Origin of the sequence: Salinimonas chungwhensis DSM 16280 (assembly GCF_000378185.1) — a bacterium.
GTDB lineage: Bacteria > Pseudomonadota > Gammaproteobacteria > Enterobacterales > Alteromonadaceae > Alteromonas > Alteromonas chungwhensis.
Window position 1 is genome coordinate 1 of the sequence record NZ_KB899388.1, and the last position, 57,671, is coordinate 57,671.

The following is a 57,671-nucleotide window of genomic DNA, read 5'->3' on the forward strand; positions in this document are numbered from 1 at the left end:
AGCGCATCACGGCGATCAGTCTTTACACGTTCACCTGGCTTTTTAGGGATAAGAGAAGGAGCAACCACATAACAACAATGCCCTAGGCTGGTAATGAGCCGATAAATCCAGTAGCCACAGGGGCCAGCTTCATAAACAAAGTGAAGGGTGGCGCCTGGGTATTTCGATTCAAACTGACGAAGCAACTTTTTCTAGCTGACTTTTTAAAAGGGGATGCGTCCGTAATGAACAGGACTTACGCCGCGTTGCTCTTCGCAATACGCGACTTCATGGAATTCCTTGTGCGTATCCAAGCCGATAAAAATCATGCTATGTTTATTCATGCTAGCCTCCAAATGATTTAGTCTTAAGCAAACTAATTATGGCACTGGCTTTCAGCTAACCCACGAAAATGCGGAAGCTAGCATTTCACAGGGAGTCATTGTGTCTATACAAATTAGGAGAGTTCAGTGAATCCAATTGAACAATATGAGTCCTATGTATTGACTTATTGTGACCTTATTTATTCCAAAGTTGCTTTAAAACTTGGGGTTTATAAAGCTCATGTGGAAGCGCTTGAGCGTGAACCATATGATATGACCCGAGCTAACCCTTTGATGCCATTAATGGTTGAATCAATTCAGGTCGATTGTGTTATGACTGTTTCTAAGTTAATTGAACGTGATCGTGGGGATAGGACGTTTCAAAAGTTCTTAGCTTTTGTCGAGAGTAATATTAAATCAATCAATAAAGCCTACCCTAAAGTAAACGCAAGTTTAGTGACTGAGCAGCGACTAGAGTTGGATCAAGTGGAAGCTCAGGTTAGTAATATCCTGACTCAGCGCGATAAATATTTTGCGCATGCTGACAAAAAATACTTTTTCGAGCAGAATAAAATTACAGAGGACTTTCCGGATACTTATCATGAGCTAGTTCAGATATTGAGGACTCTACAAGGTATCGTTGGAAAGCATCAAGAGTTAATGACAGGTGGTTTTCCTGTTTGTATGGCAGGTTTTGCATATGCATTTTCAGATAAAACTATCAACCACGTGAAAGTTGCAGAAAAAGAATGGCATGCTACTTATCGGCAAGGCGAAGAGTGGTAATTTGTATAAAAAACGCTTCAAGTGGGGTTCGTAAACGCGTTCACTCACCCCTTAAGCGGGCGTTATATTTTCTAGGATACAGATGAATTTTTACGATAAATTTTCAAAAAAGAACCTCTCGGAGGTAACCCACATATTGCAGAACTCCGGACACGAGAGCATTTTGGACCACTTGGTAGAAACTGATGACGGCTTTATTCTAAATAAGCCTCTCAATGATGTATCAGATTTACCAACATACAAATTTGCTCTTTCATGTACATTAGCTTCGCTAGGAAATAGGTCCCTTGCTTCGCAAATACTTCCAAATCCGGAAAACTTTGTCGCTGATGGTTACGGTGACAATATATCTAGAAGTTTGGCTTCTGACTTTTTAAGCTAGGCCGCAAAAAATATAACAATCACATTAAGTCACTCGCAAGCTCCCTTGTACAGTAACGCATGGCCTCTGTCGCTTCGCTCGGATTTTAGCCCATGCGTTACTGCCCCTTATGTGGGTGTTATATTCATATGGAGTTTCATCAAAGAATGAGTTTGATTTTCAGTAACCGCGGATTCAACCCCGAAGTGCACCACTCGTTAAATTAAGCTGCGTCTCTCAGGGGGAACGATATTTCGAAATCTTGCTTGAGATCCGCTGCCTGGGCCGTATCAAACGATGCGAGTGTCTTATCGCCTTGTCTTATCTTCAAAAATTCCTCTTCTTCAATGAGTTTCAGACTGTCAGTATGAATAGCATGTCGTAAGATGCATAATTCGCCCCCCTCAAAGAAAAATTCGGTGCCATTGCGCGCAGTAAAAACTTGCAATAATTCAAGAGGCTGATGATCATTACAATTGTTCAACCCATCTCTTTTTACTAATAGCCTGAATTCTGCTTCGGATACCTTAAGGGTTGTCAGATATTGCTCGTCCGTCCATAACGATAGATTTCCACTTTCAAACGCCCCGTAAAGAGATTCCAGGTCAAACTTCACTCCATTGACGTTATCTTTGAGCGTGCCATTCGAACTATATATGTTCCAACGGCTTTGGTGCACTTTTTCAGGTACGACTTTTTTCTTTCCAAACACAGCAAGTCCCTTTTCTTTATTAGTAAGAATTCAGATTAACAACATCTCCAAATAGATTTCTAATACTTTTACTCATGAAGCTAAGAAAATCCGATAACTCCACGTTCACTTCGCTCTAAAAATTCCAAAACTAGGACGTGTTGATTGGCTTAGTTTCAATACCCTTTTTCATTATTGGAAAGCTAACAATTTCACAACGCGCTAGTGCAGCTATCTGATGTGTAGCGTAGTTAACACTTTTCATCAGGATATTTTTCATCGGTATTATTTTTACCGACTGTAGGCGAGAGAATATATATCTATACTTGGCAACTGTCTGGCGTGTGATTCTCGCTGTCTGAGAGACAGCTGTGAGGGTTAGTTTTTTACCTGAACTCTCAAGAGCTTTTATTGCTCTACGAATCTTATCTTCCGTTCTTTCTTTTCGAAGGCTATTTGTTCGCAGGGAAGACAGTCGCTGTTTTTCGCTTACGCTAAGATCTTTTCGGTGACGGAGATTCATCTGACCGGTCTTGCGTCCGCTACCTGTATAATGTTCCCAGACCCAGCGGGACACTGATTTTACTGTCGCCTTTACTTGGCTAAAGGTAAGATTAGAAGAGAACCCTTTTTTAACGAAATTATTGTGAGACTCCGCATATTCTTCTACTTTGCGATAAAAAGAGTTATAGCTCTTTCCCTCACGATACTTGGTGACTATCGAATAGGCGTACTGTCGTATTGTATGAAACAGTAAGCAGTGTCGGGATTCGGTATTCGAGTGAACATCAAAGCTATCTTTTTCCCACGGCTTCCTCCAGGTTAGATCTAACCCTTCAGCAAGTTCGTCTAACTCATATTCCTGATTGTGGATTGGCCAGGTTTGCCAGTCTGGATGACCTGGTGTTTTTGCCACAGGACCGCTGTAGGCTATATCTGCACCCAGTTTATCTCTAAGTGCGTTATACACTGCTTTGAGATACTTTTGAGGGCCTCGGCGAGCTTTATCTGACGTACACACGGGCTTAATGGCGTAAAAGAGGTGGCACTTTAAATCGTGCTTATTCCGGACGACGATATTTGGTTCGGGAACACCACGTTCTTCCCATATAAGTGGGTTTGAGCAACCTTCATCCAAATCGAAAATAAGCCAGGAAGTCATGGCTTGAGGATTGACCTGTATGTATGGCTGGCGAACGGCGTATTCCCTTGGCCGAACCCACTTAGCCGTTTTGTCATCGCTACATCGGGGAAAGTATGGCGCCTTCGCCAGTACCCTGGAAAGTATCGATGTGGGCTCGTTGTACCCCGATTCTTCGGCGTAGTGGTCTATGCGTGAAGCTGCTACCAATAAATTTTCGACAACCGCGCAACAAACAAATAGCTTCCTTTGTCCTAACTATGGACAAAAAGAAACCGTTGGGCTAAATTAACCCTAAATCTGGTGAGATTTGCTTATCGAAGTAAGTGTTGACGCACTTGCTTCTCAAAGACCGCGTGCAAACGCGGTTTTTTTGTTTGTGCTATCGGTAAAAGTGTCGCCTCCGTTTGGAGCGAACTTTTTCTAGGAAAGAAATAGGATAGTAGGAACAAAAAAGCCCCGCACTTGCGTGCAGGGCTTAGAATAATGGTGCCTCGACCCGGAATCGAACCAGGGACACGCGGATTTTCAATCCGCTGCTCTACCAACTGAGCTATCGAGGCAAAACTGTTTAGCGTTTGGGCGTTGACTGCCTCTCTCGCTGTGGGTGCGTATTAAACGGATTTCAGCCTTCCAAGTCAACACCTTTTTTAAAAACTTTTACTGTTTGCACAGACTTTGCGCAAATTAGTTTGTTTTGCTTATTTTTCAGGCGGAACATAGCCTTCAATGGTCGGTTCCTGTCCTTCAAACAAATACCCCACCATTTGTTCTTCTAAGAACTTTCTGGCAGTTGGCTCCATCATATTGAGCTTGTTTTCATTTATCAACATCGTTTGCTTTTTTTGCCATTCGGCCCACGCCTCTTTCGAGATGTTGTCATAAATGCGTTTACCTAACTCTCCCGGATAGAGCTGAAAATCCATGCCTTCGGCATCTTTTTCCAGTTTCTGGCAATATACTGTTCTGCTCATTATGTTTCCTCACTGGCTGTAAATGCATTACAGCATGGTTTGAATATGACTGATAATTTTTTTTGTCGGGGCGGCCAGGCCAACTTCAATGGGCTCGTGTAAATGAAACCATTTTACCTGACGGTCCTCTGCGACTTCGCGCACTTTGCTGCTGTCGCTGATAATAACAAACGGTGAAATATCCAAATGGAAGTGACTGAATGTATGCCTGAAAGAAGATAGCGTTTCCAGCTGAAAACTTTCAATTCCTAATTGGCTTGCCACCTTATTGTGATCATCGTCACTTTCCAGAAACCCGTAAAGACCACCCCACAATCCAGTGGCGGGTCGCTGTATCAACATTATGGATGGGCCATTCATAATAACGAACATATTAACGGTTTTCACCGGCAGCGTTTTTTTCGGTTTTTTTCCCGGAAATTCAGCCTGCCGGCCCTGGGCAAACGCCAGACAATCATTTTGTAGCGGGCAACTGTCGCAAGCAGGCCTGGATCGGGTGCATATCGTCGCCCCCAGGTCCATCATCGCCTGGGTATATTCTCCACATCGGGTGTGCGGCGTATTACGCTGGGCATACTCCCACAATGTATTCTCAACGGGCTTTTTACCCGGCCAGCCGTCGATTGCGTAATAACGCGCCAGTACGCGCTTTACGTTACCATCAAGTATTGGATGCTGCTGACCATTGGCCAGGGACAACACTGCACCGGCTGTGGATCGACCGATGCCCGGCAACGCCATTACCTGTTCTAATTGGTCCGGAAATACGCCGTTATAGTCATTCACAATCGTTTTGGCAGCGTTATGAAGATTGCGGGCCCGGGCGTAATACCCCAGACCGGTCCAGTGATGTAGCACTTCATCGGGATCCGCGCACGCCAATGCCTGTACATCCGGAAAGCTCTCCATGAAGCGGATAAAGTAAGGAATTACCGTGGTTACCTGCGTCTGCTGTAACATTATTTCAGAAACCCAGACCTTATAAGGAGTGACATCTTGTTGCCAGGGCAGATGTTTACGCCCGTGCTTATCAAACCAGGCCAGTACTCTGTCTGCAAATGTGGTGCTCATTGAACGCAAAAACCTGTATCGCTGATTTAAATAGCGGGTATGATACCATGCCAGCGATATGTGTCAGGATAAACGGAGTGTCTGGTGTTCAATGAACCGGTATTATTTTTACCCGGAACCCTTTGCGATGAGCGAATCTGGCTGCCGGTCTGGAAGCAGCTGTCTTTAGCAAAGCGTCGTTATGTTCCCTTGCAGTGGGCCACGAGCCTGGATGACATGCTGGCACTGACCGGTGATCGGCAGGTGGATGATGAAAAGGTCCACCTGGTGGGCTTTTCCATGGGGGGGTATATCGCCAGTAAATGGGCGCTGGAAAACCCCCGTTACGTGGCCTCATTAACATTAATTGGTTATAACCCTCAGGGACTTGGCATAGAGGAACTAAAACGCCGCAAGCAGCTACTTGCGGTTTTGAAAAACGGACCGTTTAAACCGTCCAGCCCCAACTACATAAAAAACTTTGTGCACCCGGATGCGCTGGGGCGCGAGGATGTGGCCGGTACAGTGGCTGATATGGGAGACGATCTGGGCAAAGGAACACTTATTGCCCACACTGAGTCCACTACTCCCAGAGAAGATCTCGTCGCTCCGTTAAGAAAAGCCCCTTTTCGAACCAATATAATCGCCGCCCGAAACGATCTGATTGCCTCATTTGAGGTACTGACAGCTGTTGCGGCACAGCTCAACGACTGTACATTGTACCCGGTAGAAGAAGCCGCACACATGATGCTGCTGGAAAAACCTGATGACATCGTATCTGCATTACAACAAATTTTGAGTAAATCAGTGTAAAATGGTACAGGCGCACCGCTAATTGATTGCAATGTTGCAGATAGGCTGGATAATGCGCGACATCATATATAATCAGCGTCGTAGAGTGTCGGTATGGGTCAGTATAAGAGTCAGGAAGAGGCAGAAGCCGCTGGCGTTTATGTCAGCAAAGTAAAAAGTTTTGTTAAGCGTGAAGGCCGTACAACAAACGCCCAGGCCAGAGCACTGGAAGCATTTTGGCCTACTATGGGTATTGAGTACACCGGGCAGTTGCTAAATCTTGAAGCGGTTTTCGGCCGCAGCGCGCCTGTCATACTTGAAATTGGCTTTGGTATGGGTAAATCTCTGGTGGAAATGGCCGCCAACGCGCCTGACAAGAACTTTATCGGCATTGAAGTACACAGACCGGGGGTTGGTGCCTGCCTGGCTGAGGCTGGCGAACAGGGCCTGACCAATCTGCGGGTTATGGAACATGACGCGGTTGAAGTATTTAACCACATGCTACCCGATGGCGGTCTGGACCGTCTTCAGCTGTATTTTCCTGACCCCTGGCACAAAAAGCGTCACCACAAGCGTCGTATTGTCCAATCCGAATTTGCTCAAACTGTGCGTAGTAAATTAGCGGTGGGTGGTCATTTTCATATGGCTACAGATTGGGAAAACTACGCCCAGCACATGGCAGAAGTGATGAATAACGAGCAGGGCTACAAAAATACTGCAGCTGAAGGTGATTATGTTCCACGTCCCGACTATCGCCCCATCACTAAGTTTGAGACCCGCGGTCAGAAACTTGGTCACGGTGTATGGGACTTAATCTATGAGCGTGTAAGTTGATGTTATCACCACAAAGCCAGTTACTGGAACGCAATCTGTCGATTTTTGAAGACGGCCAGTGGCTGATTATTAATCCGGCAGATGCATACTTTGGGGACCTGGTCAGTGACATCCCCATGGACTTTTTACATCAATATTTTGATGTTTTTTCAGAAAGCGCCAAGGTCATTCAGTCCCATGAGCTGGATAGCCGTGATGTGGCAGCCCGACCCATGGGCTTTTCTGTAGAGCAGAAAGTCAGTAAACATATGCATATCTTTGCCCCTTTCCTGGGGGGTGAAAAGCGCTATTCCCGTATCATGATTTACTTACCCAAAGCCAAAGCTCACCTCTCCATGCTGCTAAATATGGCCGCCTCACTACTTAACGACAATGGCCAGATTTATGTGGTAGGAGAAAACAAAGGCGGGATAAAGAGTGCTGGCAAACTCGCAGCCAAATTAGGTCATACTACAAAGGTCGATTCAGCCCGGCATTGCAGCTTGTTATGCACAGAAGTGGAAAGCCCGGTCGAGTTTTCTGTGCAGGACTGGCTGGATACTCAAACCTATGAACTGGACAATAACGCGTGGCAAGTCACGTCTATGCCAGGTGTCTTCAGTTACAGGGATCTGGATGCAGGTACGCGGCTGTTACTGGAAAAACTACCTTCTACGCTAAGAGGTGGAATACTCGATTTTGCTTGTGGCGCCGGGGTGATTGGAACGTACCTTCAAAAACAATATCCTCATTTGAATCTGACTATGCTGGATGTCAACGCTCTGGCTCTTTTTTGCGCAGCCCGAACCCTGGCCAGCAACGATCAGACTGCTGCACTGATAGCGGCTAATGGCCTGCACGGGGTGGATAGAAAATTTGATCATATTGTTACTAACCCGCCTTTTCACACCGGCATCAAAACAGACTATAGTGTGACCCGGCGTTTCATCAGTGATGCCAAACGAGTCCTGGTATCCAGAGGTTCAATGCATATGGTGGCAAATCGATTCCTGCCCTACCCGGGGCTATTGGATAACAGCTTTACGCAGGTACGCACCCTGGCACAAACTTCCCAGTTTTCAGTCTATCTTGCTCTGGCCTGATGGCGGATAACCCTCGGGTGTGGTAAGTTTTTACCCACACCCTTTACAGGTTGCTGACGCAACACTCAGCATTCTTTGATTTTGCCTGCAAAACGCAGACAAAACATGGAGTCTCGCCAGATGAAAATAGTATTTGCGATATCTGAAGTGGAAGAGCTGGTAAAAACCGGTGGTTTGGCCGATGTGGGCAAAGCACTTCCTCTTGCGTTAAAAGAAGCCGGCCATGATGTCAGCATCGTCATGCCCTATTACAAGAGTATTGCACAACAATATAAACTGGCCGAAGCCCTGCCCGCGCAAGCGTTATTTGCACAAGGCCGGGTTTACCATTTCACCGTACGGCAGTTAAGCTGGAATGATATTGACATTCATTTTATTGATTACCCGGCGTATTTTGACCGCGACGGGTTATACAGCAATGCGTATGAAGCATACAAAGATAATAGCGAACGCTTCTGCTTTTTCTGTGGTGCGGCACTGATGGCAATGCAAGCTTTAGAGCTGGCACCTGACATTGTGCACTGCCATGACTGGCACACAGCTATCTTACCTTTTTTGTTACGCAATGATACAAGCGGCTACTTTGATAGTACCCGTACAGTATTCACTATACATAACGCCGCATTTCAGGGGGTGGAGAAGCTGGATGACATCCCTTTTTTACACCATCATCCGGCTATTCTCAGCCAGGTTCACGGTGGCTACATCAATATGCTACAAAGCGGCATTGAATTTGCGGACAAAATTACTACCGTCAGCCCTAACTACGCCGAAGAACTGCTAACCAATCTGGGTAGTCATGGTCTCCATGATCGTCTGGTACAGCGTCAGCAGGATTTATCAGGGATTCTTAACGGTTGTGATTACGAGCAATGGAATCCGGCTACTGACGCATTTCTGCCGGAAAATTTCGACAGTGAAAATTTACTGCCCAAATCACGCTGTAAGGCCGTCCTGCAAAAAAATGCCGGCTTACCTGAAAAGTCAGATGTACCTGTGCTCGGTATGGTTTGCCGGCTTACAGAACAAAAAGGATTTGGTTACCTGCTACCAGTACTCGACGATTTGATGGATCATAATATTCAGATGGTCATTGTCGGTACCGGCGATCCGGGGGTCTGTATGGATCTGAACGAGTATGCGCAGAATCACCCTGATCAGTTCGCCTTTATTAATGGATTTAGCACAGAGCACGCGCATCTGGTTGAAGCAGGCTCAGACTTTTTCCTGATGCCTTCACAGTTTGAACCCTGTGGGCTGAATCAAATGTACAGTCTGGCTTATGGTACGATTCCCATCGTCCGTGCCGTAGGCGGATTAAAAGACACGGTAAACGATCCGTTACAGGACGCGCAAAATGCCACTGGCTTTGTGTTTGACGCGCCTTCTTCGGACGCGTTGCTAGCCTGTATCCGTCGGGCTCTGCTGTTTTATTATGAACACCCTAAGCGTTTTAAAGCTATGCAGAAACGCGCTATGCAGACACGATTTACCTGGCAGACTGCCGCGGACGAATATAGTAATTTGTATCAGTCACTTAAACCCTAAACTGAAAAGCGCAGCTTTGTTGCTGCGCTTTCTTTTTCCTGATTCTTGAGCCACTATAGATACATCCGCTGGTTTCAACTAACGAACGGTTTATCAAAGAGTAATGACAGCCTCACCGGCACGGCTTTCCATACGTAGTCTTTTTCTGTGGGTAATCATGGCAATTGCCACCACTACGCTGGTTATATCTACCGGCTTATCGCTGTCTTTACAAATTAACGCCTATCGTGATGATCTGAAGGAAACGGTTGTTATGCTGGCCGATATTATTGGTCAGAATGCGGCAATGGATATTGCGCGCGGAGACGATACGGCCACAGTGCGGCATCTTGACACTATGGCTCAGGTAGATATTGTTACCCACGTGCATGCCTATTGGCTGAACCCCAATCGCGATAACAATCTCAGTTTTCTTGCCAGCTATCACAGGGAGGGTGAACCTCCAATTCAAGATCAATCAGGTCGGATAGATTTATTTAACGCCCCGGTTATAGGAGATAGCGTTATCGAATTTGCCCGCCCGGTTATGTTCAATAATCGTTATGCCGGTTACATTTACCTAAGTGCCTCGGCGGTTCAGTTCAATCACCTGGTCACCCAGGCTATTTTATTAAATTTAGCCGTGTTACTGGTGATGATGGTTTTGACGTTTATTCTGGCACTGCGCTTTCAAAGTCTGCTGACAAAACCCATCGAAGCGCTGGCAGATTTTCTTCAAAGTACATCGCGCGTACGGGATTATTCGGCCCGCACTCCCTCTTCCAGCATTCGCGAACTAAACATTCTCACTGATGCGGTGAACGTCTTGCTGGCAAGAATGCAGGACCATGTACAAAAACAACGTGAAACAGAAGAACAGCACCGTGCGTTAAATGCCAGCCTGGAAGATATTGTAAGCCAGCGGACTGTGGCATTAAAAGAAGCCAACCAGGAACTGATTCAAACCCTGGAAAAATTACATCAGTACCAGCGACAGATTGTAGAAAATGAAAAAATGTCATCATTGGGAGATATGGTTGCCGGTGTGGCCCATGAAGTAAACACACCTATTGGGCTAGGCGTAACAGCTTCAACCATGATGCTGGACCAGATTGTTACTATTCAGCAGAACTTTGACAGTCGTACGCTGAAAGCCAGTTCCCTAGACCGTTTTTTACGCGACAGTCAGGAAAATCTGAATATCATTTACAGAAACCTGAATCGGGCTGCTGAGTTGATTTCCAGCTTCAAACAGGTGGCAGTGGACCAAACGGCAGAAAACAGTCGAACTTTTTGCGTTTCACAGTTAATTAATGAGATACTAGTCTCGCTGAGGCCCCAGCTTAAAAAGCATCATCATAAAATCAACGTTCACTGCGACCCTACCTTACACGTTGAGACAAAAGCAGGCCCGATAAACCAGATTCTGATCAACCTGATTGTTAACTCCGTAATCCATGGCTTTGAAGATACGGATAGCGGTACCATAGACATAACGGTTGATCTGATGACGTCCAGCATGCTTAAGCTGGTGTATAAAGATAATGGCAAAGGTATTGCGGATGACATACGCAAGCGTATATTTGAGCCCTTTGTTACTACCCGACGAGGAGAGGGCGGCTCTGGTCTGGGTATGCACTTAGTGTATAACCTTGTGACCCAGGTGCTCAACGGATCAATCACCCTGTCCAGTGAAGAAGGCCATGGTGTGGAATTTCTGATAGTTTTTCCTGTCGAACCGGCATCTGCCGGGATTGAAAAAAATTAGGCAGCATCACGGGCTTGTAATTTTGTTACAAACCCTTATACCGTAGGTCAGGTTTTATTCGTAACAACCTTGAAAAGAAAGTAACGAATAATACACTTAAACCAAAATATTGCTTTAACCGATTGTAAAAGAGTGCGAAACATCATGCAGACGCCAAATGTATTAATTGTTGAAGATGAAGTGGTCACCCGTACCACCCTCAAAAGCTTGTTTGAAGCTGAAGGCTATAACGTTCTTGAAGCCGAAAATGGCGACCAAATGCATGATTTTTTCGAGAATCACTCCATCAATCTGGTCATCATGGATATTAACCTGCCTGGTAAGAACGGCTTGATTCTGGCCCGGGAAGTGCGTGATCGCAAAAATGTAGGTCTCATTTTCCTGACCGGCAGAGACAACGATGTTGACCGTATTCTTGGTCTGGAAATTGGTGCAGATGATTATCTGACAAAACCTTTTAATCCTCGTGAATTGACTATTCGTGCCCGCAATCTTCTCACGCGTACCACCAATGCTGCTGAAGATGATGATCTGCCCAGTCGTGTTAACTTTAATGGCTGGACGCTCGATGGAGACAGCCGCTCTCTTATCTCGCCTAATGGCAAAGAATTCCGCTTACCGCGCAGCGAGTTCCGGGCACTGCATTTGTTTTTGAGCAACCCGGGTAAAATTCTTACCCGCGAGCAGCTGATAATGGAAATGACCGGTCGAGAGCTTCGCCCCAACGATAGAACAGTTGATGTAACCATTCGTCGTATTCGTAAGCATTTTGAGTCTGAGCCAAGTGACGAAGAGTTGATTGTTACCATCCACGGTGAAGGTTATCGCTTTTGTGGTTCTGTAGACGGTTAACCAGACATCATCAGTACAGATACTAACCCTTCGCAGGCTACTTGTCTTCGAAGGGTTTTTTTATGGCACGGCGAAAGGTCACTTGCTGCTCCGTTTGCTGCATGATGATGATGCGACGGTGCTTTGTATTAGAAATTTGTCACGCGGAATAAATGGACCCTGGCTGGTCAGGGTGCGTAAACTTCAGATAAATGCCGACGCGATGAGGAGAAGACTATGTTTGGGTTATTTAAACAGGATCCGACAAAGAAGTTACGTAAACAACATGCCGCTTTGCTGGAAAAAGCGATGCATGCACAACGCAAAGGCGATATTAAAACCTATTCAGCGTTAACCGCTGAAGCCGAAGCAGTGTGGACAAAGATTGAGACGATTACAAAGCAATCAAACAGCGCAGTATAGACTGCGCTGTTAACGTCGCATTATCAGCTACCTGCGATCTTCATATTATCGATAAGCACAGAGCCGGTCTGAACGCCACCGCGCACATCCCGGTCTTTGCCAATCGCCCGGATATTAGCGAACATATCTTTTAAATTACCGGCAATAGTTACCTCGTGCACGGGATACTGAATCACACCATTTTCCACCCAATAACCTGCAGCACCACGAGAATAATCGCCGGTAACAACACTCACGCCCTGTCCCATTAACTCTGTGACCAATAAGCCCGTGCCCATTTCTTCCAGCAGCGCTTTATCGGTGTGCCCCGTATCTCCGATAATCCAGTTGTGGATTCCACCAGCATGACCCGTCGGCGTTTGCCCCATTTTGCGGGCTGAATAAGTGGTATAAAGATACTGCGACAGTTTGCCATTTTCCACCACATGAAGATCTTTAGTTGCTACGCCCTCAGCATCAAAACTGGAGCTGGCCAGACCGCCTTTAAGATGAGGTAACTCCTGAATATTCAACCAGCCAGGAAAAACCTGCGCGCCCAGTTTGTCCAGCAAAAAGCTGGAGCGGCGGTAGAGGTTGCCACCGCTGATCGCACTCACATAATGGCCAAATAGAGAGGACGCTACATCTTTATCCAATAACACTGGCACATTAGCTGTATTAATTTTGCGGGAGCCCAGTCGTGAAACTGTATTCTCTGCGGCTTCCTGGCCCACCGAATGCGCACTTTTTAAACCGTCAGGTCGACGACTGACGGTATATGCATAATCCCGTTGCATGTCGTCATCTTTCGCAGCAATGGTCATACAGCTGAGACTATAACGGCTGCTGGGATAGCCAGCATTGATCCCATGTGTATTGCCGTAAACCCGGATCCCCTGATTCGCGTTATAACCTGCTCCGTCAGAATTAACGATACGCTCATCATAGTCCAGCGCTGCTGTTTCAGCTTCAATGGCAATTTTCATCGCCTGCTCAGGGTCAAGCTCCTGCGGATGGTAAAGTTCTAAATCAGGAAATTCTGTGGCCATCAGTGCTGCATCAGCCAGTCCCGTACAAGGGTCTTCACTGGTGTAGCGAGCGATGTCGATGGCCTTTTCCACCGTTAGCGCCAGGGCTGCTTTACTTAAGTCGGCGGTAGAGGCGCTACCTTTGTGTTTTCCGACATACACACTGATGCCAAGGCCGCCATCATTGGTGAATTCTACGTTTTCAACTTCTTTCATCCGGGATGAAACCGCAATACCCTGAACTTTCGACATGCTGGCTTCTGCCTCAGTGGCACCTTTTGCCTTTGCCATTGTCAGTACGTCATCAACAATATTCTGTATTTCTGCGATTTGCTGGTCAATTTGCATAGTCAGTTTCGCTATCCCGAAGTTGTGTGTCACAATTATAATTATTATCAGTGTAACACTTAGAGATACCGATGAGCGACCATAAGCATCATTCCCCGGAAGATTCCGTTTTTGATGATACACAGTATGACGCGGCAGGAGAGCCGTTAAGTAAAACCGAGCTTAAACGTCAGTCTGCGCAGCTGCAGAAAAAAGGCCTGGCACTTATAAATCTTTCACCGGCCCATCTACAGACTATCCCCATGGATGAGCAGCTAGAGGAAGCCGTGATGCAGGCGCGTGCAATGAGCCGCAAGAAAGAAGGCTTTCGCCGCCAGATACAGTATATCGGCAAGTTATTGCGCCAGCGTGACGTCACACCTATTAATGAAGCGATGGATAAACTTGCCCATCAGCATCAGGAAACTAATGCGGCCTTCCACGCGATAGAAAAAGCGCGCGAAGATATTATCGAACGTGGCGATGATGCTATTCAGGCTTTGCTTGAAACATATCCGGCTATGGACAGACAACGATTACGGCAGCTTCATCGCCAGATAAAAAAAGAGCGTGAAAAAAACAGTGCGCCGCGCGCTTACAGAGAACTTTTTCAATATCTTAAAGAGCAAATGGAGCCGGAATAATAACGCTTTTGAGTAACGCTTGCAGATAGCAAAAAGCCCCGGTGTCCGGGGCTTCTTTGTGTTTTTAATGCGGCAGATTATGCGGTGCCGCCTACCGTCAGCTCGTCAACTTTAAGGGTTGGCTGTCCTACGCCCACCGGAACCGACTGGCCATCTTTACCACAAACGCCAACACCCCGATCAAGCGCTACATCGTTACCAATCATAGAGACTTTTTGCATGACTTCAGGGCCATTACCGATAAGCGTGGCACCCTTAACCGGTGCGGTGATTTTACCATTTTCAATCAGATAAGCTTCCGCGCTGGAGAAGACAAATTTACCTGAAGTAATATCAACCTGCCCGCCGGCAAAGTTTGGTGCGTAAATGCCCTTATCAATGGTCTTGATTATATCCTGGGGATCATACTGACCAGCCATCATAAATGTATTCGTCATACGCGGCATCGGTAAATGTGCAAAGGATTCACGCCGACCATTACCAGTGGGCTTCACCCCCATCAAACGGGCATTCATTTTATCCTGCATGTAGCCGGTTAAAATGCCATCTTCAATAAGTACGTTGCGCTGCGTCGGCGTACCTTCATCGTCCACCGATAGAGACCCACGACGATCCTGCAAGGTACCATCATCGACAATGGTTACGCCTTTCGCTGCTACGCGCTGGCCCATTTTACCACTAAAGGTAGATGCGCCTTTACGATTAAAGTCACCTTCCAAACCGTGGCCCACGGCCTCATGCAACAGCACGCCAGGCCAACCGCTGCCTAATACCACTGGCATGGTGCCCGCCGGCGACGCTACAGCTTCCATATTGACTCTAGCCATGTGCAACGCATCATCGGCCAGCTGCTCAAAGGCCGGTCGGCCGTTTTCATCTGACTGGAAAAAGGCATAGGTATGGCGGCCGCCCGCGCCTGATGCGCCGCGTTCGCGCCTATCGCCATTTTCCATCAATACTGAGCAATTCAGTCTGACAAGCGGGCGTATGTCCGTAGCAAAGGTACCGTCACTGGCAGCCACCAGCACTTCTTCGTAGACGCCGGTTAAGCTGACCACAACCTGATTAATATCAGGTTCTTGTTTGCGTACATAGCCGTCTACGGCTTTTAGCAAAGCCACTTTTTCGGCTTCTTCCATACCCAGTAAAGGATTGTCAGGTTGATAGCGCTGCGGATACGCTTGTTCACCAAATCCGGCGACCGCGATTTTCCCGCCAGCCGGAGCTATGGTACGCGCTGCATTGCACGCTTTTTTCAGTGCATCTTCACTGATTTCATCTGAATAGGCAAAGCCAGTCTTTTCACCACTGATCGCCCGGACGCCAACACCCCGTTCAATATTATAACTGCCTTCTTTAATGATGCCGTCTTCCAACACCCAGCTTTCATGTTGACTCGACTGAAAGTAGAGATCGGCATAATCGGTATCGTGACTGTGGATCTGACCCAACGCTTTTTCCAGCGCGGGAATATCGAGTCCCGAGTCAGTCAGTAAATGGCTAGCAACGTTATTTGACAAAATCGCTCCTGAATTGATTATGTTGGCTCACCGGCATGCTTTCTTTTAGCGCGTCTCTGTCTTTTACAGACACGCTGGCCTGAGCCATACCGGTTTGCTGACCCAGTTCGGCCAGTGTGTCACCCCAGGGTGAGTAAATCACACTGTGGCCATAAGTTTGCCGTCCGTTAGCATGCTCACCCGTCTGATTGGGGGCCACCACGTAGCATTGTTTTTCTATGGCGCGCGCCCGCACTAATGTGTGCCAGTGAGCATTGCCAGTATGCTGGGTAAATGCCGCTGGTACTACCAAAATATCGACATCCCCCATAGCATTAAACAAACCCGGAAAACGAACATCATAACATACTGACAGCCCAATACGCCCTAGTGGTGTATCGCAGACCACAACACGATCCCCAGCTTCAGTATACTTTGATTCCTGATAACTGCCGGTATTGTCGTTAATAGCCACATCAAACATATGAATCTTTTTGTATTCATCAATAATGTCACCATCCGGTCCGACCAAAAGGCATGATGCAGTGAATTTATCGGTTTGCTCCGACTGTAGCGGAAAGGTTCCACTTACCAGATACACACCAAACTGCCTGGCCAGCCGTTGCATAGCCTGACCAATTTTTCCGCTGTATCTGGGCTCCGCCGCCTCCAGTAACTCTCGGTCACGGGTACCGAATAATGCAAAACACTCCGGTAATACCACCAGTGTAGGCTGTGATGTATCCAGTTGACTGAGTTGTTCTTCTACAAAGGCCAGATTGGTATCGATATCCGGCTGGCTCGTCATTTGTACCGCGACCAGGTTAACCATCTTGTATCTCCAGATTCAGTTTTTTAAGTCAGGTTGGGACGAAGGGTCTGGCGCTTCTTGGTCTTTTGTTGGCGCCGGCAGCGTGACCTCTTTGCTATCACGTCCCATTTCCGTAAATTCAGGATTGTCCCAAGTACCTGTTACCTTATAATTAACATTGGAGATTACTTTCGCTGAGGTCAACACCTGATCGATCGCCAGAGCGGCAAGAGCTGTAGGCGGCGACGCCAGAAAATAAACCAGTACCGGTAAATTACCGGTGACATTGGGTGTAAAAGAGACATCATAATTTAGTTTCTGCGCCACCAGGTTGGTGACCCCATTGATAGTTATCTCCCCGGCACCACCGTCAATAATCGTATCGTTTGTGCTGGCTTTTCCCTGGGTAACCTTTAATGTGCCGCTCATGTCATCATAGAAAAAGCCCTGCGCAAAAACATCGCGAAAATCCAGGCTAAGTTTTCGTACCAGTGAGTTCAGACTGAACAAAGTAAAAATCCGTGAGCCCTGATCGCTCAGATCGCTCAGATATCCGTCGGTCAGGCGCCAGTCGATATTTCCGTTTAACTGTGCCACAGAAAAATCCATCGGTGAATCCGGCCAGTTTAGCGCAAAATTGATAGCCGCCGCCGAATCCTTAATCCCTGAGTTTATATTCAACTCCTGTAACATACGGCCAACATCGTCACTGTTTAATGTACCGTTTAAAGATGTGGTCTGAGACTGAGTATCCCAGCGGCCGCTGGCTTTAAGTTGCGTATAGCGGTTAGCTGCGCTCAGCTGACGGATAATCATACCCTGTTCGCCTCTGACCACATCCAGTATAACTTCACCCAGGTTGTTACCTAACAGAGTACATGTTTTACAGCGCGCATAAACCGGCGGCAGCGAGGCCGCCTTCCACTTGTCCAGCGCAGGTAAGGAAGATTCCGCAGCCGATGACCATTGCGGCAGGTTTATATAATCGGCTTCAACCCGGACACCTCTGTTGAGAAAATCTTCATAAATATGAATGCTGGCCCGCGCCTCAGTTGAATCAACGTCCATCAGCCAGTTGTGGTTATTTTGCTTGGCGACTATATCCACGTTATTAAGCGTCTGTCCGGCCACATTAAGCTTCGGCGTACTGATAAATAACCTCTGGGGCACTGCCAACAGACTGTTGCTCTGTTCCTCTTGCTGGTCCGGTTGGCCGATAAGCTCATCGACTACCGTGTACCAGTTACCAAGGTCGATATACGGTAAATCAGCAGATATACTAAAACCAATCCCCCGGCCGCTGAATTCGCTGCTTCCCAGGGCCAGATGCGCACGCGAAAACTGCATTTCCTGATGCGGCAATACACCATCAAAGGCAATATCGTCACCCAACATCGCTTTAATAGTAGACGCTTTTTCATCACCCACACTGGTAATGGCTAGTCGCTTGATCGTCCCATCGGGTTTTGCAAAAGGCGTTGGCAGGTTCGACGTAACGCCCTGCATTGTGGAATAAATATTCGCGTTATAGCTGAACCCATCTTCGGGCAGCAGCAAAGATACATTGGCCTGCCAGTCACTGGTGCCACTCAGATAGGTGCGTAACGAAGGACTGACCTGATCAGTCAGTGAATCCAGGCTCCAGTTACCCTGCGCCCCGATATCAACACTATATCCATCATCATTATTGCCACTACTAAAAGCGAGCGTTAATGGCTGCCCCAGCAAACTGCCTTGCATATCGCTGGTACGGATATTTTCATTAAGAAAGGTAATATCCCCTGAAACATTCTTCAGCGCCATACCTACTCGCGCAATAGTGACCTGATTACCAGATAATGAAGCGGTTCCCCTGGCCAGTACATCAGGACTGTTGAGGGGAATAGCCAGATGAAGTTGTGCCGTAACCGGGCCGTCAATTTTTACCTCTTCCCCTAGCACCTTACCCAGCGAGTCTGCTAACGCGCTTTGTGCCATGAGTGCAGCTAGCTCTTGACCGGTACCGCTGCCAGTGGCATCAATCTTCAAGGTGGCGGAATCTGTCAGCGGCATAATAGTCGCATCCACATCGCTGACATCTATATCTGCTAACATGGCCTGTGTCGCCTGCATGTGCAAACCGTCGTTTTCAAACTTCAGAGCCATATCTGCGTTCGTCAACGCAGGCCAGGTGTCGGCGAAGGCAAAGTCGGCCGACTTCAGCTGGGTATAAGCCTGAAAAATACCTGAGTTATTAGTAAACGGGAAGTTTGCGGGTTTGCCGTGCCACAAGACCCGGGTGTTAGTAAGTTGCCCGTTTCCGGTCAGTGCCCGTTGTAAATAATCAGCGGTACTTTGTCCCATTAATGAGGCCGGCAGCAATTGTTTTGCAACGCTCACCGGTACATCACCGGCGTGTGTAAACAGGCTTAGGTGTGGCTGGGAAACATTCAAGCGCAGACTTTGCGTTAACGTTACCTCGGGGGTTTGGATTAGCAAGTTATCGTAGCTCACCATCCACTGGTTTTGTTCGTGGTGCGATTTCGGATAGATATAAATGTCGCCGCGCATTTCAGTAAGTGAAATGTTACGGGAAAATAATGACTGGGTTTCCAGCTCAGCATCTTTGGCGTGCAATGATAACGCGCCTTGATTATGACTCCAGAAAACATCAATATCCAACGCGTCTACACCAGGCAGATCATTGTGCTCTCGCCAACTCACATCTAAAAGTTTGGCCGCTACAGCCAGATTCTCAAAATCTGATTTTACCTGTAATGTCGCCAGCTGACCGGCAGGCTTGAATCCGCGGACATCGTCATCGGCCGTATCGCTGGTAAATAACGGCAACAACAGTAAAAAAGGGTTTACCGGAGTAGGTTTTACCGTATTCATTATGAGCTTGTCGCCAGGTGACCACTGCCCGACCATATCGGTAACTAAACTCTGACCGTTTGATACTACTTCCAGCTGATCAATACGAAAAAACCAGTCCTGCTGTCGGGGTAATGCCTGAAAGCTACCGCCATGTATACCTGTACTTACCCTGACATTATCTTCACCGCCCCAGGTCAGGCGACTCTCGTGAAGCTGTGTAAACACCCCACTAATCGCGCTGTTTTTTACTTCCGCCCAGACTTCGAGATTGGCCCGACTTTCCTGCAGCGGGCGTCGGGTTTGTAATTTACCACTCACCCAGGGCGATATATCCAAATCCTCGGCCCGGGCGTAAAGGGTTCCCTGCAGATTTTCCCTGCCACCCGTTAAGTTGATAATAAATGAGGCCGCATTGCTGGTAAGCTCCTGCATGCGAAAAGCACCCTCACCACGGTGCTGGCCATCACGGTTGAGCCACGACAGCGCACTTATCTCAATGACCTGGGGCCGGGCTGCGCTGAGCAGGGTCACTTTACCGTCACGCAGGGAGAATCGTTCAAGCTGCTCTAAAAATAAATCGTTCAAAGCATCAACGATGGGAAAACGACGATTATCCTCAGAACTTTCTAACTGGTCAGAATCGATAACTAAATTCAGCCCCTGCAGATTGAATTCAGAAGAGGAAAGTTGGGCATTGACCAATGATTGCCAAAAGTTTATTTCAATTGCAATATTGGCTACGTCAAGGGCAATGGGCGAGGAGGCACTTTGACTGAGCGTCACGTTATCCAGTACCACAACAGGCCCACTTTGCTGCCAGTCTGCTTTGAGCCTGCCAATGGTCAGATCGACGCCATACTGCTCACTGATGTAAGCTTCAAACAGCGGTTTTTTATTTTCCAGGTATGGTAACGAATAGCGCAGTACACTTAGAAGTACTGCAAAAAGTACCAGGACTACTGCCAGTCCCAGCCATAGCTTTTTTGCTATCCAGTTAAACGCTGTACCTGCTATTTCTGTTTTTTTACCCACGCAACCCTTTTCACTTACATCATAACGCTGACCACACGACGTCTACATCATGACAACGTCGTACTTATCCTGGTTATACAGTGGCTCGGTTTGCACTTTTATCTGTTTAGAGACAAACACTTCCAGCTCTGCCAACATATGCGATTCCTCCCCGAGCAGTGCCTCGGCAACATGAGGGGACGCATACACCACAAATTTGTCGGCCGCGTAAGCCCGGTTTACCCGAACAATCTCCCGCATAATTTCAAAACAGATGGTTTCTATCGTTTTCATCGTGCCGCGCCCTTTACAGACGGGGCAATCGCCACACAATACGTGCTCCAGACTTTCCCGGGTACGCTTGCGGGTCATTTCAATGAGTCCAAGGGCAGTAAAGCCATGTATATTTATCTTCGCACGGTCTTTACTGGTTGCCACTTCCAGACTATGTAAGACACGCCGTTTATGATCAGGTTCAGTCATATCGATGAAGTCGATAAGAATCATCCCTCCCAGATTGCGCAATCTCAGTTGTCGGGCAATTGCCAACGTCGCTTCAATATTAGTATTGAAAATTGTCTCTTCCAGATTGCGATGCCCCACAAATGCACCTGTATTGATATCGATAGTGGTCATTGCCTCGGTCTGGTCAATAATCAGGTAACCACCTGACTTTAAGTCAACCCTTCGCTCTAAGGCGCGCTGGACCTCATTTTCAACATCGTACAGATCAAAGATCGGTCGATCACCTCGATAATAATCAAGCTTATTGCTCAATTCCGGTACATATTCTTTAGTGAACTCTTCCAGCTCCTGAAATGACAGCTTTGAGTCAATACGTATACGATCCAGTTCTGTGCCCACAAAGTCCCGGATTACACGGCGGGCCAGTGGCAAATCCTCATACAGCACATTGGATTTTTTATTTTTCATGCGCTGCTGAATCTTGCTCCACAGCCGACGCAAAAAAGCGGCATCCTGAGACAATTCTGTTTTGCTTACACCTTCAGCTGCAGTTCGCAAAATGAAGCCGCCCTCTTCATTGCAAAATGCTTCCATCAACGACTTCAAGCGCTCTCGTTCATTTTCATCTTCTATTCGCTGGGAGACACCAACATGTGAGACGCTGGGCATAAATACCAGATAGCGCGACGGTATTGTTATATCTGTGGTCAGCCGCGCCCCTTTGGTACCGATAGGATCTTTGACCACCTGCACCACGATTTCCTGCCCTTCGCGAACCAGCTCGCGGATATCCTGCTTTTGCAGCTGGCTGGCGGTAACTTCACCGACAATTTCATTGTGCAAGACAATATCAGATGCATGTAAAAACGCGGCTTTTTCCAGTCCTATATCGACAAATGCTGCCTGCATACCCGGTAACACGCGGCTTACCTTGCCACGATACATATTACCTACCAGGCCTTTTTTGGTGTGACGTTCGACGTGGATCTCCTGCAAAATTCCGTTTTCTATAAGTGCCACGCGCGATTCCGAAGGCGTCACGTTTATCAGTAACTCACCACTCATGCATATACCCCAAATTCGTTTAACAGGCAGCGTGTTTCATATAATGGCAGACCAATTACCGCACTAACACTCCCTGAAACAGATTTCACAAACTGGCCGCCAATTCCCTGTATCGCATAGCTGCCTGCTTTATCAGCTGGTTCGCCGGTGGCCCAGTAGGTTTTAATTTCAGCCTCGGTGACAGGCGCAAATAAAACGTCAGTGGTGATGGTTTTGGTTACCCGGCGTGTTTGGTTTAGTACGCAGATTGCGGTGAGCACCTGATGAGTCTGACCCGACAACCGTTTTAACATCGCCATACAGTCTGACTCGTCAGCTGGCTTACCCAGACTTTCGCCTTCAAAAGCAATCAGGGTATCAGAGGCCAGGACCACACCATTTTGACGGATCGGTGCCGGTAGTTTCTCAAAGGCAGTGGTGGCCTTTTGAGTGGCAAGCCTGTCGACGAGGATTTGAGGCGACTCCCCGGGTCGCGGCGATTCATCAATGTCGACGGGCATTTGTTGGTGGACAAACCCAATTTGATCTAACAAAGCTGTTCGCCGGGGTGACGCAGAAGCGAGTATCAGTGTCATGGTCAAAAGCGCCTTATTTATCAGGTAATATTTAGCTGACGACGAAGTTTACGCAGCAACCAGAAAATCCACGGCCATAAAATCATGGAGCTGAAAATAGGCCACAGATAAGCAAACTGAAATGGAATATCGGTAAGCAAATGCTGTAACCAGAACAATACCAGGTGATATAACGAGCACAGCAGACCTATGATTATCGCCTGCTGCCACACAGAGTAATTACGCAGGCGCTGATAATTCGCGGCCAGTACATACACTGAGGCGCTCAATGCAAAACTATGAATGCCCAGCGCAGTGCCCAACAGAATATCCATGGCCAGACCGACTAAAAACGCTACGCCCACGTTGACTCTGTGGGGAAGAGCCATTGTCCAGTAAGCCAGCACGATGATCACCCAGTCAGGACGGTACAGGTCAGCCTGGATAGGCATCGGCATAATTTGCAGTACCAGGGCCACTAATATGGTAGAAGCGATGAAGTAGTGACGAGCCCGAGGCAACATGGTTTATTGTGTCTCCTGCTGCGCAGCAGCGTTATCAGATTCCAGGTTATCCACGCGGGTGTCTTTTTCCTGCTGCGGCCACAACAGCAATAAATGCTTTAAGCGATCAAGCCGGGCGACCGGTTGGGCGATGACAGTGGCGAAGGGGCGCCCCTCATCATGGACCACCGAGGTAACTTTTGCCACCGGATAGCCTTCCGGGAAGACACGACCCAGCCCCGAAGAGACCAGAACATCGCCTTCCTGTACATCCACACTGTGTGGAACATGCTCTAAAAACAACTCATCGAATGCCCCATTGCCGGTTGCCACAAAACGAATATTGTTACGCATTGAGCGTACCGGAATGGCGTGGGTGACATCTGAGATGAGCACTACCCGACTGTTGGTTGTCCCTACCTCCATGACCTGCCCTACAATACCACGGTCATCAAGCACTGCCTGCGACAAATAAACGCCGTCAATAGCGCCTTTATTGATCATGATTTGCTGGCTGAAAGGATTATTGTCAACCGCCATTAATGCAGCGACCATTTTACGCACTTTAGGCTTTACCGGTACTTCCAGCAGCTTGCGTAATTCTGCATTTTCAGCCTGCAACACATTAAATCGCTGCAGCTGCTCGCTCATTTTAAGATTTTGGTTAGTCAGGCGCTCATTATCGGCCAGTAATGCCTGGTGAGAGGTTAAACGCTGGGCACTTTCGTTCAATAGCACCTTGGGCAGATTCGCCAGGTACTGTAGGGGGCTCATGATTGAATTGAGGTACACCCGGGTTGACTGAAACGCATCAAGTTTATGATCCGCAAAGATCAACAAAACCGACAGGGTCAGAGCGAGCGCAAGTCGGTTATTCAGTGACGGGCCACGGGTAAATATGGTATCCATTAAAAACCAACAGGCAGCACAAAACGTGCTGCCTGACTAAGATTATTCGTAAGTGAACAGGTCGCCGCCGTGCAGGTCGATCATATCGAACGCCTTACCGCCACCTCGTGCCACACAGGTTAGTGGATCATCGGCAATAACCACCGGAATACCGGTTTCTTCCATCAGTAACCGATCAAGATCTTTTAGCAGCGCGCCACCACCCGTCAGCACCATACCTCGCTCAGAGATATCAGACGCCAGCTCTGGCGGGGATTGCTCCAGTGCCACCATGACTGCTGATACGATGCCGGTCAGTGGTTCCTGCAACGCTTCGAGTATTTCGTTGGAGTTCAGAGTAAAGCCTCTGGGTACACCTTCTGCCAGATTACGGCCGCGCACCTCGATTTCGCGCACCTCTTCGCCTGGATAAGCGGCGCCGATTTCGTGCTTAATGCGCTCTGCGGTGGCTTCTCCGATTAGTGAACCAAAATTACGGCGAACATAGTTAATAATCGCTTCGTCAAACTTATCACCACCAATACGCACTGATGAGGAATAAACCACGCCATTTAGTGAAATGATAGCCACTTCCGTGGTACCGCCACCAATATCTACGACCATAGAGCCGGTGGCCTCGGATACTGGCAGACCCGCACCAATTGCTGCTGCCATAGGCTCGTCTATCAGGTACACCTCACGAGCGCCGGCACCGAGTGCTGATTCACGAATAGCCCGGCGCTCCACCTGGGTTGAGCCACACGGCACACATACCAGAACACGCGGGCTGGGCCGCAAAAAGTTATTATCATGAACCTGTTTAATAAAGTGCTGCAACATTTTTTCTGTAACGAAAAAGTCTGCAATTACACCATCTTTCATCGGCCGGATGGCCCGGATGTTACCCGGTGTCCGTCCCAGCATACGCTTGGCTTCTGCACCTACTGCGGCAACACTTTTTGGTCCGCCGGCTCGCTCTTGACGAATGGCAACAACAGAGGGTTCATTTAACACTATGCCCTGATCTTTCACATAGATCAGCGTATTAGCTGTTCCGAGGTCGATGGACAAATCGTTGGAAAACATGCCCCGAAGCTTTTTAAACATGAAATGCAAATTCCTGTAACTGTACGCTGGTTGCTGTGTAAGGAGAGGTGTGTAGGCACCAGCAAAGACGTCGTTAATTATCACCACACTTTAACAACGGGGGGTGGTTTGGGCAAGTCAAGCGCACGCTCAAAGAGACATTTTCCCCATAAAATTTGCTCAGTCGCAGGCTAGTAACAACTTACCCTGATTAACGACTGATAAAAACCAAGCATTGTAATTCATGGTTATTTTTTCAGACAGTATCAGATCCTGCTTTACCGTACGACCTCGCCGGTGCGAATGATATAATTAAATCGGTCACCAGTGCTAATAGAAAATCGACAATATGCATTGATGGCCTCGCCATTATCACTGTCACCACGAATATACCGGCCTTTAATTCGAAAACCTTCAACTTGCATGGGCGCATCAAGTAGCTGCTGCCATAACTTGTCACAACCACTATCCCCGGGGTTTACACGGGGATAACCGGCACTACTCATCGGTATTGGCTGCCTGCTTTTCTCGCGGTCCTGATTATCATAATGCACCATCATAATCCTGGGCGGTTTCTGCTGTGACTGCCACTGCCAGTTGGCGTATGCAGCATTATCTTCTAAACGTTGACTCAACGAATTAAACGCCTGCCGATGTACACCAGGAGCCGTGTCGTCAAAATAGACAATAAGACTCACCAGGACCGCTGCGAACAATAATGCCAGCATTACATTCAGTCGGGAATTCCCACGATATTTTAAAATTTGTATAGAATTATTTTTCACCCAGAGGTATCCGCTGTTATTGGCTCGTATTTTGAACGCACTAAAAAGACGGCTGTTGTAGCCGGATAATCCCCCAGTACCGATGATCTTTTTCAATCATCTGCCAGCCCTGGTTACGCAAGTTCCAACTCAAAAACCGATTGGTGAGCGCATGTGCAAACACAACGACGCGCCGGTGTTTCTCCACGGTAGTTAGCAAAACATCCGTAGCCAGGCGAATCCTGTGGCGCGCCTGAGCGAAAGACTCAAAAGGCCCGGGTCTCCCCGCCATCCATAGCAACCGATTCAGGTATACCCAGGTCCAGGCGTTAAATCTTCCTGGCAAACGGTAACGAGGAATCTCCATTTCATTGAACAGGGCATTAAATTCGTCCGCTGGCCTGTTAATATACAGGCTCGCAGACAAACGGGCCCGCCGCAGCGCACTGGATATAATATAATGGTCACAGAAATCACGGGGAGCTACTGGCAGACTGTCCGGATGTAACAAAGCACGGTTATAATCCCGTACCCAACGACCGAACTCGCCACTGGTAAGTTTATGATTATGTTCTGATGCTGGCCGACCATGGCGCAACAACACAATTTCCTTATAATCCATTCATTTATAATCAAGGCCTGGAGCGTTAGCCATTAACCATAATCAAACCAGCCCCACAGTGCAACTGCAACAACGGCATGGCGATACTCGCTATTATCGCAGCCATTGCGCCAGCAAAGCGGTGAAACAACAATATCAGCAAATTCAAACCGCTATGCAGAGTACGCCGCCTAACCGGCTAAACCGTATGTATGCCCAACTGTTTGAAAGTGAGGGACCAGTATTTATTGAACCCGATTTCTTTTGCCAGACCCCAGCGGCTGTCAATTTGGGCGCCGGCGTATTTTTCAATCACAATTGTTGTCTGCTTGGCGAACATAACATTGTAATCGGTAAATCTGTGCTTATTGGTCCGAATGTGATTATCAGTACCCGGGCTCTGGGCGAACACAGCGCATCGAAGGCGCCTGTCGTAATTGAAGATAATGTGTGGATAGGCGCTAACTCACTGATTCTTGCCGGCGCGCATATCCATGATTCCGCCATAATTGGCGCCGGTGCAACTGTTGACCACTGCGTGCCTGCCAACAGTATCTTTATTAATGCGCTTCGTTACAAACCCGGTGACTTCAGCCAGCGGTAGGGCAACCGATTAATAAGTATTTTTGCACCGTGAACTGACGGGTGATTGTCATCAAAATACAGCGCTTTACCCGCTTTTACAGCGTAGCATTCGGCGCCACTACATAGCGCATCTGTCGGACGAATCATCCTGACGTTGTCCGGGTAATCGGTGCTGTTCAAGTGCTGCAAAATCACTTTATTTCTTTTGTTATAATAAGCCATTGTTGTGCCTTGCAGCGTGTCGGTATGGTTGGCAAATAAATAGCCTTTAGCCACCAGAAGAGGGGCTGACCTGGCTATTTCTGGCACCGGATACATGATAATAACCTGTTTTTTATGGCGGGCCAGTTTTTCCACCGCCGCATCAAATGAACGAAGAATACGACTGGTTCGCTCCGGGTTTTCTTCTGGCGGCACCTGCGGATAATCAGGGCCATGGTCGCCGTACAACGACCATGAATACCGATGATTGATAAGCACACTGGTAATCCGCTCATCATTGATAATATTATCGACCGCTTCCTTATACCAGCGGGTACAGCGACTGGTGCCGTTTTCCTGCAACAGTGATGGCGCACAGCCTGAAAACGTATAATGCTTGATCCCCTGCTCCAGCGGTTCTAGCCGCTGTGCCAGAGCAAAGGCCAGCTCTACGCTGTGACTGTCACCAAATACTGCCCAGGTAACATTGTCGTTTTCGTATTCACAGGCCTCATCTGGTGCCACATATTCATCAATATGACAGTTGTCCCGGTATGGGCTGGCGGTCATAGAAGCCATCAACGTCTGAATGTCTTCAGAAAAGCGACCCTTTACTCCGTGCTGACCGACTATTGCTGAGCTTGCAATCACCACAAAACCAGCGATCCACACCGGCTTGGCTCGCCAGGCATGGGTAAGATCTGTTATACGTGCCCAGCGTATATTTTCAATAAAGCGGTAACTGAGAAAGCCTAACAATATCGACAAGAGGATACCCGGTATCCACCAATACTGAAGATCATACCGATAACCAAAAACAACCAGCGGCCAGTGCCACAGATAAATAGAATAAGACCACCTACCCAAAGGCTGAAACAGCCTGTTATTGGTAAGTTTACTGTCCTGCACACCCGCCATAATAACCAGGCAGGTACCTACAACGGGCAAAAGCGCCCATATTCCCGGCCATGGGCTGTGCTCATCAACCATGATGTATGCGATTGCTATAAACGCGCTTCCCGTCCAGGCCACCCACCTAGCGCGGGCCAGGGTTAGTGAAACAGGAAACAGACACACCAGCCCGCCAGCCAGTAGCTCCCATGCCCTGGTAGTTAAAAGGTAATACGAAGCGCTGGGCCAGACTGACGAAGTGATACCGCTGAAAAGTAGTCCTGCCACAGTCAGCAGCAAAACAGCCGGCCGCATTGCCTGTTGCCCGGCTATCCGCTTAAGGGCAAGCAAAATAAGGGGATACAGCAGATAGAACTGCCATTCTACGGCCAGTGACCAGGTGTGCAACAGCCACTTTTCGTGCGAAGCGGCATCAAAATATCCGGCTTCCTGCCAGTACAAGATATTAGACACAAACGCGATACTTGAAGCGGCATGCTTACCCAGTTGGGCATACTCGGCGGGAAATAGAATAAACCAGCCAGATAACAAGACTGTTATGCATAGCAGCGCCAGCGCCGGAACAATGCGGTTCGCTCTGGCGATGTAAAACTTTACCAGATTAAACGAAGACTGCTCGAAGCCGCGAAAAATGATGCTGGTCATCAAAAAGCCGGAGATCACGAAAAACACGTCTACCCCGGCAAAACCACCGGGTAACCAGGCTGGCTTAAAGTGAAAAATAACTACGGCAATAACCGCAATTGCCCGCAGGCCATTAATATCATAACGGAAGTTCAAGAAGCGGGTTACCCTTATGTGTGCCCGGGGAATGGATAATCAGCCAGGCAGTAATTCGTTATTCCAGATACTGGCAGCATCCCGCGCAGGTTCACCCCGGGGGATGCTTTATCATGATGAGGCTGCTGAGTCAGCCGGTAACAATACATTCCGGCCCACCCGCGTGCCAAGTGCGGCTTGCAGCAAACTGAAAATCACACAAACCCATAAGGCCAGTTGCCATTGCCCCAGATAATCGTAAATGGCGCCCAGGGCGAACGGCCCGGCCGCTGCCACACAGTAACCCAGGGTCTGGGCAGCACTGGATAAGGATGCAGCCTGATCGCCTGTGCGAGCGCGCAAACCTAAAAATGATAAGGCCAGAATAAAGTTCGCCCCGATACCAAAGCCTAATAACGCGGCCCATAAATAGGCCAGCGAAGGAAGTATCATTATGCCCGCAAAACCAGCCAGATTTACGGCTGTCATACTCGCACTCAAAGCGCGCTGGTCCCGCAAGCGCGCCATTGCCGGTACAATAATAAGACCAGGCAAGGCGCCGGCAAACTGAAAGACGCCGTGAATAGAGCCAGCCTCTGCGTCACTGAACCCAGCTTCTCCCACGACAGCAGGCAGCCAGCTGACGACGGAATAATACAAAAAAGAGTTACAGGCAAAAAAGCCACACACCTGCCACGTCAGCCAGGCCCTGAAAATTGACTTTGGCGGCTTGTGGGCGGTCGTCGGGGCCGGTTTACGTCTGCCCCTCAACTGAGTGAGCCAGAGCAAAGCGGAAACCACTGGCATGATGAGCATGGCCAGTAAAGCGACCTGCCAATTGCCCCAGTCTGCTTCCGCCAACGGAATAACCAGTGCAGACCAGGTAGCTGCCATAATCCCCATCGCCAGTACATACGCCGAGGTCAACAATGCAATATGATTGGGAAAACGCGATTTAACGACACCTGGCAGCAATACATTGCCGGCTGCGATACCTGTCCCAATCAAAACCGTGCCAAAAAACAGCCACCCGAGGCCGCCCAGAGAACGTATTGCAATTCCTGCGCCTATAAACACCAGCGCGGCAAGTAACAGGCGCTCCATGCCATAGCGCCGGGACAACGCCGGAATCGTTGGGGAAACAACCATAAAAACCAATAATGGCAGTGTGATCATTAGTCCGGCTGTACTGGCACTTATGCTCAGACTTTGCTGTAAATCATTCAGTAAAGGAGCAACACCAGTAAACGGCGCGCGCAAATTTGCTGCGACCATCATGATGGCGAAAAATAAAAAGACAGGAAAGCCCGAAGTCAGTGCTGAAGAGTTCCGCGAAGAGTCCATAGCGCCTTAGTAGGAAATTAAACAAGCGCTGTATTCTACGGATATCTATAATCCATGCATCTGTTATTCGTTAAAAAGCCTGTACAACAGGATTCAGAGACAAAAAAGCTCCGCCAAAGCGAAGCTTTTTAACAGACTTTAGCTGCTGCCTATTCCGGGCATGATAAAGATTGTTCTGTTGTCGGCTCAATACGAATATTTGACACTTTCAGCGTAACCGGCGCGCTGGCCTCAAATCCAATGACCGAGAACACCTGATCAAATGCAACACCGGCTTCTTTAAAGCACCGGGTTGGGATAGTCACAGTCTGCCAATCAGTGGTTTGTTCAGCAAAATCCTGCAACGGGAGAGTACCGCCACACTGCTCACCGCACATCATGTTGATATCAATCTTTGCACTGGCCTCAGCTAACTGCACATCCATCTGTACTGCTGCACTTTTATCAAGGTAATCTCTCAAATCTTCCGGGAACTGGGCGGCAAAGCGCACATTGGCGTTATCCAGGAACGTCAGCTCAAGCGTGTCTTCCTGGACATTTCTGTCGGTAGTGCGAACCTTCGCGCCAGGTGTTGATAATGTGTTGCTGGTCATCACATGCTGCCCCTGGTCATCGATAACTTCCAGATGCCATGGCTTCTGAATGTTCCGAACAAACACAGGATGGGCGAGTACCAGATTCTCGTCGGCGCCGGCTTCTTCTGACAGAGGCTCATCCAGCGGGTCATCCTCGTCATACGTCAGACCATAACCATAAGCGAACTGAGCCGTCTGACCGTCACCACGGTTGACAATTTGCGTGGGATTAGCAGGCCAGGAAAAAGACAATTTGCCCTGCATTGGATAGTTAATATCACCATTGGTATCGGTAAATAGCACATCCGCCACACCCTGACCTTCTGATCCAGGCAACCAGGCTACTACGAATGCATCACTGGCATTAATTTCAGGGTTCGTCCACAACGGACGTCCGGTAATAAAGACAGAAACCACCGGAATTCCCTGCGACTGCAGCTTACGAAGCAGAGCAACATCAGACTTTTCACCACGCTGATATTCCAGGTTAGAAAGATCGCCATTACCTTCTGCGTATGGGTTTTCGCCAAACACGACTACCGCCACATCAGGTTTTTGCTCAAAGCTGCCATCTTCAGATAGCGTAGCTGAACCGCCGGCTGCGGCCACCGCTTGCTCAATGCCGGCATAAATAGACGTAGCGCCCGGGAAGTCGCTGTTTTGATTACCAGTTCCCTGCCAGGTGATCGTCCAGCCGCCGGATTGTTTTCCGATGTTATCGGCCGCATCGCCAGCCACCAGCACATTCATATCTGGCGCAAGCGGTAGCAGATTATCCTGGTTTTTAAGCATAACAAGTGATTTGCGTACCGCCTCGCGGGCTACTGCACGATGTTCATCAGCGCCAAGCACGTCTTTCTTCGCTGACAACAAACGCTTTGCCGGGGACGGTAAGTCAAACAGGCCGACCCGTACTTTGACCCGCAAAACACGACGGACTGCGTCATTTAATCGCGCCATCGGAATAACGCCATTTTTCACCTGATCAATGGTATTTTCGAAAAGCGGCTTCCAGGCGCCAGTAGGCACCATGTAAACATCCAGACCTGCGTTAATGGCGTCAGGACAACTTTCGTTGGTACAGCCTTCAATCTGACCGTGACCATTCCAGTCACCGACAACAAAACCGTCGAATCCCATTTTTTCTTTAAGCACATTGGTCAGCAGGTATTTGCTGCCGTGTATTTTCTTTCCGTGCCAGCTGTTAAAGGAGGCCATCACCGACTGGGCACCAGCATTGAGACCGTGAACATAGCCCTGGGCGTGAATGCGATACAAGGTTTCCTCATCAACCAGGTTATTGCCCTGATCATCACCGCCTTCGGTACCGCCATCGCCGACAAAATGTTTGACGGTAGAAATAACATGAGACTCATCGATGTTGCCATCACTGATGTCACCCTGTAGGCCACTTACAATCGCCCGGGCATACTGCCCAACAACGTCGGGATCCTCGGAATAAGATTCATAGGTCCGTCCCCAACGATCATCACGGGCGGTTGCCACGGTGGGCGCAAAAATCCAGTCGATGCCGGTGGCTCGCACCTCTTTGGCGGTCACTGTGGCAATTTGTTTCACCAGGTCCGGGTCACGCATTGCGCCCAGGCCTATATTGTGCGGAAACAGGGTCGCGCCGATAACATTGTTGTGCCCGTGAACCGCATCGGTTCCCCACATCGTGGGGATACTGCTGCCATCTAGTGAGTCATCGACAGAGGCTTCATACATCTTGTCAGCCAGAGCGACCCAGTCACTCAACGTCGCCTGTTTATTACCATCAGGAAAAGAGCCGCCGCCATTAAGGTATGACCCAAATCCATATTTGCGCATGTCCTGGATTGTCACATCGCGTATTTCTGGCTGCATAATCTGAGCAACTTTCTGCTCCAGGGTCATCTCTGCCAACAAGCTTTCTACCCGCGACTCTACCTCATCACTGTTTTCGGTTTCGTAGGTAATTTGTGGCCAGTAGTCCGGTACCGTGGTATCGGCAGCCGGCGGCATGGTGGTTGATGTTGAAGCTGTTTGCTCGGCTGGCGCGTCCGCCTTATGTTGCTGACACCCGCTAATTAAAAGCGCCGCTGCAATCAGACTCAGCGATTGTTTGAATACAGGCTTCATTGATATGTCTCCTTGGTGGTTGCCGGCACCGACCCTATTACGCCGTAAAAAGCGATATAGATATAACAAATAACCGGAAGTAAAAACGATAACTGCAGACCAAATGCATCAGCCAAAGCGCCTTGCAACAACGGCACTATAGCGCCGCCCACGATTGCCAGGCAGAGCATACCCGATCCCTGAGCAGCCTGATTACCCAGCCCTTTAAGAGCGAGGCTGAATATAGTCGGGAACATGATTGAATTACACAGGCCTACCGCAAGTATTGTCCACATGGCAATACCGCCGTCGCTCATTACCGAGATAATAACCAGCGCGCACGATAACATGCTGTTAAATGCCAGCAGCTTACCCGGGTCGATTTTTTGCATTATGACTGCGCCAATAAATCTGCCTACCATGGCGCCTCCCCAATAGTAGGCGATATAAGCAGAAGCTTCCGCTTCACTCATACCCATGACATTTTCCAAACCAAGGTAATTAACCAGAAAGCTACCAATGGCCACTTCCGCGCCCACATACATAAACAGGCCAACCACACCCAGAGCAAGATGGCGGTGTTTCAGTACGGAACTATCTGTTGAGGTCGCCAGCTCCACTTCGTCATGTTGTGGCGTGGGCAACGATATCTTGACCATAATAGCGGCCATAATCGCCAGTATTGCTGCCAGCGCCAGATAGGGCAAAACAACAGAATCAGCCTGAACCTGGGGCTCGATTGCATCATGAGATGAAAACAGCAACATGCCGCCAATGATAGGCGCAACCGTTGTACCTAATGAATTAAATCCCTGCGTCATGGTCAGGCGACTGGACGCAGTGTCTGGATCCCCCATTACCGTCACCAATGGATTCGCTGCCACCTGCAGAATCGTTACCCCTGAGGCCAGCACAAACAGTGATGCCAGAAACATCCAGTATTGGGTAAGATAAGCCGATGGAATGAACATCACACAACCTACCGCGGCAGTGACCAGGCCGTAACCGATACCTTTTTGGTAGCCCACTCTACTTACCAGCTTACCGGCGGGCAAAGAAACCAGAAAATAAGCGCCGAAAAAGCAGAACTGAACCAGCATTGCTTTGGTGTAGCTTAGCGCAAACAGCGACTTCAAATGAGGAATGAGAATATCGTTCATGGCGGTGATAAAACCCCACATGAAAAATAACGACGTTAGCGCCCACAATGCAAATTGTGAGTTTGATGGTCGTTGAGACGCGGTCGCCTGCGATGAATGACTCATACAACAAACCTTATAGTTAGGTAGAAAGTGCTGATATGGCAAAAACTTAGGTAGCAAACCCGGTTTTCACCAACCCTTCACTTGTTAATAGCTTGTTGGGCAGTATAGAGTTACGGGTATAAAATGCAAGCGCTTACATTTTAATTCAATACCTACATAAGTAACAATTCAGTCCGTCCGCACACTAAATTTTAACGATGATTTAATGTAAGAGATAACGATAAACAGAGATTTTTACTATAGTTAAGCGATGTAAACACACACTGAAACGTACAAATGGCGAACAATTACAGTTTGTTTCTTACACATTTTTTAACATTTAGTATCAGTGATTTTTTGATTAACAACTTAAAAACACTTGCATTACAAGTTCGATATTCGTACATTACGCTGAAAGCGCTTACAGTTAGCTATATCAATTTTGTAAGCGCTTTCTTTTACCCTTGTCCGCAGACAGTATTGGTGGTGTGTATCGTTACCGAAGCAAATAGCTGGCAAGCGCCCGGGTTGATAGCACTTGTTGCAGGTCGCGAAGACCTGTAAGCGCTTACAAAATACGCGGATGTTGATAATAAGGCTGGGAAACACATGAAAACGACTACATTTAATAAAACGCGCCTTGCGACCTGTTTGTCGCTGGCGATGGGTGCAATGTTATCGCACCAGGTTGTGGCTCAGGAAGCACAAGCCGACGATCAGGAAATGGAAGCAGGTAACTTTGAAGTTATCGAAGTAAGCGGTATTCGCGAAAGTCTGACCAAGTCAATGCTGACGAAAAAAGCAGCATCAGGCGTGGTTGACGCTATCTCTGCTGAGGACATCGGCAAGTTCCCGGACACTAACCTGGCCGAGTCACTGCAGCGTATCACTGGTGTAGCCATCGACAGAAGCAATGGCGAAGGTAGCCGTATTACCGTGCGCGGTTTTGGCCCTGACTATAACCTTGTCACACTCAACGGCCGTCAAATGCCGGCGGCTAATATTGAAGCCACCAGTGCTTCTTCATCGCGTTCTTTTGACTTTGCCAACCTCGCCTCTGAGGGTGTTTCTGCGGTAGAAGTCTACAAAACCAGCCTGGCCTCACAGCCCACCGGTGGTATCGGTTCCACGGTTAACCTTGTAACTGCCAAGCCGTTAAGTAATCCAGGTTTGAAGGCCATCGTAGGTGCGAAAGGCGTCATCGATCGTTCCACAGAAACCGGTTCGACCGTTACCCCTGAGATCTCGGGTATCTTTAGCCAAACATTCAACGATGATACTTTCGGTATTCAGTTAACGGGTGCCTATCAGGATCGTGACGCCGGTGTAAACAGTGCCGAGACAGGTAATGGCTGGATTCCATTTAGAGGTGACAGTGGTGACTGGAACTCTCTGCCCCGCGATGGAAGTTTTGAAAACTATCCTGGCCCAAATGATGTGTATGCCATACCGCAAAACCTGGCCTATAACGTTGATGAGTTCCGTCGAACCCGTGTCAATGGTCAGCTGACATTGCAATATGCACCCACTGATGACTTAACCACTACACTTGACTACACGTATTCAGAACTGGAAACGCGTACAAAGCGTCAACAGTTATCTACCTGGTTCAATGGTGCTGCCGCTTACGGTGAGTACACCGAGGGCACAAACGAAGTTGGCTCAGTAGTCGGCCCGGTTATCTTTGCCGATCGCACAGGCGCTGGCGGAGAACCCGGCAGTGCAGGCGATATCGGTCTGGGCACCAGCGATTACGCCTCTTACAACGAAAATAAATCGCTTGGGTTTAATGTCGAGTGGTTAGCCACTGATAATTTAACCCTTGAGCTGGATTATCACGACTCTCAGGCAGAAGCAGGTCCGCAAGATAATCTGGGCAGCAATAATGTGATCAGCGGCGTGCAGTTTGATCGCGTTCTGACCGAAGTTGATTATTCTCAAGATTTCCCGGTAATGGATATTACCTACGCAGATGGTGTAGACGGCCTTAACCCCAGCCGCATGCTGACATCAGGTACGTCCTTTCGAAATAGCTACATGAAGTCAGATATCAGTCAGCTTCAGTTTCGTGGAAATTACTACTTTGATACAGGCGTGGTAACCAGTATCGACTTTGGCCTTTCAGGTATAGAAGTAACTAACCGGTCGGCCTATTCAGTTGCTCAGCGTGATACATGGGGTGGCTACGGTTCGCCGGAAGAATACCCGGATGACATATTTATCCAGAAAGACTTGCCGGGTAATTTCGATGATACTTTGGGAAGTAATGGCGAAGATCTTGAACCTTTCTATTACGCATCAAGCATGCAGGATTTCTTAAGTGCAATATCTGCGATTGCCGTGGCTAATGGCGATAACCTTGGCCCTTGTGGTACTGAGCTTTGCATGGACCCGAACTATCAGGTCGACAGAACCGTTGAAGAAAAACAGTGGGCAGCTTACGCGCAGGCAAATATGCAATTCGAGATAAGCGACATGCCAGCCTGGCTATCTGTCGGATTGCGCTACGAGGACACTTCGGTTGACTCTACTGCACAGGTCCCGCGAATCACCGGGCTGGCCTGGGCAGGCGCCAACGAATTTACCGTCCTGGATGAAGGCTATACCAATACCAGTCTTGAAGGCGGTTATGAGCACTTACTGCCTTCCGTTGACTTTAAGATGGAGGTTAAAGAGGACTGGTTTGTTCGTGCATCCTATAGCCAAACAATTACCCGACCTGGCTATGGAGACATCCAGGGTGGCCTGACGGTGAATCAACTTGCCCGCCAGCAGGAAGGAACCGGTACAGCCGGTAACCCAAACTTAGACCCGTTTGAATCGACGAACATCGATTTAGCCACAGAATATTATTACGGCGAAGGTAGCTATGTGTCCGTCGCTTACTTTGATAAAGAAGTAGAAAACTTTATCGGTCAGGATTCTTATACCGACACATTGTTTGATATTGCGACTCCTTTTGGTGGTCCACGTTATCAAGAGGCAGTAGATGCACTGGGTGCAAATGCCGGTAATGATGTTATTCGTCAGTATTTCTTAGACCAGGGCTATGTTGATGCCAATGGTCAGATTGTTGGTATCGACGGCGAAGATCCATTATTGCCAATTCGCATTAATCAGGCTGTTAATTCAGATGAAAAGCGTTCAATTGATGGTTGGGAATTTGCTGTACAACATATCTTTGATGACACGGGCTTCGGGGTAATTTTAAACTACACCATGGTTGACGGCGACGTTGAATATGATAATTACAGCCGAGAAACGCAGTTTGTTCTGCTGGGATTAAGTGATACGGCCAACGCTGTTTTATTCTATGAGAATGAAAAGTGGGAAGCACGGGCAGCATGGAACTGGCGTGACAAATTCCTGACTGCTACTGCAGACGGGAATGGCCTGGCCAACCCAATTTACAACGAAGCGTATGACCAGTTGGATGTGAACGTGCGTTATCAGGTAAACGAAGATTTAGAAGTTTTCGTGGAAGGGATAAATGTAACAGGCGAGTACCAACGTACCCATGGCCGCCATCCAAACATGTTGATTGGCATCTATGACGTGGAGCCTCGTTATAACATTGGTGCACGTTATATTTTCTAAAGCTTAGTGCTTAACTTAGCCGGACTTGGGAACGCTGTTGTAGGGATACAGCAGCGTTCTTTTATTAAAGACGGGTAAGGTTTAGCATTTTGATCAACGTTAAACACTTTTCTTTTGATACTATCCGTTCGATATAATGACGAAAAAACAGTGGTGAAATGAAAAAAGTGAATCCTCAAAGTACAACATCCGTAAATTCGATTGTAATTGCTGGTGGTGGAACTGCTGGATGGCTTACTGCTGCAATCATCGCTGCCGAGAATGATGTCATTAACAATCCAAACCTTGAAGTGACCCTTGTAGAGTCACCTGAAGTGCATATATTAGGCGTCGGAGAAGGTACCTGGCCCACTATGCGAGATACGCTGCGGCGCATAGGTGTAGATGAACGGGAATTTCTACTTGAATGCAATGTCTCTTTCAAACAGGGCACCTGTTTCAACAATTGGCGCAACAACGAACCTGATGACACCTACTATCATCCCTTTGACCTGCCGGTAGGTTTTTTTGAGGCCGACGTGACTGCCTGGTGGCAGCAACGAGCGTCACAGATACCTTTCGCAAGCTTATTTTCTACCCAGGTGGATTTGTGCCGACAATCTAAGGCACCTAAACAACTGAAAACTCCTCCTTTCGCAGCTGTTGCAAATTATGGTTATCATCTCGATGCATCCAAATTTGCAGATTTTCTAAAGCGACACTGTATTGAAAAGCTGGGAATAATCCACGTACTTGAACACATTGAACAAGTAGAAACCGACCAGAATAATTTCATTAGAGGGTTAAGGGGTAAGCAACAATATATTTCTGGTCAACTATTTATTGATTGTACTGGGTTTGCAGCAAAGCTTATTGGAGAACACTATAAGAGTGATCTTCACCGAGTCGATGATATTCTCAAGAACAATACAGCGTTGGCTGCGCAGGCGTCCTATCTTCGTAGTGACGCCCCCATTGCCTCTACAACCCTTTCCACTGCACAGCCCCATGGTTGGATTTGGGATATCGGACTGCCAACGCGCAAAGGTGTGGGGTACGTTCATAGCGCAGAGCATTGTGATATAAACCAGGCAGCTGATACTTTATTGCGGTATCTGAACAATGATAAGACCACGGAATCTGTCAGCTCTGACCAATTACGCGAAATACGGTTTACACCTGGCTATCGAAAACAAAGCTGGGTAAAAAATTGCGTTGCTATTGGCACCTCAGCCGGTTTCCTGGAACCCCTAGAGGCCTCGGCACTCGTTATGATCGAGTTAGCCGCTCGCCACGTTGCCAATCAATTACCCGCGACAATGTCTACGATCGAAGCGGCATCACGTCACTACAACCACACGTTCGAGGCAAAGTGGCAAAGAATTATCGACTTTCTTAAATTGCATTATGTTTTAAGTAAGCGGGAAGACAGTGATTACTGGCGGGACATGCGCGATATGAGCACCGCTTCATCACAACTCTATGACTGGCTGATGCAGTGGCAACAACGCCCTGTTTCCCAATATGACTTTATGTATAGCGATGAAATATTTCCCATGGCAAGCTATCAGTATATCTTGTGTGGGATGGGCTTTGCGTCGGGCGCCGTGCCACATCTTGCGTCTCACGAAAATGAAAAAATCGCTCATTTTTTAAAAACCAATGAGCGACGAAAAAAACAACAAAACGACGGTTTACTGTCAAACCGTGCATATATTGATGCACTTAAAATATCAGCATCACAGACTGTTCGCTGAGCGGAGCTATTAATGCCACATCATGTTTTATTAAATAATGTCGATCACAAGCACCTTAAGGTTCGCGAGTCATATGGCGAACAGCACGGCCATAATGTTATGTGCGTGCCGGTTTATCCTGTAGAAGCTCGTCATGCCCAGGCACATTATCCACTGATGTTCGCTAAAAATCCGGATGGTGCATTTCAGCTTGTAGCGCTACTGGGATTTGAAAACGGCGAGAATCTTTACATTGAAAACCATCAATGGCGTGCAAGCTACAAACCCCTTGTTGTGGAAAAAGGCCCTTTTTTAATTGGTCGTCATCAAAGTGATGAGTCTACTCTTTCAATCCATATAGATATGGATGATTCACGCATTAACGAACATGAAGGTCAGCCTATTTTTCTGCCACATGGTGGCAATACCGATTACATCGATAATATAGCCAACGTGCTGAGCACGTTACACCAAAGCCTGGACAAGCATGATCAGTTTATAGAGCGCTGCAGTGCCTTATCGCTCATAGAGTCTTTTGTTTTGGATGTAGACCTCAATCAGGATGAGACTCATCGCTTAGCGGGTTTCTACACGATTAACGAAGAGGTGCTTAGGAGTCTGACTGGCGATGAAATCGCTGAGCTTCAGACACATGGTGATTTAGAGGTAATTTATATGATGCTTGCCTCAATGTCACAACTGTCGACACTTATTCGCAAGAAAAAAGCGACATTGTAATGAGACCGGTACCCTCTGTTCCCTGCCCTGCTGATAACCAGTTACTGCAAACCCTGCGCGGGTTTCATGAGCCACGGGTAATGCGCGGGCTGGTGGCGCACTGGCCGGTGGTTAAAGCGGCAACGCAATCAAACCAGGCGTTGGTTAACTACCTCAGTCAGTTTGATAAAGGTATGGTTGTAGACTGTTTGCATCTGGCAGCAAAACATCAGGGCCGGATGTTCTACAATGAACAGATGAACGGCTTTAATTTTACCCGTCAGCGTCAGCCATTCATGGCGGCGCTGAATATGTTACTTGAACGCCAGGATTCGCCCGACGCGGACTCGCTTTATGTGGGTTCAACCAGTATCGATAGTTGCTTACCCGGGTTCACCCATGAAAACCCTATCCCGCTTGACGAGGCTGAGCCGTTGGCCACGCTTTGGATAGGCAACAAAAGCCGTATTGCGGCACATTATGATGCACCGGATAACCTGATTTGCGTCACCGCAGGGCGCCGTAAAGTGACATTATTCCCGCCCGCTGAGGTGGAAAATCTGTATGTCGGCCCACTGCACTTTACCCCGGCCGGCCAGGCTGTCAGTCTGGTAGATTTCCACGCCCCTGATTATGACAAGTTCCCCCGCTTTAAAGAGGCCCTGGATAATGCATTTACGGTGGAGCTGGAGCCTGGCGATGCACTACTTATCCCGTCAATGTGGTGGCACCATATTGAAGGCCAGCAGAGCCTCAATATGCTCGTGAACTTTTGGTGGCGAGATGCACCAAGTCATTTGGGGCGAGCTGAAAATGCGTTGTATCACGCACTATTGTCATTAAGCCAGTTACCCGATAAAGAACGACAGGCATGGCAATCGATGTTTGATTTTTATGTGTTTGGCCAGGACAGCCAGCGTTTTGAGCATATTCCCGAGGCTATGAAAGGGCCGTTGGGTGAGCAAAGTGAAACTACCCAGCGCCAGTTCCGAGCCTGGCTGGCCAATCACTTAAAGCAGTAAAAGGTGACTACGATGAAGCAGGACAATAGAAAAACACGCGTGGTAATCGCCGGTGGCGGCACTGCCGGCTGGATGGCAGCAGCTGCCCTCACGCGGGTTTTAAAAAACAATGTTGATGTCACGCTGATAGAAAGCTCTGATATCGGTACAGTGGGTGTCGGAGAAGCCACTATTCCGACGCTGGTCTTTTTTCATAAGCTGTTGAAGATCAGTGAACAGGATTTTATGGCGCAGACGAATGCCACTTACAAGCTGGGCATTAATTTTGAGAACTGGAAAGATCTCGACCACACTTACCTGCATGCATTTGGCGTTACCGGCAAAGATTGTTGGGCTGCCGGCTTTCAACATTTTTGGCTCAGGGGGCTAAAAGAAGGCTTAAGCGGGGATTTTGGCGATTACTGTCTGGAACGACAGGCGGCCGAAGCTAATAAGTTTGCCCATCTGCCCAATAACGGGCTTAACTACGCCTACCACATTGATGCCACCAGCTACGCCAAATTTTTGCGGCAATTGTCAGAAAAAGAAGGCCTGACCAGAATCGATGCTAAAATCGACAAGGTCAATCTGCGCGCTGCTGATGGCTTTATTGAAAGCCTGGATCTGGATAATGGTCAGCATATCGAAGGTGACTTTTTCATTGATTGCACCGGCTTTAAGGGACTGTTAATTGAAAAAGCCATGCATACCGGGTATGAAGACTGGTCTCACTGGCTGCCCTGTGACAGTGCCGTAGCGGTGCAAACTGAAACTACCAGCGCGCCGCTACCCTATACGCGTTGTATCGCTCACGAGGCCGGTTGGCAATGGCGTATTCCATTGCGACATCGGGTAGGCAACGGCATGGTTTATTGCAGTCAGTATCAGTCTGATGATGAAACCATCGATAAGCTGCTGCATAATGTTGAAGGTAATCCGCTTAATGATCCCAGGGTTATTCATTTCAGAACAGGCCGACGACGCAAACAGTGGAACCGTAACTGCCTTGCTTTAGGACTTGCCAGCGGCTTTCTGGAGCCATTGGAATCGACCAGTATTCATTTAATTCAACAGGGCATCGTGCGCTTTTTACGGATGTTCCCAACCAATGGCGTGGTGCAGGAAGACATAAATGAGTTCAATACTCAGGCTGACTTTGATATCGAGCATATTCGCGATTTCATTATTCTGCATTATCATGTGACCAACCGCACGGATACGCCGTTTTGGCGTCATTGCCGGCAAATGGATGTGCCCGAATCACTGCGCCACAGAATTGATCTGTTCGTTAAAACTGGTCGTGTTTTTCGTGAAGGCAGTGAGTTGTTTGACGATTCCTGGCAACAGGTCATGATAGGCCAGGGACTGATGCCTCAGGCTTATCATCCTATTGTCAATACCATGAGCCGTGATGAACTACAGGCACTGCTGAATCAGGTCACTACGCAAATTAGCCGGACCGTCAATAAGCTGCCGCCCCATGAAGAATATCTCAAGCGGTTTTGCCAGTAGCCAGCGCTCAGGAAGTATTTACAGAGAGTAACATGAAATTAGTTGTGCCTGAGGGCTCAGTCTTCAAATCACCAGATTTTACCGTCGGCGTGGCCACTTCATCATTTCAGATTGAAGGGGCAGCAGAAAGCCGGGAAGCATCGATTTGGGACACATTTTGTCAACAACCCGGTGCGATTGCTGATAACAGCGATGGGACAGTCGCCTGCGATCACATTAATCGCTGGCATGAGGATTTATCCCTGATTGCTTCACTTAACGTGGATGCCTATCGCTTTTCAGTCAGCTGGCCGCGTATCATGCGCGCCGATGGCAGCGTTAACCAGCAAGGTATCGATTTTTACATTGGTATTCTGGATTTTTTGCACGCCCACAACATTCGGGCTTATGTGACCCTTTATCACTGGGATTTGCCGCAGTACCTTGAAGATCGCGGCGGCTGGCTTAACCGCGAGACTGCCTATGAATTTGCCCGCTACACAGAGGTTGTGACAAAGGCCTTCGGCGATCGGGTGTATTCTTACGCAACCCTCAACGAGCCATTTTGCAGTGCATACTTGGGCTACGAAATCGGGGTGCACGCGCCCGGCAAAGCCGAGCGTGCTTACGGGAAAAAAGCAATTCATCATCTGTTACTGGCCCATGGGCTGGCCATGCCCGTTATAAGGCGTCTGGCCCCCTCAGCACAGGCTGGAATTGTATTAAATTTCACCCCCTACTATCCTGCCAGCGCAGCAGACGCCGATGCAGCTGCAACGGCGCTGGCTCATGCACATCACACTGACTGGTATATTCAGCCATTGCTAACTGCGCAATACCCGGCGCTTCTTGACGACCTGCCAGAGATTGAACGGCCGGACATTCTACCCGGTGATATGCAAATTATCAGTGCTGCTAATGATTATCTGGGGGTGAATTACTATACCCGGGCCCGGGTCTGTTATGACCAGACACATGGTTTTCGCCGGTTAGAGGCGCCGAGCAACAGCCCCACATCAGCAATGGGATGGGAAGTGTTTCCGCAGGGTCTGACAGATTTGCTAATACGGCTGCATGAAGACTATGTGTTACCACCGGTACTGATTACCGAAAACGGCATGGCTTGTGATGATACATTGATTGATGGCAAAGTAGCTGACTACCAGCGCATTGCTTATTTGCAAGCGCATATGGATGCGGTAAATAATGCAGCAGTAGCCGGCGTGAATATTACGGGCTATTTTGTATGGAGCCTGCTGGATAATTTTGAATGGGCACTGGGCTACACAAAGCGGTTCGGCATTGTGTATGTCGACTACGACTCCCAACAACGTTTCTTAAAACAAAGTGCAATTGCATTACAGGCAATGCTTGCCGAGCGATGTATTTACACAGCGGTACAGGAAGAATAACGGCGGTATGTCTTAAATGGTAAGTGCGCGCGAAAAAATCGCATACGGACTGGGTGACACTGCCAGCAATTTTATTTTTCAGTCTGTCATGCTGTTTTTAACGTTTTACTACACCGATGTGGTGGGCATTCCCGCAGCAGCGGTAGGTACCATGTTTCTGGTCATTCGTATCATGGACGCGGTAACCGATCCGTTAATGGGCTCTTTGGCGGATACCACGCGCACTAAGTGGGGCGCTTACCGGCCTTACCTGGCCTGGCTGGCGCTGCCATTTGCGCTTACCAGCGTACTGGCGTTTACCTCCCCCTCTACCTTCACTGCCAGCGGTAAACTCATTTACGCATATATTACTTATGCCTTACTGATGCTGACATACACGGCTATCAATATTCCCTACTCCGCGCTTGGAGGCGTAATGAGCGCCCAGGCCAGCGAGCGTATCTCCATTCAGGCTTACCGGTTTGTATTTGCGATGATCGGGGGGCTGATTGTAACTGCATTTATGCTGCCCCTGGTAGATTTATTAGGTCAGGGGGATACCGCACGGGGTTATCAGCTTACCATGCTGGTTATGGGCACAGTTGGTATGGTGCTGTTTCTGGTGTGCTTTGCAGGTACTCGAGAACGGGTTAAGCCGGCCGAATCGAACATGCCTTCCATAACCCGACAAATGCGTATTCTGTGGTGTAATGACCAGTGCCGGATTTTATGTACAGTCGCAATGCTGGTCGTCACAGGGGTAGCGCTGCGTAACACGATGGCTATTTATTATGTGAAGTATTCCCTGGGATTGCCTGAACTGGTCACGCCGTTTATTACCGCGGGCATGCTTGGCAGTATTGTTGGTTGCGCACTGGCTATAAAATGCAGCCAGAAAATAGGTAAAGTCAGGTTATATATCTGGCTGCAAATAACCAGTGCCCTGATTTGTCTGTCTAATTTCTTTATTCCGTTGGATGCTCCCTACCAGGCTATTGCGCTGCAATTTATCTGGGGGCTTGTTTTTCAAATGTCGACACCATTGCTCTGGGCTAAAATTGCCGACGTAGTGGATTACGGTGAGTATAAAACAGGGGTACGAATGACAGGCGTAACCTATTCAACGGTAGTATTTTTTATAAAAGTAGGGTTAGCTACCGGCGGTGCGCTGGCGGGTTGGTTATTAGCGTTGTACAACTATCAGCCGGGGATCGCCCATCCTGAGGTAGCAAATGGCATCCTGGTTTCATTCTGCCTCGGTCCGGCCCTGGCTTCCTTTGCGGTGGCCTATCTGATGCGAGGCTACGCGCTGGATAATGCTCGTTTAGATCAAATTCAGCAGGCACTGGCATCCAGTACCCACTCTCCCTACCCCGAACACCCGGTTACTGCAAACCGCGAATAACATGCTGGACAGGACATTATGGTTACAATAAAACAGGTAAGTGAAAAAGCAGGTGTTTCATCAGCAACAGTATCAAGGGTCATCAATAACACTGACACCGTTAAGGAAAAAACGCGTCAGCTCGTTCTCAGCGCAATGGAGGAGCTGGGCTATCGGCATAATGTCATAGCAGCTTCACTGGCTTCCAATAAAACCAATACCATCGGCTATGTGGTGCCGGAACTTCACGGTTCTTTTTTTGGCGCCATGGTTGCAGGTTCAGAGCATGTGTTGCGCAAAGCAAACAAGCATATGTTTGTGGTGGCCGGGCACAGTGACGATAAACTGGAAAGAGCCGAAATTGATGCGCTGCTAAGTCGGCGTTGCGATGCGTTGATTTTACATGTGGAAGCAGTCAGTGATGACTACCTTATTCAGCTGGCGCGACAAAAAGTCCCTCTGGTAATTGTTAACCGTTATATTGAGGAGATCGGTGAAAAATGTATCAGCCTGAATAACACCCTGGGTGGTTATCTGGCTACCCGGCATCTTATCGATCAGGGTCATGCCGCGATAGCCTATGCTGCCGGCGCGCTATTTAAGGCCGATGGTATTAACCGTCTCAACGGACATAAGCAGGCATTAGAAGAAGCGCACATTCCACTGGATGAAAATTTAATAGTGGAAGGTAACTTTCAGGCCCAATCAGGTGAAGCATGTGTGGCCGAATTAGCCAGACGCCAGGCTCACTATACAGCGATTGCCTGCGGTAACGATGAGATGGCCACCGGCGCGATTAACGCACTCAGAGAGCAGGGCCGTAATGTACCTGAAGATGTATCAGTGATTGGTTTTGATAACATCGACTATGCCAGCTATTTAACACCGAAACTGACCACGATTGATTACCCGGTGCGTGAGATTGGTGAAATGGCTGCACGCTGGATCCTGAATCAGGCGTACGGTGATAAACACCAGTCTTTAACACATATTCTTTCACCTGAGCTTATTGTTAGAGGCACAACCCGCCCCCACGCCTGACGCGCGCAGAATCGTTGCGTACAAATTTCATCTGTTTATTAAAAAGCCAGTAAAAGCAATTCGCGTCGTTTTCACTGGCCTTGAGCAGAAAACTGTGGCAAAACATTATGTTAAAGTCGTAAATTGAAGCGCTTTACTATTGGATCTCGAAGTCGTTTTCTTGCAAAAAAGGTTTACTTGGAAATGCGGTGATCCATGACACCGTAGCGCACTATCAAAACATATAGGATTTTGTTTTCCAGCAGGTTAAAAGTCAGAGGCTTAACTACTTATCCCCGACGAATTCCCTGTGGCTAGCGGCGCAACAGACAGACTTTGCGTCTTAATCGACAAACTGAAAATAAGGACTACACAATGAAAAAATTATGTTCATTAGCACTCATTGGTGCAGCAGTGACGCTTGGTGGATGTGGCGTAAGCTCTGATCCGCAATGCACCACACAGGCAAAAGAGACCTGGATGGATGAGAACGAATTCCAGAACCAGTTGAAAAATGAAGGCTACACCATCGATAAGTTTGAAGTAACCGACGGCCAGTGTTACGAGATATATGGCAAAGATTCCAACGGCCAGAATGTTGAAATCTACTTTAACCCGGTTAATGGTGAAGTGGTTAAAGAGGAAAATTAATTGTGTCTGAGCAAAGAGTCTATGTCTGGGGCTGGTTAGTACGTGTAGTTCATTGGTTACTCGTCATACTCTTTGCGTTAAATTACTTTGTGCTATCACCGGGCGGCGACAATCATCAGTGGATCGGTTATGCCGCGTTATCCTGTGTGGTTGTTCGTTGTTGGTATGGGTTTATCAGCAACGGCTACGCCCGGTTTTCAATTTCTGCTTTACGCAAAACTGAATTCAAAAAGCATTTTGCGCATTTGAAACAGCGACATATCCCTGCCAAAACAGGCCACAACCCGCTGGGCTGGATGATGGTCTATGCGGTATTCACAGCGTTCGTAGTGTTGGCCACCACCGGTTTTCTACTCAAAGAAACAGATTACTTTTTCGGCAGCAGTGAGCTGGAGTGGATACATGCTGTTACCGCCGACGTTTTATTTGTGATGGTGTGCATTCATATAGCGGCTGTGCTTATCACCAGCATTGTAGGAAAACGGAACCTTATCTACGCCATGGTCACCGGATACAGGGAGAAGAATCGTTAAGCATGTTGTGTTTGGTCATATCTGGATACATTTATGATTAGTACTTCCCCGGGATGATGGCTATAGTAAAAAATTCTACGTCACTCAGGCAGATTCCATGAGATATATAAACCAACTGCTGTGTTTTCTGATTGCGCTGACCATTGCCACTGTAGCGACAGCACACGGCGATCACGATAGCCATCAAGATATGCAGGTAGCGGATACGCTGGATACGCTGGAAAACTATCGCACTGATAGCGATGATATGATGAGCTCAGGTCTCCCTTCCGAACAACAGTTCAGACTATTAAAAGACAAGGGCGTACGCACGGTTATCGATCTTATTCCCGGTGACAGAAGTGATGAGCAAGCGCTGGTGTCAACGCTGGGAATGACTTATCACAATGTACCCGTAGACTGGCAAAACCCTACGATAAACGATTTTTCTGCGTATGTTGAATCTATGGATTCTGCACGTTCGCAGCCAGGTATTGTGTTAACCCACTGCCGCAAAAACTGGCGGGGTGCCGTATTTACTTACCTTTATCAGGTCACGCAACAAGATGTTCCTGATGAAACTGCCAGAAAAGCGCTGGTACAAACCTGGCAGCCCAATGAAACTTGGCAAGCTTTTATCAACGATGTGAAAGCGGCCTACTGAGCATCATGCTGCCCGCGCGAAACGATCCGCCGGGCAGTGCCTGAAAAAGAAAAACTAATACTATTATTCCATCAGCCACATTCTCGCGCTGCGTCCCGGCAGGTAAAAATTGTGCCACTGGCTTGATATATATTGTACATCGGATGACAGAGTATCCTGATAGTTTCGATACCACCATAATCCTTCAGCAGAGGTGTCTACCCACACATCCTGCCCCGTATCACATTTATTAATACCGACAACCCCGACATGTTCGCGCTTAAACAGCAAAAAGCAGTCATTGTAATTAATCACCTCCATGCTACGGCCCTGCGTCTCATTGTGAAATGAGATCATGCCTTCTATATCATCGCGCTTGTACAGATCCTGCCAGCGACCATCACCGCTCTCGTTATGGTCAGAATATAACAGCGGAGACCCACCGTCGCGGCCCAATACGTAAGCATTGGCCAGCGCCTCATCAGCAGCATCTAATAACTGATACCGGAACCCGTCATTCAACGGTATATCATGGGTCACACTAAAGGTAACGGCCTGATCACCGGGTAGCGCCTGCCCATAGGCACCTGGATCCACAAGCGCTGTCATAGAACCACCAAATCCAAAAGCATTTCTTATCTGTGCAAAGAGTGGAAAGTCATAGGCATCATGGCCGGTCTGGCTGATATAGGGGGCCAGGAATTTATCATATTCAGCACTTCCTGCGCCGCCAGTGGTAATGATTTCGCCAAACACATGTGTGCCTTGCTTAATATTCTCATCAAATACCTGATTAATATGATAATTGGTCATATGTTTGGCGGCATCAACACGAAAGCCGGTAACACCAAAATCTTTCAGCGCTTGGAGATACTGTTTCTGTTTCTCGACGACCCAATTGTTAGGGTCAAGGTCTGGCAGACCCGGGTCCGGCGCCGCGCCGCATAAACGGTTATACTGCACATCCCCGACGTTGGAATAGTCACTGATACATTGTGGTCCCTGCGGATCGTAGGTGCCATGAAAATCATTACCGCTGAACAACCCATTTCGTACATCGCCAAATAAAGTGATGCGGTCATAATAAGATTGACGGGAAGCATACTCATCCAGCACCGCCACGCCGGGGTAATTCAAGTCACTGCGTTGCGAGGCTTCGTTAGCCATATGGTTAAACACAATGTCGGCGTAGGTCTCTACCCCCTGTGCTTCCAGCGCAGCAACCATTGCTTTAAAGTCGTCAGTATCGCCCAGCGGATTGTCTATAACACGATAATCCTGTGGCTGATAACGAGCCCACCATTGACTGCCAGTGGACTTATAGGCGGGCGATACCAACACCTTTTTGTATCCTAATGCAGCGATTTCCTCTGCTTTTTCGGCAACGTCGTCATACTGCCAGTTGAACGCATGCAATATGACATCTGCCTGAGCCTGAGAAACCAGCATAACCCCTGTCAGAGCAGCCCCGGTTAATGAGCGACGAAATATGCCCTGGGATAATGACCTGTTTTGCATAATGACCTCTTTTCACGAATGAAACATTATATTTACATTTGACTGTCATCTTATAAACATTATGCATACGTATTCATACATGCATCTAGCCGGTTACAAAAAAGCCTCGCTGCAGCGAGGCTTAAAAAGTCCACTCTTTGATTTGACTCTGGTTACACGTGTCATTCTCGTCTATATGACCGTTGACAGCGCGCTACGTTACGCTTCTATCCGGGAATTATCTTCTCCACCCGCAAGCGGTCGAACAAGTCAAAAAAGGCTGCACGGGTTTCGCGAAAGTCACTAAAGCCAAAATCCCGTGATTTGGTGACATCATTGACACATTCCTGCTCACGGCCGAGATCAGCATCGGTGTGCCACCAGGATGCAAGCTTTTCAACATCCGGCTCAACAAGATTATGCTTTTTGGCAATATCTCGCCATATAGATTGAGCATCGGTCATCTGCTCGTCGAGCGGTTGCGGCGTCTCTGGGCAGTCCGGCACGTCAAGACCAAAATACTCACCAATTTCTTGCCACATGCGGCGCCAGCGAAATGAATCGCCATTCACGGTATTAAAAGCCTGATTGGCTGCGCCGGGCGTTGTCGCCGCCCACTCCATCTGCCGGGCTAACAGCAATGCATCGGTCATATCGGTAAGCGCATTCCACTGGGTTTGTGAACCCGGAAATATAAATGGCTTGCCGGTAGCCTTACAAATGGAGGCATAGACAGCAATCGTCGTCCCCATGTTCATAGCGTTGCCCCGCGCATAACCGATAACGGTGTGGGGCCGATGTACGTTCCAGGAAAAATGATGACGCCTGGCCGCTTCGAACAGGACATCTTCCAGGGCATAGTAAAAATTGTCGCCAGGCACACGAGGCTCGGATTCGCGAAATGGCGTCTCGATTTTTCCACTTCCGTAGGCATCGAAGGATCCTAGATACTGTTTGGTGCCTGTCACCAGTGATGCGTGAACTAGCTCATCGGCATTAAGCGCATTGAACAGGTTGTTCATCATTGCGCTGTTAGCCTCAACGTTTGCTTTCTCGCTGTCACGCTTTATCCATGTGCAGTAAAAAACGTGAGTGACCGACACGTCGGCAAGTGCCTTGTGCGTTTGCTCTTTGTCTAATAAATCAGCGACCACAGGGATTACACCGGGTTCTTCAGTACCGCTGCGCGACAAGCCGTATACACTCCACCCGCTTGCAACCAGATATTTGGCAAGATTTCCGCCGGTTAAGCCGGTAGCGCCAACTACCAGTGCTGTACCTTTTCGCATATTATGTCTCCCTCAAAGTTGAAAGTGGCCCAGACCGAGAGACTGGAACCGATAAGCAAAGTGTAAAGATGCTCGAGAGTTGCTACAATCGTAATTATCACAAATGTTTATTGCACAGAGCGCAACTTAATGGATTTCAGTTCGTTAGACCTAAACGCTTTGCGAGTGTTCGAGCGGGTCGCTGCTACTGGCAGTTTCACCGCAGCCGCGCGTCACTTTCACCGGGCGGTATCTTCTGTTTCACGCCAGATTGCAGGCCTGGAAGAATCAATTGGTCAGCCATTACTGTATCGCCACACCCGCGCAGTCGCCCTGACCGAGGCGGGATGGCGATACTATGAAGAAGTACGCGAAATCCTGGAGCGACTTGACCTGGCCACCGAAGCACTCGCTTATCCAGACCGGGAACCTAGTGGAGTTTTGCGCATCAATGCCCCGGCAGCATTTGGTCAGCGTCAAATCGTCCCGTTGCTACACGAATTCCAGAATCGTTACCCGGGAATCAGTGCAGAATTGCTGCTAAGCGACCAGATCATCGACCCAATGCGTGAAGGTCACGACATTACCTTTCGCGTCGGTGATCTGGCCGATTCATCGCTTATCGGGCGGCGCCTTGCGCCGATGAATTATGTGGTTGCCGCAGCACCGCACTATCTGTCTGACCATAGTGAGCCTGTTACGCCAGATGATTTAGATAATCATAATTGCTTACTCTATCAGGGTGAAATGGGCCGGCAGCGCTGGTACTTTCAAGCGCCAGCGGATAATGAATCGACGCCATTCGAGGTTACCGGCAATCTGTATAGCAACGACCCAGAGAGCCTGGTCAGAGCCGCGTTACTTGGCCAGGGATTAGTACTGTTCCCAACCTGGCTAATTGCCGGAGAATTGGCGGCCGGCACGTTGGTGCCAGTGCTGGAAGACTGGCGGGCCGAGGTCGTAGATGGCCACCGCGATCTTTACGTGCTTACGCCGCAGCGCCGGCTTGGCGTACGCAAAGTGAGTACATTTATACAATACCTGTTTGACGCACTGTCACCGCACCCTCCCTGGGATTGCTGGCGAAAGAGAAAAAGAACCGGCTAACATCACTGACAATCAATGCAAATTGTGCATAAATAACTATGCGGCGATGGCTGCTTTAACCATAGGTAGTCTCTGTACTTAACATACTATGCTCCGGGCTGATATACGACTTAACGCAGAGGTGGCGTTTTAGATTAGTCATCAATTTACCATTACCGTCATACGAACCGCTTTTTAGCAATGTATGTACCGAAGGGCTAAAAAATGACAATAACGAACACTGAATAATCAGCTTTCTGCTTTTTTACACCTCGTGCGTAAAGCGACTTCGAAAATTATAGGCTGATATGTTACGAAGTAGTCGGATAACCTGTTCGGCAAATTAAAAATAAGACGGCTGTGAATACAAATAAAAAAAGCCGCATCGAATGCGGCTTTACAAACTATACTCTTTAGTAACCGTCAGAACGGTATATCGTCGTCAAAATCGAAGTCAGGCTCGGCCATAGGTGGTTTACTATTCTGCCCACCCTGATTGTTTTGACCAGAGGGGTTGCCTCCCTGATTAGGCGCATTGCTGTAACCCTGATTCTGATTTTGCTGTTGACCAGGCTGCTGTTGGTAACCGCCCTGGTTACCCTGATTGCTCTGCTGGCGCTGATAACCGCCTTGGTTGCCGCCTTCACTGCGACCTCCAAGCATTTGCATCTGATCAACAATAATTTCTGTGGTGTAGCGATCCTGTCCCTGCTGGTCCTGCCATTTACGGGTTTGTAATTTACCCTCAACGTAAATCTGCGACCCTTTCTTCAGGTATTCACCGGCTACTTCTGCAAGCCTGCGATACATCGTCAACCGATGCCACTCAGTGCGTTCCTGCAACTGACCCTGCTGATCTTTCCAGCTCTCACTGGTTGCCAGACTCAGATTAGCTACGGCATTGCCATTAGGCATGTATCTAACTTCAGGATCATTGCCAAGGTTTCCTACCAGGATTACCTTGTTCACGCCTCTACTTGCCATCGATATCTCCTGTTTATCTGTTTACTGTCAAGCCTTTAAGCCTGTGCAGATAGGGTAATAAGATTTGATCCGCGGTTCACGCTGAATCAGAGTGCTTCATTATAACGAAAAACAAAGGCACTGCGTAAAAATTCTCACTCAAACGGGGTTAGACCTTTGATTTAGCAATAATAAAGTTTGGTGAAGCCGTTGTAAGCTGTATTTTTGAACAGAATTTTCTTTAGTGCCATTTACATTTACCATTAACCGGATAAACATGAACCTGTTTGAGTTTTTCTGCTCGGCGGGTACACTCCATTACAAGATGAGTAAAAAGATGAGTTCCCGTGCAAGCACCTGATTACGAAACGTATACATTGGCAGAACTTCACCAGGCTTACGAAACACTGGATAAAGACGAGCAGCCTGAACGGGCGGCGTTGTTAGCCCAGTATATTCGACGTCGGGAAGAAGAAGAAATAGACAATATCAATGGCATTGAGCACCTTAAACTTGCGCGGCGAAGAGAACGCTTTGCAGCATTTCTTATTGACCTGCTAATTAGCCTTGTGGCTTCCATTCCTTTATGGATTTACTTTGGGGTCGAGCGTCTACAGCAAGCAGATTTGGCGCTTATCATCACAGCGGCAATTTATAGCTTTGTAATGTTTATTGTCATCCACGGTTACTTTATTGCCACTGCGGGCCAAACCGTGGGTAAGCATTTTCTGGGCATCCGCGTAGAGGACTTGAGCGGCGTTCAGGCAACATTTTCACGCTACGTTTTTCTGCGCTATTTACCTATGGCGGTGGCATATTCAATCCCGCTTATAGGACCGCTAATTTCGCTAATCGACCCCTTATTTATTTTTGGTAAATCCCGCCGCTGTCTGCATGATTACGTGGCTAAAACACAGGTTGGTTACGCGCCACAGGATTATGATGACTGAACACGGGAATTGATCGCTTAATCTGCCGGCCTTGTCGCGTGCTGCTGGTCTTCAGCCTCTGTGTGCCTGAAGATACTGGTTCTCTTTCATAAACAGGATAATTAATGCTAAAGCCGTTTTTATTCCAAAGCGCACTGGCCGGATTACTGGTGCTGACCACCGCCACCGCCTGGGCCAATGACCTCACCCCACAAACCAGGGAACAGCTCAAAGCCATTAAGGCGCACGCGCTTAATGATGATTTGTCCTATCAGATTATTGAGTCACTCACCACAGAGGTTGGCCCGCGAATGGTAGGTACCCCCGGTGAAAAAGCCTCAGTGAAATGGGCCATGCAGAAAATGAAATCGCTGGGTTTCGATAAGGTCTGGAAAGAAGAAAGTGAAGCTACGTTGTGGCAGCGCGGAGAGCTTAAAGCCAGTATCACACAACCCTATAAACAAAAAATAAAAGCCCTGGCACTGGGCAACAGCGTTGGTACCAATGGAAAAGCGGTCACTGCCGAAGTGATTGAATTTGAAAACCTTGATGCGCTAAAGGCCGCCAGCGCAGGTGATATTAAAGGCAAAATAGCCTTTGTCAGTTATAAGATGGCGCGCCATCGTGACGGTCATGGTTATGGCCAGGCGGTTGGCGCTCGGGTGGTGGGGGCCTCTGAGGCAGCCCGCAAAGGCGCTGTGGCATTTGTCATGCGCTCAGTAGGCACGGACACAAATCGTTTTGCTCATACTGGCGTGCAGATTTACCAGGACGGTGTTGATAAGATCCCGGCCATCGCTATCTCCAACCCGGATGCAGACTTACTGGCGTCAATGCTGACGCGGAATAAGCCCGTCACCTTTTCATTAACCCTGTCAGATACCGGTACGCAAAACCAGACAACCACCATTGCCAATGTCATCGGCGAAGTCACCGGCTCGAAATATCCAGACCAGGTAGTGACCCTTGGTGCACATCTGGATAGCTGGGATGTAGGAACTGGTGCGGTAGATGATGGTATCGGTGTCGGAATTACCCTGGCCGCAGGCCATTATCTAAGCGAGCTCGAAACACGCCCTGAGCGCACCTTGCGGGTAATCCTTTTTGCCGCCGAAGAGATTGGGTTGCATGGTGCCAAAGACTATGTGGCTAAACACCAGGATGAAATGGACAAGCATGTCATCGGCGCAGAGTGGGACTTCGGCAACGGTAAAATCTACGAGCTGGAGCCCGGCGTAGGTCAACAATCACTGGCCGATATAAAAGCGTTCGCCAAAATGCTGGTCCCTATGGGCGTCACTTTAGCCAACAGCAACGATGCAACGGGCCAGTCCGATATGAGTGAGCTGGGTAAAGCGGGACAACCAGCAGTAAACTTTAATCCCGATGGCAGTGATTACTTTGACTTTCATCATACCGAGAACGATACACTGGATAAGGTCGATCGTGAGGCATTAAAAGTAAACACTGCGATTTACAGCATGTTCGCGTTATTTGCCACTGACAGTACCACAGACTTCCGTCAGTAAGACTAATAGCCGGGAAACTTGTCGAAGGATTCGATGAATTCCCGGTATTTGGGCGCCACCCGTCGATGCTCCATGGTTTCACCGTGTCCCGCCCCCGGCACAATAATAATTTCTTTATTTAAACTGGTGGAAGTATCATACAGCTCGCGACCGAATTTGACTGGTGTGAGCTGGTCGTCGCGGCCTGTGAGGATCAATAAAGGGCCGTGGTAATTGCGAATATAGTCAGCATTATCTACCAACGCCAAATCCGCAGAGACTTCCAGGTAGGTGAAGTATTTTGTCCACGACGGCACCATGTTCTGTGCCACATCCGTTATTCGGTTAATAGGACCATCCAGCACCAGACCGTCGACATCTCGGACTGACGCAACATAGCTGGCAACAATGCTGCCCATTGAAATACCATGAACAACCGTAGGCAGCTTATCCGGAAAAACGCTTCTGCCGTAGTCATAAACCTGCAACGCATCTGCTTTTAGGTTGGCCATACGCATACTGGCTGCTTTCTGACTGGCACCTACCCCCTGGTAATCTACCCATAAAATATTGGCCGGAATTTGTCCGAAGCGATGCATCAACCCCGACGAGTTAGAAATACTCATGCCGTTACCGGCAAAAAATACGATATTTACCACCGGATTGGGATATGACACCGCCACGCCTTTAAGCGTCAGCCCCTGGGCATTTGTAAGCTCTACCGTGGTTATAGAGACTTCTGCTTCATCTTCATTTACCCGCTGATGCAATTGCGTGGTATCCAGCGGCAACACCGAAGGATCCTGGTGGACAAAGGAACCTGAGCTGACATCAATAGCGCACCCACTCAACACGACTGAAAAGCAAAGCGCCCAGAATCGAAAAGACAACATGTTTTTACCCTGACTAAAGCTAGTAATCACTACTGCATTTTTTAATTATTACGCGGGGCCGCCTTGACGGGCTGCTGAATTATCCCGGCGTCGACTAAAAAGCAATCCATACCTGCACGGTGTGCAGCTTCAAGCCCTATCTGGGTGTCTTCAAAAACAACACAATCCTGAGCAGAGACACCCATTTGTCTGGCAGCAGTGAGAAAAGTTTCCGGATGGGGTTTGCCACGTTTGACATCACTGGCCGTCACCAGCGCATCAATTCTGTTTATCAGCTCATGATGAACAAGCAAAGTTTCGGCATCCTCTCTTTGCGCACCAGTGCCCACACTAATGGGCATGCTGCCATGATAATGATTAAACACCGCCAGTGTTTCACTGATGAGTGTGGGCCGGTGGTCCAGCTTTTTCCAGACCGACTCTTTATAACTGCTGACGTCGCTGACTGAATGCTGTTGATTATATGTATCGTTCAGTATTTCCACCGTCTGGGCGGTGGGAACCCCGCCCAAAGAATGCATAAACGCCTTATCAAAGGTGTAGCCAAAAGCATGACAGGTTTTTTCCCACGCCAGTAAATGAGCGCCCATTGAGTCCATCAGCGTGCCGTCCATATCAAAAATGATACCCCGGTAAGCACTAAGATCCACCATAAAAATCCTGTCGATGTTGAAGGTTGTTAGGATATCTCCGTGGCCTACGTTGCTGTCTGGTCTGAATCCAGAATGTCAGCGTTAACGTGCGGAGAAGCGAGTCAGAATACGATTGATAGCATCCTGATCAAACTGCTGGGTAACTTTCAGATAGACCATACCCTCATTGACAGATATGGTGGTTTCCTGCACACCGGTTACCTCATTTAATGCCTGTCCCAGCTCAGAAGACGCCTGTGCAGAGCCCTGCCATTTAAACGTGACACGTTTGACTCGGTTCACTTCGTTGAGTCCGCGCAATACAAGTAGCCAGCAGGAGGCCGCTACAGCACCGACAAAATAAGCTGTTTCTGGTGTCCAGTGATCAGCCACCACACCCGCCAGCACGC

49 protein-coding genes, 1 tRNA gene and 1 pseudogene (1 of these 51 running past the window's edge) are annotated in these 57,671 nt (G+C 48.3%); 24 read left to right on the forward strand and 27 right to left on the reverse strand.

Annotated elements, in window-relative coordinates; genetic code table 11:
* Positions 1 to 323, reverse strand: a pseudogene (locus F458_RS20535) (IS110 family transposase); the annotation flags it as partial.
* Positions 324 to 449: 126 nt separating this feature from the next.
* Here F458_RS20535 and F458_RS0115550 point away from each other — a divergent pair.
* Positions 450 to 1,088, forward strand: coding sequence for an AbiU2 domain-containing protein (locus F458_RS0115550; protein WP_018984359.1), 639 nt, complete (start codon positions 450 to 452; stop codon positions 1,086 to 1,088).
* Positions 1,089 to 1,672: 584 nt separating this feature from the next.
* Here F458_RS0115550 and F458_RS0115560 read toward each other — a convergent pair.
* The 5 genes from F458_RS0115560 to mutY all read right to left on the reverse strand — a co-directional run bounded on the left by F458_RS0115560 (position 1,673) and on the right by mutY (position 5,326).
* On the reverse strand, positions 1,673 to 2,161 hold the full coding sequence (locus F458_RS0115560; RefSeq protein ID WP_018984361.1) for a hypothetical protein: 489 nt from the start codon (positions 2,159 to 2,161) through the stop codon (positions 1,673 to 1,675).
* 130 nt (positions 2,162 to 2,291) lie between these two features.
* Positions 2,292 to 3,491 (reverse strand): replication initiation protein, encoded by a 1,200-nt coding sequence (locus F458_RS0115565; protein WP_018984362.1) that lies wholly within the window; start codon positions 3,489 to 3,491, stop codon positions 2,292 to 2,294.
* A 277-nt stretch (positions 3,492 to 3,768) separates the two neighbouring features.
* Positions 3,769 to 3,844: transfer RNA gene (locus F458_RS0115570), tRNA-Phe, on the reverse strand.
* A 138-nt stretch (positions 3,845 to 3,982) separates the two neighbouring features.
* Positions 3,983 to 4,255, reverse strand: coding sequence for an oxidative damage protection protein (locus tag F458_RS0115575; protein WP_018984363.1), 273 nt, complete (start codon positions 4,253 to 4,255; stop codon positions 3,983 to 3,985).
* Between the two features lie 27 nt (positions 4,256 to 4,282).
* Entirely contained in the window at positions 4,283 to 5,326 is a 1,044-nt protein-coding gene (gene mutY / locus F458_RS0115580) for an A/G-specific adenine glycosylase (protein ID WP_018984364.1), read from the reverse strand.
* An 84-nt stretch (positions 5,327 to 5,410) separates the two neighbouring features.
* On the opposite strand from mutY, the gene F458_RS0115585 reads away from it, so the two are divergent.
* From F458_RS0115585 to F458_RS0115615, 7 genes are all read left to right on the forward strand, one after another.
* Positions 5,411 to 6,118 (forward strand): alpha/beta fold hydrolase, encoded by a 708-nt coding sequence (locus F458_RS0115585; RefSeq protein ID WP_018984365.1) that lies wholly within the window; start codon positions 5,411 to 5,413, stop codon positions 6,116 to 6,118.
* A gap of 93 nt (positions 6,119 to 6,211) precedes the next feature.
* Positions 6,212 to 6,931 (forward strand): tRNA (guanosine(46)-N7)-methyltransferase TrmB, encoded by a 720-nt coding sequence (trmB, locus tag F458_RS0115590; RefSeq protein ID WP_018984366.1) that lies wholly within the window; start codon positions 6,212 to 6,214, stop codon positions 6,929 to 6,931.
* Positions 6,931 to 8,013, forward strand: coding sequence for a methyltransferase (locus tag F458_RS0115595; protein ID WP_018984367.1), 1,083 nt, complete (start codon positions 6,931 to 6,933; stop codon positions 8,011 to 8,013). The genes trmB and F458_RS0115595 overlap by 1 nt, the downstream gene beginning before the upstream one ends.
* A gap of 120 nt (positions 8,014 to 8,133) precedes the next feature.
* Positions 8,134 to 9,561 (forward strand): glycogen synthase GlgA, encoded by a 1,428-nt coding sequence (gene glgA / locus F458_RS0115600; protein ID WP_018984368.1) that lies wholly within the window; start codon positions 8,134 to 8,136, stop codon positions 9,559 to 9,561.
* Between the two features lie 103 nt (positions 9,562 to 9,664).
* Positions 9,665 to 11,308 carry an ATP-binding protein gene (locus tag F458_RS0115605; RefSeq protein ID WP_018984369.1) on the forward strand — a complete coding sequence of 548 codons (1,644 nt, stop codon included), beginning with the start codon at positions 9,665 to 9,667 and terminating at the stop codon, positions 11,306 to 11,308.
* A gap of 144 nt (positions 11,309 to 11,452) precedes the next feature.
* Positions 11,453 to 12,160 (forward strand): two-component system response regulator ArcA, encoded by a 708-nt coding sequence (gene arcA / locus F458_RS0115610; protein WP_018984370.1) that lies wholly within the window; start codon positions 11,453 to 11,455, stop codon positions 12,158 to 12,160.
* A gap of 216 nt (positions 12,161 to 12,376) precedes the next feature.
* Complete coding sequence (locus F458_RS0115615; RefSeq protein ID WP_018984371.1) at positions 12,377 to 12,562, forward strand: DUF6435 family protein; 186 nt, start codon at positions 12,377 to 12,379, stop codon at positions 12,560 to 12,562.
* A gap of 23 nt (positions 12,563 to 12,585) precedes the next feature.
* Here the strand turns inward: F458_RS0115615 and pmbA are convergent, their stop codons facing one another.
* On the reverse strand, positions 12,586 to 13,917 hold the full coding sequence (gene pmbA / locus F458_RS0115620) for a metalloprotease PmbA (protein ID WP_018984372.1): 1,332 nt from the start codon (positions 13,915 to 13,917) through the stop codon (positions 12,586 to 12,588).
* Positions 13,918 to 13,988: 71 nt separating this feature from the next.
* Between pmbA and yjgA the strand changes: the two genes are divergently transcribed.
* Positions 13,989 to 14,540, forward strand: a complete 552-nt coding sequence (gene yjgA, locus F458_RS0115625) for a ribosome biogenesis factor YjgA (protein WP_018984373.1) — start codon at positions 13,989 to 13,991, stop codon at positions 14,538 to 14,540.
* A gap of 77 nt (positions 14,541 to 14,617) precedes the next feature.
* Here the strand turns inward: yjgA and tldD are convergent, their stop codons facing one another.
* From tldD to F458_RS0115675, 10 genes are all read right to left on the reverse strand, one after another.
* Positions 14,618 to 16,060: a metalloprotease TldD gene (gene tldD, locus F458_RS0115630; RefSeq protein WP_018984374.1), complete on the reverse strand. Its 1,443-nt coding sequence runs from the start codon at positions 16,058 to 16,060 to the stop codon at positions 14,618 to 14,620.
* The gene (locus F458_RS0115635) at positions 16,050 to 16,871 is read right to left on the reverse strand and encodes a carbon-nitrogen hydrolase family protein (protein WP_018984375.1); all 822 of its coding nucleotides are present in this window, start codon (positions 16,869 to 16,871) and stop codon (positions 16,050 to 16,052) included. The genes tldD and F458_RS0115635 overlap by 11 nt, the downstream gene beginning before the upstream one ends.
* Before the next feature lie 15 nt (positions 16,872 to 16,886).
* Positions 16,887 to 20,738, reverse strand: a complete 3,852-nt coding sequence (locus F458_RS19745) for a YhdP family protein (protein WP_018984376.1) — start codon at positions 20,736 to 20,738, stop codon at positions 16,887 to 16,889.
* Positions 20,739 to 20,780: 42 nt separating this feature from the next.
* Complete coding sequence (gene rng, locus F458_RS0115645) at positions 20,781 to 22,247, reverse strand: ribonuclease G (protein ID WP_018984377.1); 1,467 nt, start codon at positions 22,245 to 22,247, stop codon at positions 20,781 to 20,783.
* Complete coding sequence (locus tag F458_RS0115650) at positions 22,244 to 22,828, reverse strand: Maf family protein (protein WP_026294722.1); 585 nt, start codon at positions 22,826 to 22,828, stop codon at positions 22,244 to 22,246. Before F458_RS0115650 ends, rng begins: the two co-directional genes overlap by 4 nt.
* A gap of 14 nt (positions 22,829 to 22,842) precedes the next feature.
* Positions 22,843 to 23,325 (reverse strand): rod shape-determining protein MreD, encoded by a 483-nt coding sequence (gene mreD, locus F458_RS0115655; protein WP_018984379.1) that lies wholly within the window; start codon positions 23,323 to 23,325, stop codon positions 22,843 to 22,845.
* Positions 23,326 to 23,328: 3 nt separating this feature from the next.
* A complete protein-coding gene (gene mreC, locus F458_RS0115660; protein WP_018984380.1) occupies positions 23,329 to 24,213 on the reverse strand; it encodes a rod shape-determining protein MreC in 885 nt (294 codons plus the stop codon).
* 42 nt (positions 24,214 to 24,255) lie between these two features.
* Positions 24,256 to 25,299 (reverse strand): rod shape-determining protein, encoded by a 1,044-nt coding sequence (locus tag F458_RS0115665; protein ID WP_018984381.1) that lies wholly within the window; start codon positions 25,297 to 25,299, stop codon positions 24,256 to 24,258.
* A gap of 257 nt (positions 25,300 to 25,556) precedes the next feature.
* Entirely contained in the window at positions 25,557 to 26,063 is a 507-nt protein-coding gene (locus tag F458_RS0115670; protein ID WP_018984382.1) for a hypothetical protein, read from the reverse strand.
* 40 nt (positions 26,064 to 26,103) lie between these two features.
* Positions 26,104 to 26,664 carry a phosphoglycerate mutase family protein gene (locus F458_RS0115675; RefSeq protein WP_018984383.1) on the reverse strand — a complete coding sequence of 187 codons (561 nt, stop codon included), beginning with the start codon at positions 26,662 to 26,664 and terminating at the stop codon, positions 26,104 to 26,106.
* 58 nt (positions 26,665 to 26,722) lie between these two features.
* Between F458_RS0115675 and F458_RS20230 the strand changes: the two genes are divergently transcribed.
* The gene (locus tag F458_RS20230; RefSeq protein WP_018984384.1) at positions 26,723 to 27,247 is read left to right on the forward strand and encodes a DapH/DapD/GlmU-related protein; all 525 of its coding nucleotides are present in this window, start codon (positions 26,723 to 26,725) and stop codon (positions 27,245 to 27,247) included.
* On the opposite strand, the gene F458_RS0115685 is transcribed toward F458_RS20230, so the two are convergent.
* The 4 genes from F458_RS0115685 to F458_RS0115700 form a co-directional block, all read right to left on the reverse strand.
* On the reverse strand, positions 27,217 to 29,121 hold the full coding sequence (locus F458_RS0115685) for an acyltransferase family protein (RefSeq protein ID WP_018984385.1): 1,905 nt from the start codon (positions 29,119 to 29,121) through the stop codon (positions 27,217 to 27,219). The genes F458_RS20230 and F458_RS0115685 overlap by 31 nt on opposite strands.
* 111 nt (positions 29,122 to 29,232) lie before the next feature.
* Positions 29,233 to 30,444 (reverse strand): MFS transporter, encoded by a 1,212-nt coding sequence (locus F458_RS0115690; RefSeq protein ID WP_018984386.1) that lies wholly within the window; start codon positions 30,442 to 30,444, stop codon positions 29,233 to 29,235.
* A 149-nt stretch (positions 30,445 to 30,593) separates the two neighbouring features.
* Complete coding sequence (locus F458_RS0115695) at positions 30,594 to 33,140, reverse strand: glycoside hydrolase family 3 protein (RefSeq protein ID WP_018984387.1); 2,547 nt, start codon at positions 33,138 to 33,140, stop codon at positions 30,594 to 30,596.
* A complete protein-coding gene (locus F458_RS0115700; protein ID WP_018984388.1) occupies positions 33,137 to 34,384 on the reverse strand; it encodes a sugar MFS transporter in 1,248 nt (415 codons plus the stop codon). Before F458_RS0115700 ends, F458_RS0115695 begins: the two co-directional genes overlap by 4 nt.
* A gap of 588 nt (positions 34,385 to 34,972) precedes the next feature.
* Here F458_RS0115700 and F458_RS0115710 point away from each other — a divergent pair.
* The 11 genes from F458_RS0115710 (at position 34,973) to F458_RS0115760 (ending at position 48,506) form a co-directional block, all read left to right on the forward strand.
* Positions 34,973 to 37,960: a TonB-dependent receptor gene (locus F458_RS0115710; RefSeq protein WP_018984390.1), complete on the forward strand. Its 2,988-nt coding sequence runs from the start codon at positions 34,973 to 34,975 to the stop codon at positions 37,958 to 37,960.
* A gap of 158 nt (positions 37,961 to 38,118) precedes the next feature.
* The gene (locus tag F458_RS0115715; RefSeq protein WP_018984391.1) at positions 38,119 to 39,696 is read left to right on the forward strand and encodes a tryptophan halogenase family protein; all 1,578 of its coding nucleotides are present in this window, start codon (positions 38,119 to 38,121) and stop codon (positions 39,694 to 39,696) included.
* A gap of 12 nt (positions 39,697 to 39,708) precedes the next feature.
* The gene (locus tag F458_RS0115720; protein WP_018984392.1) at positions 39,709 to 40,413 is read left to right on the forward strand and encodes a SapC family protein; all 705 of its coding nucleotides are present in this window, start codon (positions 39,709 to 39,711) and stop codon (positions 40,411 to 40,413) included.
* Positions 40,413 to 41,414 (forward strand): cupin-like domain-containing protein, encoded by a 1,002-nt coding sequence (locus F458_RS0115725; protein ID WP_018984393.1) that lies wholly within the window; start codon positions 40,413 to 40,415, stop codon positions 41,412 to 41,414. Before F458_RS0115720 ends, F458_RS0115725 begins: the two co-directional genes overlap by 1 nt.
* Before the next feature lie 12 nt (positions 41,415 to 41,426).
* On the forward strand, positions 41,427 to 42,905 hold the full coding sequence (locus tag F458_RS0115730) for a tryptophan halogenase family protein (protein WP_018984394.1): 1,479 nt from the start codon (positions 41,427 to 41,429) through the stop codon (positions 42,903 to 42,905).
* Positions 42,906 to 42,937: 32 nt separating this feature from the next.
* On the forward strand, positions 42,938 to 44,296 hold the full coding sequence (locus tag F458_RS0115735) for a GH1 family beta-glucosidase (protein WP_018984395.1): 1,359 nt from the start codon (positions 42,938 to 42,940) through the stop codon (positions 44,294 to 44,296).
* Positions 44,297 to 44,312: 16 nt separating this feature from the next.
* On the forward strand, positions 44,313 to 45,680 hold the full coding sequence (locus F458_RS0115740) for a glycoside-pentoside-hexuronide (GPH):cation symporter (RefSeq protein ID WP_018984396.1): 1,368 nt from the start codon (positions 44,313 to 44,315) through the stop codon (positions 45,678 to 45,680).
* Positions 45,681 to 45,698: 18 nt separating this feature from the next.
* Entirely contained in the window at positions 45,699 to 46,700 is a 1,002-nt protein-coding gene (locus F458_RS0115745; RefSeq protein ID WP_018984397.1) for a LacI family DNA-binding transcriptional regulator, read from the forward strand.
* Positions 46,701 to 47,054: 354 nt separating this feature from the next.
* A complete protein-coding gene (locus F458_RS0115750; protein WP_018984398.1) occupies positions 47,055 to 47,330 on the forward strand; it encodes a PepSY domain-containing protein in 276 nt (91 codons plus the stop codon).
* A 2-nt stretch (positions 47,331 to 47,332) separates the two neighbouring features.
* Positions 47,333 to 47,863: a cytochrome b/b6 domain-containing protein gene (locus F458_RS0115755; protein ID WP_018984399.1), complete on the forward strand. Its 531-nt coding sequence runs from the start codon at positions 47,333 to 47,335 to the stop codon at positions 47,861 to 47,863.
* Positions 47,864 to 47,960: 97 nt separating this feature from the next.
* Positions 47,961 to 48,506 (forward strand): protein tyrosine phosphatase family protein, encoded by a 546-nt coding sequence (locus tag F458_RS0115760; RefSeq protein WP_018984400.1) that lies wholly within the window; start codon positions 47,961 to 47,963, stop codon positions 48,504 to 48,506.
* A 63-nt stretch (positions 48,507 to 48,569) separates the two neighbouring features.
* On the opposite strand, the gene F458_RS0115765 is transcribed toward F458_RS0115760, so the two are convergent.
* Both F458_RS0115765 and F458_RS0115770 read right to left on the reverse strand, forming a co-directional pair.
* Positions 48,570 to 50,003 carry an alpha-amylase family protein gene (locus F458_RS0115765; protein WP_018984401.1) on the reverse strand — a complete coding sequence of 478 codons (1,434 nt, stop codon included), beginning with the start codon at positions 50,001 to 50,003 and terminating at the stop codon, positions 48,570 to 48,572.
* A 206-nt stretch (positions 50,004 to 50,209) separates the two neighbouring features.
* Entirely contained in the window at positions 50,210 to 51,271 is a 1,062-nt protein-coding gene (locus F458_RS0115770) for an SDR family oxidoreductase (protein ID WP_018984402.1), read from the reverse strand.
* A 129-nt stretch (positions 51,272 to 51,400) separates the two neighbouring features.
* Between F458_RS0115770 and F458_RS0115775 the strand changes: the two genes are divergently transcribed.
* A complete protein-coding gene (locus F458_RS0115775) occupies positions 51,401 to 52,357 on the forward strand; it encodes a LysR family transcriptional regulator (protein ID WP_018984403.1) in 957 nt (318 codons plus the stop codon).
* Between the two features lie 402 nt (positions 52,358 to 52,759).
* On the opposite strand, the gene F458_RS0115780 is transcribed toward F458_RS0115775, so the two are convergent.
* Positions 52,760 to 53,320, reverse strand: coding sequence for a single-stranded DNA-binding protein (locus tag F458_RS0115780; protein ID WP_018984404.1), 561 nt, complete (start codon positions 53,318 to 53,320; stop codon positions 52,760 to 52,762).
* A gap of 326 nt (positions 53,321 to 53,646) precedes the next feature.
* On the opposite strand from F458_RS0115780, the gene F458_RS0115785 reads away from it, so the two are divergent.
* Both F458_RS0115785 and F458_RS0115790 read left to right on the forward strand, forming a co-directional pair.
* Positions 53,647 to 54,249: an RDD family protein gene (locus F458_RS0115785; protein ID WP_018984405.1), complete on the forward strand. Its 603-nt coding sequence runs from the start codon at positions 53,647 to 53,649 to the stop codon at positions 54,247 to 54,249.
* Positions 54,250 to 54,353: 104 nt separating this feature from the next.
* Entirely contained in the window at positions 54,354 to 55,757 is a 1,404-nt protein-coding gene (locus F458_RS0115790; RefSeq protein WP_018984406.1) for a M20/M25/M40 family metallo-hydrolase, read from the forward strand.
* A 2-nt stretch (positions 55,758 to 55,759) separates the two neighbouring features.
* Here F458_RS0115790 and F458_RS0115795 read toward each other — a convergent pair whose 3' ends face one another.
* The 3 genes from F458_RS0115795 to F458_RS0115805 form a co-directional block, all read right to left on the reverse strand.
* On the reverse strand, positions 55,760 to 56,629 hold the full coding sequence (locus F458_RS0115795) for an alpha/beta hydrolase (RefSeq protein ID WP_026294730.1): 870 nt from the start codon (positions 56,627 to 56,629) through the stop codon (positions 55,760 to 55,762).
* A gap of 41 nt (positions 56,630 to 56,670) precedes the next feature.
* Positions 56,671 to 57,282, reverse strand: coding sequence for a beta-phosphoglucomutase family hydrolase (locus F458_RS0115800; RefSeq protein WP_018984408.1), 612 nt, complete (start codon positions 57,280 to 57,282; stop codon positions 56,671 to 56,673).
* A gap of 81 nt (positions 57,283 to 57,363) precedes the next feature.
* Positions 57,364 to 57,671, reverse strand: partial view of an MFS transporter gene (locus F458_RS0115805; protein ID WP_018984409.1) — the end only. 1,042 nt of this gene lie beyond the right edge of the window; the window shows 308 of its 1,350 coding nt (coding positions 1,043-1,350); the start codon falls outside the window, past its right edge; it ends in the stop codon at positions 57,364 to 57,366.

What these genes read in the sequence shown, in the direction of transcription:
- F458_RS0115575 (WP_018984363.1), bottom strand. Translation starts at nt 4,255, where the DNA reads ATGAGCAGAACAGTATATTGCCAGAAACTGGAAAAAGATGCCGAAGGC.
- mutY (WP_018984364.1), bottom strand. Translation starts at nt 5,326, where the DNA reads ATGAGCACCACATTTGCAGACAGAGTACTGGCCTGGTTTGATAAGCAC.
- trmB (WP_018984366.1), top strand. Translation starts at nt 6,212, where the DNA reads ATGGGTCAGTATAAGAGTCAGGAAGAGGCAGAAGCCGCTGGCGTTTAT.
- F458_RS0115595 (WP_018984367.1), top strand. Translation starts at nt 6,931, where the DNA reads ATGTTATCACCACAAAGCCAGTTACTGGAACGCAATCTGTCGATTTTT.
- glgA (WP_018984368.1), top strand. Translation starts at nt 8,134, where the DNA reads ATGAAAATAGTATTTGCGATATCTGAAGTGGAAGAGCTGGTAAAAACC.
- F458_RS0115605 (WP_018984369.1), top strand. Translation starts at nt 9,665, where the DNA reads ATGACAGCCTCACCGGCACGGCTTTCCATACGTAGTCTTTTTCTGTGG.
- arcA (WP_018984370.1), top strand. Translation starts at nt 11,453, where the DNA reads ATGCAGACGCCAAATGTATTAATTGTTGAAGATGAAGTGGTCACCCGT.
- F458_RS0115615 (WP_018984371.1), top strand. Translation starts at nt 12,377, where the DNA reads ATGTTTGGGTTATTTAAACAGGATCCGACAAAGAAGTTACGTAAACAA.
- pmbA (WP_018984372.1), bottom strand. Translation starts at nt 13,917, where the DNA reads ATGCAAATTGACCAGCAAATCGCAGAAATACAGAATATTGTTGATGAC.
- yjgA (WP_018984373.1), top strand. Translation starts at nt 13,989, where the DNA reads ATGAGCGACCATAAGCATCATTCCCCGGAAGATTCCGTTTTTGATGAT.
- F458_RS0115635 (WP_018984375.1), bottom strand. Translation starts at nt 16,871, where the DNA reads ATGGTTAACCTGGTCGCGGTACAAATGACGAGCCAGCCGGATATCGAT.
- rng (WP_018984377.1), bottom strand. Translation starts at nt 22,247, where the DNA reads ATGAGTGGTGAGTTACTGATAAACGTGACGCCTTCGGAATCGCGCGTG.
- mreD (WP_018984379.1), bottom strand. Translation starts at nt 23,325, where the DNA reads ATGTTGCCTCGGGCTCGTCACTACTTCATCGCTTCTACCATATTAGTG.
- mreC (WP_018984380.1), bottom strand. Translation starts at nt 24,213, where the DNA reads ATGGATACCATATTTACCCGTGGCCCGTCACTGAATAACCGACTTGCG.
- F458_RS0115665 (WP_018984381.1), bottom strand. Translation starts at nt 25,299, where the DNA reads ATGTTTAAAAAGCTTCGGGGCATGTTTTCCAACGATTTGTCCATCGAC.
- F458_RS0115675 (WP_018984383.1), bottom strand. Translation starts at nt 26,664, where the DNA reads ATGGATTATAAGGAAATTGTGTTGTTGCGCCATGGTCGGCCAGCATCA.
- F458_RS0115690 (WP_018984386.1), bottom strand. Translation starts at nt 30,444, where the DNA reads ATGGACTCTTCGCGGAACTCTTCAGCACTGACTTCGGGCTTTCCTGTC.
- F458_RS0115695 (WP_018984387.1), bottom strand. Translation starts at nt 33,140, where the DNA reads ATGAAGCCTGTATTCAAACAATCGCTGAGTCTGATTGCAGCGGCGCTT.
- F458_RS0115700 (WP_018984388.1), bottom strand. Translation starts at nt 34,384, where the DNA reads ATGAGTCATTCATCGCAGGCGACCGCGTCTCAACGACCATCAAACTCA.
- F458_RS0115710 (WP_018984390.1), top strand. Translation starts at nt 34,973, where the DNA reads ATGAAAACGACTACATTTAATAAAACGCGCCTTGCGACCTGTTTGTCG.
- F458_RS0115715 (WP_018984391.1), top strand. Translation starts at nt 38,119, where the DNA reads ATGAAAAAAGTGAATCCTCAAAGTACAACATCCGTAAATTCGATTGTA.
- F458_RS0115720 (WP_018984392.1), top strand. Translation starts at nt 39,709, where the DNA reads ATGCCACATCATGTTTTATTAAATAATGTCGATCACAAGCACCTTAAG.
- F458_RS0115725 (WP_018984393.1), top strand. Translation starts at nt 40,413, where the DNA reads ATGAGACCGGTACCCTCTGTTCCCTGCCCTGCTGATAACCAGTTACTG.
- F458_RS0115730 (WP_018984394.1), top strand. Translation starts at nt 41,427, where the DNA reads ATGAAGCAGGACAATAGAAAAACACGCGTGGTAATCGCCGGTGGCGGC.
- F458_RS0115735 (WP_018984395.1), top strand. Translation starts at nt 42,938, where the DNA reads ATGAAATTAGTTGTGCCTGAGGGCTCAGTCTTCAAATCACCAGATTTT.
- F458_RS0115740 (WP_018984396.1), top strand. Translation starts at nt 44,313, where the DNA reads ATGGTAAGTGCGCGCGAAAAAATCGCATACGGACTGGGTGACACTGCC.
- F458_RS0115745 (WP_018984397.1), top strand. Translation starts at nt 45,699, where the DNA reads ATGGTTACAATAAAACAGGTAAGTGAAAAAGCAGGTGTTTCATCAGCA.
- F458_RS0115750 (WP_018984398.1), top strand. Translation starts at nt 47,055, where the DNA reads ATGAAAAAATTATGTTCATTAGCACTCATTGGTGCAGCAGTGACGCTT.
- F458_RS0115760 (WP_018984400.1), top strand. Translation starts at nt 47,961, where the DNA reads ATGAGATATATAAACCAACTGCTGTGTTTTCTGATTGCGCTGACCATT.
- F458_RS0115765 (WP_018984401.1), bottom strand. Translation starts at nt 50,003, where the DNA reads ATGCAAAACAGGTCATTATCCCAGGGCATATTTCGTCGCTCATTAACC.
- F458_RS0115770 (WP_018984402.1), bottom strand. Translation starts at nt 51,271, where the DNA reads ATGCGAAAAGGTACAGCACTGGTAGTTGGCGCTACCGGCTTAACCGGC.
- F458_RS0115775 (WP_018984403.1), top strand. Translation starts at nt 51,401, where the DNA reads ATGGATTTCAGTTCGTTAGACCTAAACGCTTTGCGAGTGTTCGAGCGG.
- F458_RS0115780 (WP_018984404.1), bottom strand. Translation starts at nt 53,320, where the DNA reads ATGGCAAGTAGAGGCGTGAACAAGGTAATCCTGGTAGGAAACCTTGGC.
- F458_RS0115790 (WP_018984406.1), top strand. Translation starts at nt 54,354, where the DNA reads ATGCTAAAGCCGTTTTTATTCCAAAGCGCACTGGCCGGATTACTGGTG.
- F458_RS0115795 (WP_026294730.1), bottom strand. Translation starts at nt 56,629, where the DNA reads ATGTTGTCTTTTCGATTCTGGGCGCTTTGCTTTTCAGTCGTGTTGAGT.
- F458_RS0115800 (WP_018984408.1), bottom strand. Translation starts at nt 57,282, where the DNA reads ATGGTGGATCTTAGTGCTTACCGGGGTATCATTTTTGATATGGACGGC.